Here is a 53,366-nt window from a genome sequence, read left to right on the forward strand (position 1 = left end):
GTCGCCGAATCTTCCAGAGAAGTCAAAGCCAATCTTTCCGATAAAATCGACCAAATTGTGCTCAACCGCTGGTTAGGCATTCCCGTATTCTTGATGGTGATGTACTTAATGTTCACCATTTCGATTAACGTTGGGGGAGTGTTTATCGACTTCTTTGACCAATTCTTCGGGACAATTTTTGTAGATGGTTTCGGCGCCCTTTTAGAAACTATCAAAGCCCCTGGATGGTCGATCGGACTGCTGGCAAAAGGTGCTGGTGGCGGGATTCAAACCACATCTACTTTTATTCCCCAAATTGGGATGATGTTTTTGTGTTTATCGGTACTGGAAGACTCCGGCTACATGGCGCGTGCAGCCTTCGTGATGGACAGATTAATGCGATTTGTCGGACTTCCCGGCAAATCCTTTGTACCGATGATGATCGGTTTTGGGTGCAATATTCCCGGAATCATGGCGACGCGGACATTAGAAAATAAGCGCGATCGCACGATGACGATTATGATGAATCCATTCATGTCTTGTAGTGCCAGATTAGCAGTTTACGCCCTGTTTTGCGGCGCATTCTTCCAAGTCGGCGGTCAAAACATGGTGTTGGGGCTTTACCTGTTAGGTATTTTAGCAGCAGTGCTCACCGGGCTAATCTTAAAAAACACCATCCTGCAAGGAGAAGCTGCACCGTTTGTGATGGAACTGCCGCCCTACCACATTCCTAAGCTTAAAGGCGTGCTGCTGCGGACTTGGGACAGATTGCAGGCTTTTATCAAAAAGGCCGGAATTGCGATCGTAATTATGGTCGTTATACTAGGATTTATGGGTTCAGTCGGCACCGATGGTTCCTTCGGCAAAGACAACAGCAAAGACTCAATTCTTAGCGCCGTCGGCCGCGCGGCAACACCTGTATTTACACCAATGGGAATCACCCAAGAAAACTGGCCCGCCACCGTCGGTTTACTAACAGGAGTATTTGCCAAAGAAGTCATGGTTGGAACCTTAGATTCCTTATACACTCAACTAGCAGACGAACAAAAAGCAGCAGGTGGAGAACCGGAGAAAGAAGAAGAATTTAGCTTCTGGGGAAATATCGGCAAAGCATTTTTTAGCATCCCAGAAAATCTCACAAAACTTCCCGGTCAAATTTTCGATCCCCTCGGCTTAAGTTCTGCCAATATTACAGACCAAAAATCAGCAGCAGAAGCGCAAGGTATTTCTGGTAACACCTACGGACAAATGTCCCAGCGGTTCGGTTCTGATAAAGCCGCCTTTGCTTATTTGGTATTCGTATTACTGTACTTTCCCTGCGTCTCTGCAACGGCCGCACTTTACCGCGAAACTAACTTGGGGTGGACTGTATTCGCAGGTCTATGGACTACTGGTGTCGCCTATTTTACAGCAGTTGGATACTATCAAATAGCCACATTTTCAGAGCATCCAGACTCATCTCTGGTTTGCATTGTCAGACTAATCATAGCGATGGGCTTGACTCTTGTGGCATTAAAACTAGCTGGTGGAAAACGAGCAAAGCGACGGGAAGCAATCAGTAGTTAGTCGTTATTAGTTATTAGTTATTAGTTATTCATAGCAGCCAGCAAATAACCAGTAACTAATAAGCATTAACCAATAACAGCGTTCATCTGCGTTTAAGAATCAAACAAAGGAGAAAAACCATGATTTTAAGCGACATCCAAAAATTTATTGCTGACAACAAAAGAGCCTCCATCGCGGATCTAAAAATTCACTTCCGCATGGATGGTGATGCTTTGCGCGGAATGTTAAATCGCCTAATTCGCAAAGGCAGAATCAGTAAAATGGCAGAAGCTAAAAAGTGTGGTGGATGTCACAGTTGCGCCGACGATGCCACCGAGATTTATGTATGGGTAAATCCGGGCGAGTCGGTGTCAGCAAAAGATCCGGTTTCTGCAACTTGCCATTAAGAAATCAGGAGACGGCAGTGCCGTGTCCCTACCGTGATTAATTGTAGGGAAACGGCACTGCCGTCTCCTCGCTTGTCACCTGACGGCGCAGCCGGAATTGATATAACGCAGATCCGGAGGCTCTGCCTGGGAACCAGTTAACCAGTTAAAATTATACAATTTGGTATATGATTTTATTAAACATCTGAATATATGTTCAATGATGATAATCATTCTAAAATCTCAAAAGGATACTGAATAATGACTCAAACTCCTTCCCTCAAAACGCTACAAACTAAGATTGGCGGAATGGACTGCGGCAACTGCGCCAAAACAGTAGCAGCAGGCTTGCAAAAACTGCCCGGACTTACCGAAGTCAATGTAGTTTTTGCAACAGAAAGTTTGCGGTTAAATTACGATCCTCAACAAGTAACAGAAAAAGCTATTTTCGATCGCATTCAAACTTTAGGCTACACGATCGAACAGACTACCACAGCAATACCATCATCGGAGAATTCCGGTTGTTCGCACGAACATGAACACCATCATCACCAGCATTCAACAGTCCAGAAAACTCAAAAGACAAATCCCACTAACTGGGAATTCTGGATTCGCAATCGCCGGGGACAGACTGTAATTTTAGCAGGCTTGGGATTAGTTCTGGGATTGCTAACTCAGTATTTAGGAATCGCAATTTGGCTGTCGCGCGGTTTTTATGGTATCGGTATTATTGTAGCCGGATTTGCGATCGCCCGCGCGGGCCTCATGGAGTTGCGATTGCGCCGCGCCGACATGAATTTGTTGATGACAATTTCGGTAATTGGGGCGGTGGCTTTAGGCGATTGGTTTGAAGCGGCGTTAGTTGTATTCCTGTTTAGTCTGGGAACAACTTTGCAAACTTTCACTTTCAGCCGCACTCGCCATGCTATTGCTAGTTTGATGGACATAACACCACCGACTGCAACTGTCAAGCGCGACAATAACGATGAAGTGACGGTGCGGGTTGAGGAAATTCAAATTGGAGAAATTCTGACAATTCGTCCCGGGCAAAGGGTAGCATTAGATGGGATAGTTGTATCGGGGAATTCGGCGATCGACCAATCGCCAATTACGGGTGAATCTATCCCTGAAGATAAGGAAACGGGCGATCGGGTTTTTGCCGGAACTTTAAATCAAACGGGCTTTTTGGAAGTCAAAGTTACCCACACTGCGAATGATACCACGGTTGCGAAAATTGTGCACTTAGTCGAGTCAGCGCAATCGAGCCGCGCCCCAACTCAGCAGTGGGTGGACAAATTTGCAGAGATTTATACTCCTATTGTGATTGTAAGTGCGATCGCCCTTACACTAATTCCGCCCTTAATTTTTGGTCAACCGTTCAGCGTCTGGTGTTACCGCGCCCTGGTAATGTTAGTCATAGCCTGTCCCTGCGCCTTAGTAATTTCCACTCCGGTTTCCATTGTCAGCGCCATCGGTGCAGCCACCAGCCAAGGCGTGTTATTTAAGGGCGGAAACGGCTTAGAAAATGCTGGAAAAATCAAGAGTCTGGCTTTTGATAAAACCGGAACTTTGACTGAAGGTAAACCCGTTGTGCAAAAGGTTTACGACTTGGGAGAATTGAGCGCCAGCACGGTATTGTTAATTGCAGCTTCTTTGGAACAAAAATCGGAACATCCTTTAGCTAAGGCAATTATTACCAAAGCGAAGGAAGCAGGAATCGAGTTAGAAACTCCCGAAAATTTTACGGCTTATCCGGGTAAAGGAATTGCTGCTAATTTTGCAAACAACCTCTATTTTGTCGGAAATCGCCGCTTATTTGCCGACCAAAATATCGAACTGTCACAATCAGCAGTATCTCTGCTAGATGATATCGAGAAATTAGGGCAAACTCCCGTTTTAGTCGGCAGCAGCCGCGGTTTGTTGGGAGTGATTGCTTTGGCTGACGGCTTGCGACTGGAAGCTGCCGAAGCCCTACATTTGCTCAAACAGATGGGTTTGAACAATCTGGTGATGCTGACGGGCGATCGCACTTTTGTAGCTCAGCAAATAGCCCAACAACTCAACCTATCTGAGTATAAAGCAGAATTGCTACCAGAAAACAAATTGCAACAGATTCAAGAATTGCGAAAATTTGGGGCTGTAGGAATGGTGGGCGACGGCATTAATGATGCCCCCGCTTTAGCAGCCGCCGATATCAGCTTTGCAGTTGGCGGCATTGATATTGCACTAGAAACCGCTGATGTAGTGCTAGTTGGTAGCGACTTAAGAAAACTCGCCTATGCAGTCGATTTGAGCCGCCGTACTGTAGCCGTAATTCAGCAGAATGTAATTTTTTCCTTAGTCACAAAAGCGCTATTTTTGTTATTGGGAACTTTTGGATTTGTCGGGTTAGCAATTGCAGTGGTGGCAGATACTGGAACATCTTTAATTGTCACAGCAAATGGAATGCGACTGTTTCGCTCCAAGTTGAATTAGATAGGTAGGGTGCGCCAGTCGAGATATTTGCGATGAATCAAAAGCTAGTTTCTGACGCACCCTACAGATTAACTAATCTTAAATTCAGAAATCCGTATTAACTACCACACAAACAAGTGGCTTCTCTGATTCGGGATTTAATCGGCAAATAAATCACAAACTCTGCTCCCTCACCTATTTCCGAATTCACTTCTATTTTACCGTGATGCTTCTCGATAATCTGGTAAGAAATCGACAACCCTAAACCAGTCCCTTTACCCACAGGTTTAGTCGTAAAAAATGGGTCAAATAACCGATTAATCGTATCAGGGTCAATTCCATTACCGTTATCTCTAATTCTTATCACCACTTCATTTACTCCTGCCATTTCTGTGATAATTTCAATCTCCTTGTTTCGCAGATTTGGATTGCTCAACAGTGCATCAGCAGCATTGGATGCGATATTCATAAATACCTGGTTTAATTGCGATGGATAGCATTCTACTAAGGGCAATTTTCCGTATTTTTTAATGACTTTAATGGCTGTTTTAATCTTGCTGTTTAAAATTAACAGAGTGCTCTCAATTCCTTCATGAATATCGACTGGTTTCACTTCAGCTTCATCCAACCTAGAGAAGTTCCGTAGCGACAAAACAATTTGCTGAATGCGCTCGGTTCCCATTTTCATAGAAGATAGCAACTTAGATAAATCTTCTGATAAAAAGTCGAGTTCAATTTCTTCTATGCAGTCTTGAATCGGCGCTGTTGCATTCGGATATTCCTGCTGATAAAGTGTGAGAAGTTTGAGCAAATCTGTGGTGTATTGATTGGCGTGACAGAGGTTGCCATAAATAAAGTTAACTGGGTTGTTTATTTCGTGCGCGATACCAGCCATCATCAATCCCAAACTGGACATTTTTTCGGCTTGAATTAGTTGAGATTGGGCATTTTTTAAATCGTGAAGCGTTTGTCTCAGTTGGTGCAATTGTAGATTGAGTTTACCATCCCGCTTTTCTACTTGTTCTATCATACAGTTGAAAGCTTCTGCAAGTTGACCTAATTCATAGCCGGAAGGAATGGGTACTTTATCAGAAAAATATTCATTGCTTGCCATCCAATTCACATTTTGAGTTAAATCAAGGATTGGTTTTCCGATGATTCGGCTAACTACACCACCAACAATCGCGGCTAGAATTACTCCTGCCCAAAAGAAACTATCAAGCCTGTTAGATAAGGTTAATTGCGTCTGCTGCATTGTTGCCATTGGGCTAAACACTGCTAGATTTATGCTGTCGCCTATGTCTGACATTTCTACCGTTTTCATGATGTAAGATTGGCGCTCAATATCGATTTTCGTGGTCGATGTGTGTAGTGCAGGTACTTGCCAAGATTTTGAGCGAATTTCGGGAAAATTAGTAGCAATTAATTCACCGGATTTGAAGATGGCAAAGTAATTTATATTGTTAGTATCAATGTTGATTTGCTGCAATTGTTCGTCTGTCACTAAGTAACCGACGAGTACAGCACCAATTATCGTATTATTGTTTCTAATTGGTGCAAATCCTACTAGCAATGCTTGCGGTTTGCCATCAATACTGACGAAATTTGACTTTTCTAAGCCTTTAAGTGCTGAATTTATCGCTGCGCTATTGATCAAGTTCTTGCCTGTGAGCCACTCTTCTCGCAACTCTGCTACCATTTCGCCGCGCGCGTCTACTACCTTGACTAAATCCAATTTAAAAGTGGTTTGTAGAGATAATATATCTTGACGCAAGATGTCTGTGTCTTTTTGTTCTACTGCACGAATAACTTCTGGTTCTTCTGATAATAATTTGGCTTGTTTTGTCAATTGAGTCGATCGACCTTTGAAGTCTCGCACGGCTAAAGCTGCTTGATTTTCAACTTGATCGCGCACTCCTTTTTCGAGAGTGTTGGCAAATCCAATTTTGACTGTGTGTATCACTAACAACAATAGAGTGACGGATACACCTAGAAATGGCACAATAATTTTGAGGCTTAGCGGTACTCGAAAACGGCGGGCTTTTGGTTGAGCTGTTGTCGGGTTCGTAGGCGCAAGCCGGGGCGTAGCCATCGCACTTTTTGAATTTTTCACAAGTAGTTATTGAAAATAAGACTCATTAATATATGATAATACATTAACCATAAATTGTAATTTATATCAAATCCGGTAGCATAGGAATTATTAACCGAAATTAGGAGACGGCACTGCCGTCTCCCTACAATTAATCGGGGTAGGGACACGGCACTGCCGTCTCCTCTATATCATTCCGGTGTAAGCGGAATTGATATTATTTATTTATATCAATAGTGGCGATCGATCATCTAGAACTTCAAGTCTAAAATCGGTTGGCGACTATGTATAGATAGCCAAAAATTCAGTATTTTTTCCCCGACTTCTTCCGGATAGAAGTGATGAAAAAAATGCCGCCCGTCTGGACATTCCCAAAAGCGATCGCCTTTTTTGAGAAATTTTGACCAGCGGCGCATGACAATAGGAGATACCACAAAATCCGTTTTGCTACTACATATCAACAAAGGTACTTCTACACCTTTATCGCTAGAATTAATCACCCTAAATAAAGAGTGAGGACAGGGAGAACAGGCTAAGTCATCCTCAAAATATGGTATAAATTTTTGATTGATACTTTGATTTTGGAATCCCAGCATATCGCCAACCATTTGACTTAAAACTTGTTTGCCACTCCAGGGAAAAGCTGAAAGATGCGTGTAGTAATGTGCTTGCCAATTAATCGCAGATGGCACACCCACACCTAAAAGTCCCAAAGAACTTACTTTGTGAGGATAGCGACGGGCATACATTAAACCAACTAATCCACTGGTACTGTGGCCTAGGAGGTGAATTGGGCGATCGCGCATTGTTAAAAAGTCGTGCAAAAGCTCAACAGCCATATCCAAAGAACAACCTTCGTCTTCAGTTTGTTCATATTCCCATATTTGCACGGGGACAGAATGATTTAAATAGGCAAGTAGAGAGCGATCGAACCAATGTAAACTCGGACTTACACTTAACCAAAGTACGTCATCTGAACTGAATTTCATCAATTTTAAGTTAGATATAAAGTTATTTAGAACTTAGTAGACATAACGTTAAAATGTAGCGTGGGCATTGCCCACTTACCCTGAATAAATATGTAGATGGAGATAGCAAGTCTGGATGTTTTGGCACAAACAAAACTTATTTCTTTGAACCGCAGAGGACGCAGAGGACGCAAGAGATGCTCATACGTTAGCTGGTTGTGGGGCGGGTTCAGAGTATCCGCCCCAAAAATACAGGTATTTTGCAGTTTACCAAACTGCCCTACCGTTAATCCTATATCCCAAATTCTTTTTTGAGTTGAGATACCCAAGCTTTGACGCGCGCTTCCGTCATTTCAGATTGGTTGTCTTCATCAATAGCAAGACCCAAAAACTTGCCATCAACCACGGCCTTAGATTCATTAAAATCATAGCCATCTGTCGGCCAATAGCCAACAGTTTCACCGCCCTGTTCCGATATTTTTTCAGCCAAAATCCCCATTGCATCCATGAAATTATCCGGGTAACCTTCTTGGTCGCCAGTTCCCAAATAAGCTACTTTTTTGCCGCTAAAATCAATATTTTCAATTTCAGGTAAAAAACCTTCCCAGTCGCTTTGTAGTTCGCCGATATTCCAAGTCGGACAAGCGATAATCAGACATTCGTATTCGGCGAAATCATCATTTTCAGCGCGACCGATGTCATGCAAAGTTACGATATCGCCGCCAAATTCATCTCGAATAATTTCAGCTACAGACTCGGTTTTGCCAGTTGTAGTTCCGTAGAAAAGACCAATTGCTTTTGACATTTTTACTCCGAATGTGAAATTTGATAGTGCTTGAGATTTCTGATTTTTGAGTCAGAACTTGGCATTTCTTGCCTGCAATTCAGACAAAACCAGTAAACGCGATTGTGGTTAATCTGAGAAATTAGGGAGTCAAGGCAGCAAGGACACTGTTTTTTCATCTACTTAAAGTTGAAAATTCATCAACCAAGCTGAATCACTCATATCGGGGTCTGGTTCGCAGTCAATTAGTAACAAATTCAGTGTCGTTGTTACTTTTAGACTGCGCGGGATGCCGGCGGGTACAAACACAAATACTCCCGGTGTTAAAGTGACTGTTCGATCGCACACCGTGAGAGTTCCTACTCCTTCTAAGATGGCTATGGTGACATCTTTGGAGCGATCGAGGTCGGGTATTTCGGAATTTTGACCCAAACTCATCAGTTTTTGGCTGTCGGCAGGTTGCCCCTCGCTGATTCGCGAGGCTGACGCGGAAACTATTGCTGCTGTCACGGTGATTGACCTCCAGGTACTGTTAACTTCCGGTACTTATTGCAATTTATATTCAATAAGCTACCATGCAATTCCTGTAAAATATCAATAATTTAATATTAAGATTTGTAACAGAAAGCTGGCTATATGGGCTATAGTGGAAGAGAATACAGCCTTAAATTTAGACAGAGCGGTGGTTTTGGGCGATGTAGCGGGAATGGGCGATCGGTAAAATTACAAAATAATTGCAAATAATATGCAATTGTGCCTAAAAAAAATGGGGCGGGTTGTAGAGGGATTTGGTCGATCGCACAAATCTCTCTACAACCCGCCCCCTAATCACAACAGTCAACTATCAACAATTAACCGACTAATTCTTCGCCCCTACCCCAACATACATAATCGATCTATCCTCATTAATTTTGATTTTAAACAACCCAGACTTTTTGTAATCCACATAGTTAGCGATATTAGAGATTAGCACTTGAGAAACTTGTTGGAAACTTGCCGGAGAAGGAAATAGTTGCTTTCCACTTGTAAGATTTTCCCAAAAACCGTGCATCTCGCCTAAAACAGCCCCCATTTCTCCAAACATATCAAAACCTTTAATTTCAATCTTGTCGAAACCCGTATCCCGCATTACCGCAGACAGTTCCTCGGGGGTAATAAACTTTTCCCAATCGTGAACGCCTCGTTTAATTTCCTGCAATGTATTTTCCATCAGTCCAATCATCACAACTTGCGAGGAAAAAGTTCGGTTGATTGTATCGAAAAAGAACACTCCCCCGGGCTTAAGAATTCTGTGAACCTCTGACACAACTTGTTTGTAATCGGCAACGTGTTCTAAAACATCCACGCAGATTACTACATCGAAGGTATTGTCCGTGTAGGGCATATTTTCGGCAAAGCCTTGTCTGTAGTCTATCTCGAAACCGCTAGTAACTGCGTGATTCTGGGCTGCTACAATACATTTGTGCGATCGATCTATTCCCGAAACCACAGCGCCCCTCTCGGCCATAAACTCGCAGGAAAAACCGCCGCCGCACCCAACATCTAAGGTTTTCAGCCCTCGCCAATTGGTCGCGTGTCTGTCGAAAAACTCAAATCTGGGTTTGTTTAGATGGTAGAGAGCATAGATTTTAGCATTTTCGTCCCACCAATTATCAGCATTTTCATCGTAAAATTCTAAATCGTTTTTTACTTCTGTTTTCTGCACGATTTTTTTAGTCCTGATTAGTGGAAGCTCTAGCAGCAGTTGTCAATCGCCACAGTTTTTTATTATAATAGTTTTGGCATAAAATTCAATCTGATGGATCGCGTTTCTATTATCATCCCAACCCTGAATGAAGCGACTTGTCTAGAACGTACCCTCCGCCAACTCAGCATTCTCAATCCTCCGGCTTGGGAGGTTTTGGTGGTAGACGGCGGCAGTCAAGATGAAACAGTGGCGATCGCCCTTACTTCCACAACCCGTGTTATTTTTAGCAGTATGCCGGGCCGTTCCGTGCAAATGAATTTAGGTGCCAAAACCGCCACAGGCGAAATTTTGTGCTTCCTCCACGCCGATACTCTAGTTCCCGACGACATCGTAACAGTCATCCAAAACACATTATCCGATGCCGAAATTGTCGGGGGCGGGTTTATCTCCCTGATGGCTGGTTCGCAGCACACAAGATGGGGTGTTTCGCTGCACAATTACCTTAAAACTTACTACGCGCCGCTGTTATTTCGACCTCATTTGTTTGTTAAAGGATTGCGCCTGCTGTTTGGGGATCAAGTTATTTTTTGCCGGCGTACAGATTTTTGGGAATGTGATGGTTTCGATGCCACGCTGCCAATTATGGAGGAGGCGGATTTGTGTTTAAAGTTAGTGCGACGTGGTAAAATTAAGTTGGTTAATCGAATAGTGCAAAGTAGCGATCGCCGAGTGGCGCATTGGGGCGAATTGAAAGCAACTGCCATCTATCTTGCGATCGGTTTTTTGTGGGGGTTTGGCGTTTCAGCGAAGTATCTCAAGCAGTTTTATGAAGACATTCGCTGAAACACAAAATCTGATTAAATTCCCAGAATGTACTGGCTGTATTTTTTGGGCAAAACTTTCTGCAACAGGTAAATAATCGCCAAACAACCGCACAAAGTCCCTGTCACTAAAAAGCTGAGCTTCAGTAGCGGATGTACGGGATCGATAAATTTATAAAACACTAACAATACATATTGCACGACAGTTGAATCCAGCAGATATATCGGGAATGAATACGCAGCCAAGAGTTTGACTAACCCCGAAACTCTACTGGGAAGTGCGATATTTTTAGAAAATGCGAGGATCGACAAGACGAACAAAATTGCGTATCCTTGGGCAGATAGTTTAAAAAACGAGCGGAAAAACCATCCCTCCGCCGTAACTCCGCTGAGCAGGTAATATTCCCAAATACTCGCTAGATAAAAGAGGACTGTTGCTCCTAAAACTAGCATTTTTCTGCGTTCGAGAACTGGTTGAATTTTGTCATAGGCTGCGCCCAAAAATAGACCTGTTGAAAATGGTAAAATCCAACTAAAAATCCAGCGCTCCATCAAAGGTAGAGGTATTGATATGTATTTGAGAGCGCTCAAGTAAAAGAATATGGTAAAAATTGTTTGAATTGTTAAACCCAATCCCAAAACTTTGATGGGTTCTAAAAATCGTGATTTCACTAGCAGCCACCACCAACCGTAGCATTGAATAATTACAACGATGAAATAATAGGGAGGCATCACGGAGCCTGTCAGAATATTTCTGAGCAATGACAGTAAATCTATTTTTTGGAGTGAGTTCCAATTATTTAAGATGTACAAAGTTACTGACCAAAACAGGTAGGGTGGTATAATTCTTGACAGTCTTTTTTTGACTACCTGTCCGGGATTATTTTGATTGTCGAGTTTGTTAGTGAGGAAAAAACCGCTGAGGAGTAAAAAAGCTGGTACGCAGAACAGTTGAAATGTATCGATGGAGACAAACAAAATTCGGCGATCGCGAAATGCCGCAAACCCAGCATGAGTAATCACAACACTGACTATGGCTAAAGCTCGGATCGAGTCAAATTCCGCAAACCGATTAGAAGCTTTTTGCATGATAAAAAGTAGATTGCAAAAATTATGGTCAAATCAGAATTTTTCTGCCTGATGGATTTTCACCATAGCAAAAAATGGTATATTTGCTCCTATCTTCACAAAAATTATCAATATTCAAACAAGTCTTGCTATAGCAGTGGACAGTGGACAGTTGACAGTTGACAGTTGCACAGTACGGGAATCAAAGCATTTATGCTTAACGGGTATCGGCTCTATTCATGAGGTTATTTATCTGCTCCCCGCCCAGTAAGGATGCTGGGCCATTTCCCTGCCACTCGATCGCGCGATCGCCCGTAAATTCACAAAATTATCGGTAAGTCACACTTTGATTAAAGCAAGTTAACTAACCGTTGTTGTGATGGATGTGCGACGCAGAAACACTATCCAACTGATCTCGCCCATTGCGGATCACGCGCAGCATATCGCTCAGCTTGTGCTCAATATTATCGAGCACTTGGTCAGCATAATCGTCGGCGCCATTTTGAATTTCCTCGCATTCAGCGATCGCCCTGGTTCTCATTTCTTCCAGTTCCTCTTGAGCCTGGTAGCGAATTTGTTCCACTTCCGCCAGCGTCGCCTGCTGAATTGCTTCGCAGTCGAGCAAAACTTGCTGTCGCAACTGATCTGCTTCTATCTTCGCCTGCTGTAGCAGGCCCATATCGTTTAAAAGTTCTGCTGCTCGCTGTTCTGCTGCTTCTATCACTTCTTGAGCGTAGAGTTGGGCTTCTTGGAGCAGTTCGTCTTTGTGTCGGATGACCGTTTCGGCTTCCCCAAAGGCGATCGGCAAATTTAGCCTCACCAAGTCTAACTGATCGAGCAACTGTTCTTCATCCACCAGAGTGCGTCTGGTCATGGGAATGCGCGGGCTGTCGAGAACAATTTCCTCAAGCCGGTTCAATTCCCGCTGGATGTCTACTCCTGCGGTTCTGGTCTCGTCTCCGAAGGCGGCGGTGTTCTGAGGTGATTCGTTCTCAGTGCTGCGTCCGGTAGTGTCGGGTTCGATGCGATTTGGTTCCTGTTGGCGTAACATTTGTAAATATCTAGAGCGACGTGTTTCGGAACAAGATGATCTACGGAGCCACCAAACTTGGCGATTTCTTTAACTACACTACTACTTAAAAAGCTGTACTCGTTAGAAGTTGCCAAAAAAACTGTTTCAATTTCGCCCAGAAGGGTTTTATTGGTGTGGGCCATCTGGAGTTCCATTTCAAAATCCGTTAATACCCGGAGTCCCCGCAGCAGCACTTTGGCTTGTCGAATCTTAGCATAGTTTACTGTCAAACCCTCAAAACTGTCTACTTCTACGTTTGGCAGGTGTTTGGTAGAGCGCAGGATCTGCTCAATCCGTTCTTCTACGGTGAACAGAGGGGTTTTGCTGGGATTTTTGACTACGGTAACAATTATGCGATCGAACAGTTTAGATCCCCGCTCGATAATATCTGCGTGACCGAAGGTAATGGGGTCAAAGCTGCCTGGATAGATTGCAATCACTTGTTTGGCGGGAGAGGGGGAGAGGGGGAGAGGGGGGAGGGGGAGATGGGGAGAGGGGGAGATGTGGAAAACCTTCCTTTTTCCTTCTGACTGTCCACTGCCCACTGTCAACTGTCAACTGTCCACTGCCCACTGTCAACTGTCAACTGTCAACTGTCAACTGTCAACTGTCAACTGTCAACTGTCTTCTACTTTTTTAGCGAATGAGCTTTGTAGAAAGTTTCGAGGCTTTGCCTGTCGCCCACAAACCGCCAGTGCCAAGGCTCGTAACTGACGCCTTGGCGATTGTTTTTGGGGAAGGACATTTCAAAGCTGAAAGCGGTGGCATTGGCTTCTAGCCATTTGAATGCTTGGGTATTTTCAAAGCTGGGACTGAGGTTGGTATCGGGGGAGGAACCGTCACCAAGGTCGATCGCATAACCGGTATGATGTTCGCTATAACCTGGAGGAGCGCTAACTTCGGCTCGCTTGCTGGCATTTTGCCTGCGTTCAGCTTTTACATCAAAAAATACGTGTTGTTGGTCGTCTACGGATCGAAAGCCTGATATGGGAGCAAAATAGATTCCTGATGCGGCGGCAGCGTTGGCCATTTCCTGATATTTTGCTGCTGCTGAAGTGCGGAGTTTGATGCTACCGTCGGAGGTGACATTTACCAAGTCGGCGGCTGGTGCTTCTGGGTAAGGCAAGTGTCCCAGCAGGTTGTCTGGGGTGGCGGCTTTTGAGTTGGTAGCTGGACTCGGGGCAGTTCCAGGGGCCAAAGTCGCTGCTGCTGGGTTTTTTTGAGTTGGCTGTGCCCGACTGGTGGCTGGGAAAAAGTTAAAGTTGAGGTGCAGCCAGATGCTGACGCCAAAGGCGACTGCGGCCAATCCTACCAGTTTCCAAATCAGTCCTTTTTTCTTGGACTGACTCCCTCCTGCTTCTAGATATGGGTGGTCTCGTACTGCTTCTGGAATTTCGTCAGCGGCAAGCTCGGAGGCTTGCGGGGTTTTTCTCGACAGACTAGCGTTATCCAAGCCAGCTCCACTCCTGCACTTCAATAAGGCTCAACGTTACAAATTGTATATCTATCTGGGCGATCGAGCAGCTACAGTTGCCGTTGAGAATATACATACATACGATCTCTTCCTGACTCCGCCCTGTCCCATCCGCCAACTCTCGAATCTTTTACTTGCGATCGCGGGTGCGATGTCGCACTTGTTGACGCTGGTGGTGTTGGTTTATTTTAAGTGTAATTTGTTACTGTTTCACAAAATCTCACAATATTATCTGCGATCGACACATCAAACATCCGCGCCAATTCTAGCAGAGCGCCGATGTCAGCCATTGATCTGCTGGGCGATCTGCCAGATCGATCTGACGTAACGCTGAATTTTTATCTGGTTTGTACTTCCATAAAGTCGATCGCACTTGCTCGTAAATTATCCTACGGGCGATCGCCCAAAATCAAACCTTAGCAACCTCCACCAACACAACATCACTAACAGAACCTTTCTCTTCCCGTTCATCCTCGGCAACCGCAACAGATAACTTCAATCCCAGAGTATTCAGCCAATTAGCCAAAGCATAAATTGTCGCCATTCCATTCTGTGACAGCAAACCATCTAATTTTTCCAAGTGCAATTTAGCGTCATCTGCTGACATATTTGGTTCTCCAAGAGCTTCAAATACCTCTTTCAAAGCTGATGGGAAAATCCCAACATCCAAATCTCCCTCTTCTTGCTCATTCAAAAACAGCGTGAGGTAGCCCGCTGCATATACTGAATCTTTAAGCTGTTCAATCAGAAACGGATGGTAAGGTACACTTTTAACCATTGTCTTGACTCCTGTATTTAATCCAATATTTCTTTGCTTTACGAATATCTTCGTCCTGAGTGCTTTTATCCCCTCCACACAGGAGAAGCACTATAGTTGTTTCTACTTGTCCAAAATAGACCCGGTAGCCTGGACCAAAATTAATTTTCAATTCCAAGACTCCTTCTCCCACTGGGCGGTAGTCTCCAAAATTACCTGTACTGACTCGCTTCAATCTCACATTAATCTTGAGTTTAGCTTGAGAATCCCGCAGAGCATAAAACCACTCATCGAAAGGAATCTGACCGTCTGACTTGACGTAACGCTGAATGTCTCTGGGTTGTACTTCCATAAGTGCGATCGCAACTACTCGTTTATGATCATACGGGCGATCGCCCCCAATCAAACCTTAGCAACCTCCACCAACTCAACAGCACTAACAGAACCTTAACCCTTATTCTAGCGACGATCGCACCCCAATCTTGCAGCCGCCCGATCGCCCCTTGACTTCATGCGCTACAATTATTAAGAAATCTTTAGTTAAATCCGTTTAACGTCCCAGACGCATTATGAGTCTTCCCATTCGCAACGTCGCCATCATTGCTCACGTCGATCACGGCAAAACCACCCTTGTGGACGCTCTTCTCAGACAGTCCGGGGTCTTCCGCGAAGGGGAAGAAATCCCAGATTGCGTCATGGACTCCAATGATATCGAGCGCGAGCGTGGCATCACCATCCTTTCCAAAAATACCGCCGTCCGATACAAAGAAACCCTGATCAACATCGTCGATACCCCCGGACACGCCGACTTCGGTGGCGAAGTCGAACGAGTTCTCGGCATGGTAGACGGTTGTTTGCTGATCGTAGACGCCAATGAAGGCCCGATGCCGCAAACCCGGTTCGTGCTCAAAAAAGCCCTGGAAAAAGGACTGCGCCCGATCGTATTTGTCAACAAGATCGATCGCGATCGAGCCGACCCCCACAAAGCCGTCGATAAAGTTTTGGATCTGTTCCTCGAACTAGGCGCTGACGACGATCAGTGCGAATTTCCCTACCTCTTCGGTTCCGGCTTAAGCGGTTACGCCAAAAAACACCTCGAAGACGAAGGGCTAGATATGAAGCCCCTGTTTGAAGAAATCCTCGACCACGTACCACCCCCAGTAGGCGACCCCAACAAGCCGCTGCAACTGCAAGTAACCACCTTAGATTACTCCGAATACGTCGGTCGCATCGTCATCGGCCGCATCCACAACGGCACGATTAGAATCGGTCAACAAGCAGTCTTAATCACCGAAAGCGGCGCGCTTGTCAAATCAAAAATCAGCAAATTGATGGGCTTTGAAGGCCTGAAGCGGATTGATATCGCAGAATCTTCTGCTGGTAATCTTGTCGCCGTTGCTGGTTTTGCTGATGCCTATATTGGCGAGACAATTACCTGTCCCAACGACCCGCAAGCGCTGCCTTTAATCAAGGTAGACGAACCAACTTTGCAGATGACTTTCTCTGTGAACGATTCGCCGTTCTGCGGTCAAGAAGGTAGTTTGGTAACATCGCGTCAAATTCGCGATCGGCTAATGCGAGAACTCCAAACCAACGTCGCCTTGCGCGTCGAAGAAACCGAATCTCCCGACAAATTCCTCGTATCCGGTCGTGGCGAACTCCACCTCGGAATCCTGATCGAAAATATGCGTCGCGAAGGATACGAATTCCAAGTATCCCAACCGCAAGTAATCTTCCGCGAAGTCGGCGGTCGTCCCTGCGAACCCTTTGAATGTTTAGTCTTAGACGTACCCGAAGAAGCCGTCGGTGGCTGCATCGAACGCCTCGGTCAGCGCAAAGCAGAAATGCAAGATATGCACGTCAGCAGCACCGGTCGCACCCAAATCGAATTTTCAGTCCCCGCCCGTGGTTTGATTGGATTCCGAGGCGAGTTCATGCGCTTGACTCGCGGCGCCGGAATTATGAACCACAGCTTCCTCGACTATCGCCCCCTCGGTGGAGAAATTGTCGCCCGTCGCAACGGAGTATTGATTTCCTTTGAAGAAGGAACTGCAACTACTTATTCACTGAAAAATGCTGAAGACCGCGGCGTATTTTTCATTACCCCCGGAACCAAGGTTTACAGAGGGATGATTATCGGAGAAAACAACCGAGATGACGACATGGAGCTGAATATTTGCAAGTCGAAGCAGTTGACAAACCACCGCGCATCTGGCGGTGAAGAATTGGCACAATTGCAAGCACCAGTCGATATGAGTTTGGAACGTGCTTTGGAGTACATCGGGCAGGATGAATTGGTGGAAGTAACACCGAAATCAATTCGCTTGCGGAAGGTGTCTAAGAAGTTAGTCAAACGCTAAAACAAATTAAGGGCGGGCAAAATTGCCCGCTCTTAGTATCAACTTCAAACTAATGTATTTAAAGGCAGTATTAATTTTTAACGCAATCAAAAATAGGTAAAAACGATGTCAACAGTTTATCGTTTAAAAGCCAGCGAACTCGATTTTAATTTTTTAGAACAAATTAAAGCGACTTTTGGAAATAAAGAGATTGAAATAATTGTCTCAGAATGCGATGAAACCGAATATCTTTTGAAATCGGAAGTTAATAAAAACAAACTGTTGAAAGCTATTGAAAATCTTAAAGATAGACAAAATTTAGTTGAAGTCGATCTACAGGATTTGTAATGAGCAGAAGAATTATTTTTGAATCTTCTGCTTTTGCAGATTTTAATGAATGGGCAAAATTCGACAAAAAGATTTATCGCAAAATTGTAGAATTGATTAAAGATATAGATCGATCGCCCTTTGAAGGATTGGGCAAACCTGAACCTCTCAAATACGAGTTAAGTGGTTTTTGGTCGAGACGCATTGATAACGAACATCGTTTGGTTTACCAAGTTACCGATCAAGAAATTGCGATCGCAGCTTGTAAGAATCATTACAGTGAATAAAGCTTTAAGCAATGTAGGAATTACTCTTTTTATCAATTTACTAAATGCGATCGCTCTCAATCTTCTTGCTGAAGTTCTTCTATTATATCAAGTACCTTTTGGTGATTTTCTTCTTCTCCCTGGACACGATATAAATTTTTAGCATGGTGAAAATCGACATCTGCTTTTTGGGAATAGCCCAATTCATAGTGGACAATGCCTCGGTTTAGATAAGCTTGGGCAAAATTTCGTTCAAGCTGAATTGCCTGGGTGTAATCCTCAAGCGCTTTCTCTTTGTTCCCCAACTTAGAGTGAATAACTCCCAAGTTGTTGAATGTTTTAGAATTATTGGGATTCAGCCTAGCTGCCTGGATGTAATCTTCAAGCGCTCTTTGCAGATCGTCTAATTTCAAGAAGTAGACATCACCTCGATTATTCCAAGCAAGGGCATCATCAGGATTTAGTTCAATTGCTTGGGTGAAATCTTTAAGCACTTCTTCCAGATTGCCTATCTCTACATTATTAACACCTCGGTCATTGTAGGCTTGAGCATAGTCAGGATTTAGTTTAATTGCTCGGGTGTGAGCTGCCTGCGCTCCTTGATAATCACCTAATTTAGAAGAAATAATACCCAGGTTGTTGTGAAATATTGCACAATCAGGATTGAGTAATATCGCCTCTTTGTAATCCTCAATTGCTCCTGGATAGTCCCCTAGTTCAGCACGAACAAGAGCCCGGTTATTGTAGGCATTTGCATAATGAGGGTTGAGCTTAATTGCTCGACAGAAATTTTCAATTGCTCCATGAAAATCTCTTTCCTTAGCCTTGTTTATTCCCAGTTTATCGTAATCCTCAGCACATATAGGAGAGTGCGATCGCACCCTCTCGACCACAACCTCGTCACAAAAGTTGTCCAGCACTTCCTCAACTTGCTCAGGTTCAGCATCTTGAAAATCAGAGTTACTCTGTTGTTTTTCCTCTGTCTCAGTTTCAGTGAGTGGATTAGCAATAATATCTCTCCAATCTAGCCCTAGCCTTGTACAAATCTCTTCAAAATTTAAACGGTCAACTGGTTCAGGTTTAAAAAAACGACTAACAGTTGAGCGAGCTATTCCTAACTCTCGCTTTAAAGCAGTCTTATTTAAACTATTTCTGACTAAAGCTTTTTCTGCTTTTTTAATGCCTTCTGGAGATGCCTTTATTCCTCTTATAGCCATAGCCTGACTCCAACACTTATGGCTATTGTAACTGAACGAATGAAAGTCAGACACAAACTCAGACAGAAAGTCGGACACATCAGACAGTTTAGCCGGTCACAATCTCAGACACCGACCCTCGAAGCTAAGGAGGTAGTGATTCACTACTGAAAACTTAGCTGACGGAATTAATCATGTACAACAATAATCTGCACAACAAAGCCGAATTATCCCAGCAACTACCGCCGCTTTCCCAAAAACAGGAATACGACTTCCAAACTCAAAAGAAAGTAGGAAAGACAGGAGAGGCGATCGTAGACAAGTGGTTGCAGATTCATGGCTATCGCATTGAGGATGTCTCAGATTTGCCACAGTATCAGAAAGCAGGTATTGACCGCCGACTAATTCGCCCAAACGGTTCAACTGCAACTGCTGAGTACAAGACTGATATAAAAGCCAAGCAAACTGGAAACTTGTTTTTTGAAGTTTTTGACGATCGCAACCGTCCCTGTTGGGGATGGACTTCGCAAGCGGATCTCTGGATATTTTTCATTCCCCAACAGGAGATATTGGTCGTCGAACCTGGTAAATTCAGGTTGTTAGTTTCGCAGCAACACCCAGAACTCCCGCAGAAAGTAGTACCAAATCGAGGCTACAGTGTAACTGGATTACCTGTTCCATTAGCCAAGGTGCGGAATATTGCCAGTCACGTTTTCAAGTTTCCTGATATTCTTTTCTAAAAAGAGACTCCCTGTTAATCTGGCGATCGCCTACTCCAGGCGATCGCAATTAATTGAGTAATAATACTGAGCAAACGCTAATTGGGCGATCGCTATGTTTTAATAAAAAATTGAGCAAAATCCAAACAAAGCCAGCCATGAGTCCCAAATCCATAGCCGTAATCAACTTCAAAGGCGGTGTCGGAAAGACCACCGTCACCTGGAGTCTAGGAAATATTATATCCCAAGGAACCGACTTAGAAGTCTTGATGTTAGATCTAGACCCGCAAATGTCCCTCACAGAGGCGATCGGGCTTAACGAAAATACGGGTCATTTAGATGATAAGTTTGGTAAGTGGTACGAAAAATCTCTCAAACACAGACTCACAATTTACGACGCCCTCGAAGTCTTTAAAAAAGCCGGACAAAACTTTAAATTTCCCGTTGGTTTCGACACCATTTATCAGATTGACGAACAGTTGCATTTTATCCCTTCAGTTGAAGAATTGTATTGGTTAGACCTCGATGGATTTGAGGGAAAAAGTGTTAAAGACTTCATCCGCCAGTTCAGTGGCAAAATCGCTAACTCTCCCAATCTCCCCAAATACGATTTGATGCTGTTTGACTGTTCGCCTTCCTTCAGTCTCCTCACCTATAGCGTACTTTCTTGCTGCGACTTAATACTGATTCCTGTCAACCCAGATTATTTTGGTTCTCGGGGATTGAGTTTAGTTTTAAACTCGCTCCAAAAACGGATTGAGCCTTACCCGTTTCCCAAGATTGCAGTGTTTATGAATAAAGCTAAAATATATGGAGGATTGCTGACAAATGAAGTTCAGTTTTACATGAGAGAAGTCAAAAGGCTTTGCGCTGAAATCTCAAAAGACAATAACATAGAAGTGAGATTTTTAGAATCGACAATTCGGGAAAGTGTTGGGCTAAAGCGGGCAATTAATGAGGGAGAACTGCCGCGAGAATTAGTTAGAGAGTTTGAGCAACTTTGGCGCGAGTGTGAGGAGTATCTCAAATGATTAAAAAAGATATTTTGGCGGATGGCGAGCAAAAAAGCGGAGGGTTGGTTGAGGAAATTAGCGAACTTAAGGAGATCTTGCGGGAGGTTTCCAAAAAATTAACCAGGATTGAGGCTCAAGTCAAGCGGGGAGGGCTTGCGACTGGGTCGAAAACTTCGGAATTACCTACTGTTGCTGATGTCGATAAACCTGCTAATTTATCGGCAGGAAATGTTCTCGAAGTTTATGAAGAATTGCGTTTGCAAGCTAAGAAGGGTCATGAACTAGAGGTGAGGCAAAAATTGTCGGCTATGAGTGCAACTGATTTGAATTTGATGTGTTGCGAGTTAGGGATGCCACCCAGCAGCAAGAATCCGTCCCGCAAAAAAATGTTTGAGCTAATTATTGGTAGAATTAAGCAGAGTTTGATGCTGTCGCGACATATCGATCGCCAAACACTTTAAACAGTTGACAGTTGACAGTTGACAGTTGACAGTTGACCTGTGATAGCGAAATTTCGAGCTGTCTTTTTTGCTTTCCACTTTCCATTGTCAAGAGGATCAACTAACAAAATGCGTTTGCATAAATTATGGAGGTTTTGGTCGATCGCCCTTATCACCCTAACACTCGCGATCGCCCTGTTTTGGAGCCTTCAGGGCCCTGGGACAACCGCAGCCCAAAAACCAAGTATACTGGCGTTTATAGCTCTCCAACCGCGCGAGAGCGAGGTGAGAAACAGTTTATTTACCGTCAACGCTACCAGTTTAGCCCGCCGCGAACTTGCACCCAATATAGATGTTAGCTATACCGTAGTTTGGTCGCCCAAGGGCGATCGACTGGCTTTCGTTGGCACAGACACGGACATTTATACAGTCAACGCTGACGGTTCCGGGTTAACGAAACAGTTTGCTGGGGAGTAGCTTGGTTTTCCAACAGCCAAAAACTTGTTTTTGCCCGTTCCTGCGATGGTTTTACCTCGGATTCTCCCGGCAGTCAATCACTTTATACTAGCGACACTTCGGGTATTAAAGGAACTAAATTAGTTCGCAATTGGGAAGTAGGAGGACAACCGGCTAAAACAGAAATTTCATCAGAATTCTATCTTTCTCCTGATGGTGAACAGGTAGCCTTTGTTAAGGATAAAAATATTTATAAAATGAATGCCGACGGTTCGGGCATGACTAAATTAACCAAAAGTCCCGGCGAGTATACCTCCGGCGGTAGCGAACTTGTCTGGTCGCCCGATCGCACAAAAATCGCTTTTTTCTCCGGTACCTATCCCCAACAGCAAGTTTACACGATTAATGCCGACGGCACAAACCTCAAAAATTTGACTGACAACCCGCAACATCAAGTCTACAACGTCAAGCTATTTTGGTCGCCCGACAGCAGCCGGATTGCTTACTATCAGGGGAAAGCGGGCGATTTGCTCGGGGGAAACCAGGATATTTATGCGATCGACATTAACAGCGGAACCGCCAAAAATCTCACCCAAAAACCCCAAAACTACGATGCACTTTCCTGGTCGCCCGATGGCAAACTTATCGCCTTCACTGGCGGAGACTTCAACCAGCAAAAATTATACACAATAAATGCGGAAACTTCCCAGCTAAATCAACTAGCTCCCCGCCTAGGAATGTCTGGAATTTCTGAATTAGCTTGGTCTTATGACAGTCAGCAAATTGCTTTTACTTTGAATGAGAATACAGGTAACAAAAGTAATTTGTATGTAATTAATCGCGACGGTTCGGGATTAAATAAATTGACCAGCGACAAGGATTTAAATGCTGGGAGTCCTGTTTGGAAACCACAGTAAAATTACAATTTATATCATGTCCGTTGAAACTACAACACTACAAATTTTTCTGGACTTACACAAGTCGCATAACATTGGGGTTAATTCTTAGGTATGTAGTTGCGCTTCAGCGCTCTTGTTAATTCTCGAAAATAGCGCTGAAGCGCAACAACGTACCTTTGCATAAGATTAGGGTTAATTCTTAGGTATGTAGTTGCGCTTCAGCGCTCTTGTTAATTCTCGAAAAGAGCGCCCAAGCGCAACAACGTACCTTTGCATAACATTGGGGTTAATTCTTAGGTATGTAGTTGCGCTTCAGCGCTCTTGTTAATTCTCGAAAAGAGCGCTAAAGCGCAACAACGTACCTTTTTTGTCAAATTGGAGCCGATGCAATAATCTTTTTCTCCTTAAATTGCTGGTGAACTTCCAATTCATGTCCCTCAAGTTCCTGGTGTTTCTCATCCTGCACCTGTTTGTCAATTTTGGGCAACTTTAAAATCGCCCCAGCCAAAACCCAGTAATACACACACACTGGATCTACATCCAGCGGATAGTATTGAGGATAGATGCTAATAAATCCCACAAACACCCAAAAACTAGCTCCGTAACTCCGCAAACTTTTGTCCTTGACAGAACGGTAAGCTCTAAAAGTTAGAAAAGCCAAGTGTAAAAGCATGATTTGAACAGCAATCATTCCCGGATAACCGAGTTCGTACATCAACTTAGGTTGGAAAGTTTCAATTAGCTGTGTAGCACCAAAGATCCGCGTTGAATTAGTCGCTCGTCCCACACCTCTACCAAGAGGTCTGTCAATGATAAAATTGTTGCTCTGCTCGAACTGATTAAAAATAAACTGTTGGGGCGGTGCAGCGTTCCAGCGGTTAACAAAACTATCCCACCGCTGTTCGATTATTCCTGGGTTAATTGCTGCACCGACAAAGAGCAGAATTGCCAGTCCTGCACCGATGGGAATAAATCGTTTTAAGTTAACTAATTGACCTGTAAGAATTAGCAGGATGGCTGTGGCAACTGGAACCATAACTAACGCAGCTCTTTGACCCGAAATAACTGCATTTGCAAATACTAAGGCCATGCCAAATAAACTGATAACTCTCCACCAGAATGAAGGATCGCAAAAGGCAGAGGCAAAGGTTAAAAAAGCATTAGAAATTAGAAACCACGCCCACTGCCAAGGTGCGACAAATGTTCCCGGCAAGCGGATAAACTTGACTTCTGGACTGAATACCAAAGAACCGCCGACAAAACATCTAGCTTGCAGAGTTGCTTTATATAATTCTTCTCCAATCATGCCTCGGGTACCCGCACATTTTCCGCTTTGCAGCAAGAGGTACTGAATCAAACCGAGAATGCAGCAAACGATCGCCAAAACTACGTGCATTCTACCAAAAAACACCAAATCCTTCTTAGTGCGGAGCAGATAATAGGTACAAGCAATCAGCGGTATGTAACCTATCAATACTTTTAAGCCGAGAATTCCTTGTAGAATTGGTTTGTCACCCTTCATCGGGTTGAGCTGCATCTCCCCGTTGACAAAAATTAAAGTCAGCATTGCCATCATCAACAGGATGCTGAAGGTAGAAAGCATTTGTTTGGGAATGAACAGAGGCAACTGTTTCTTTTTGCAGCTTTGAATGAGGGCGATGAGGGCTGGTATGTAGAAGGCGTCTTTGGCTACTTGAAATGCAGCATTCCCGCCACCAATTGCGTAGGTAACTGTACCGCTTAAAGGCAGGTAAATAAAAAAAGCCCAGAAAGCTGGACGGGGGTATTTGTAGGAAAGTAGCAAAATGGCTATGGCGGCGCCTCCGGCAATAGCAATCTTAGCGCGAACCACGAACAACAGGATGATGCTGACAGCAACACTGATTAAGCAGCTTATGACGATCGTCTGCGCTAATTCATTGCGCTTTTGTGAAGTTTTGCGTTTTTGTGCCGCTATTTCTTTTTTGCTGGATGTTGTTGTTTTTTCGCTGGGCTTTTGTTTGGACTTCTTAGATTTGCGCTTGGTTTTAAACATAACTTCTAAAAGGCACTTATGTAGAAGGCAGAAGGCACTCACAGGTAGAAGGCAAAATGTATATCAGAAAAAATATTGCGGTAGATGTGGTTACTTATTCTTAACGTCCAAAACGCCGAAAAATTGGGGTCAAGATGCTGGGTGCGAGGCGGGCAAAACTTACACTCGCAACCTTGTAGAATATAACTGCTGCATCTATAATGTACAAATCTCGAAAGCATAATTTTAATCGATCGCTCAAATCGATCGCAGAAACTGGATATGAAGTTAAACAAATTGGTATCGATCGGCATTGCCCTAGTTTTAGGAGCAAGCGCGAGCATATTATCTAGCAGCAGTAGAGCATTCGGGGCCGAAAAAGTTGTCCTGACATTTGGCCCGATCCGCCAAGCCGTCAATATCAGCGACTTAGAAGACTTTGCTAAAGATGGCACGACGACGCCAACCCTCAAACAAATTATCGGGTTCTCCAAAATGGATCCAAAAACATTGCAGGGGTTGATCGGTTTACAAATCGGTTTAAAGCCAGCTAATCTCGCCCGGATAGTTTACAGCACCCCAGGCGAAAAAATTACTGATGAAATTGGTCAAGCAATTCGGACTCAGCGCCGCACAGAAGGTGGCAAAGCCATGCGGGCTGCGCTGATTCTGGCAGCCGGCGACGATGGTAAGGTGTCGCTGTTGGAAATCTTGAAAAAGTATCCTCTCCCGGAGGTTTACGTAGATGTTGCCAGCATTGCTGCGACTGTTGGGAAAATTCAGGGTTTGGCTGGAAATATGGGCACCCTACTGCAAGATTCCAAGGGCGAGACAAAGGGCACAACTCAGACAAAATAGCACTGAAAGTTCGATCGCACAGGTTTGTAGTGAGGACTAAAGTCCTCAGACTTTTTTGGCGGACTAAAGTCCGAACGATCAAACTAAGGAATGAAAATTAAATAATACCATTTATCTAAAATTGTGCAACACTCTTCGACCCCCCCTAGCCCCCCCGCTGCTTTGCGGGGGGGACAAGAATACTGTTGCATTCTTTTTTTAAATTGGTATAACTTACAGTTTTTATTGTTCTTGTGGGATGGGCGTCCCGCCCGTCCCGAAAAGACGGGCGGGACGCCCATCCCACAAACTTGTGTAAGTTATTAAATTTTCGTTCCTAAGAAGCGCGGACTAAACTCCGAACGATCAAACTAAGAAGCGCGGACTAAAGTCCTTACTACAAACCAAAAAACGCGGACTAAAGTCCTTACTACAAACCAAGAAGCAATTAATTTTTCTTGAGCAACTTCTTGAGCAACTTGGGAACCTCCGAAGGCCGAGCAGCTACGGGTATTTCCGCCTCTTCAAAGGCAGCCATTTTGTTCTCTACCGTAACACCAAAGGCTTTCTGGGCAGCAGCCCGAGAACTGATCAGGATGCCGGCATGGCCCAAGGACGGGCCCTTGGGAACGTAGCGGCCTGCCAAATAAGCAACCACAGGTTTGTCGATCGCCGAAGCGATGTAAGAAGCAGCAGCTTGTTCGCTCCAACCGCCAACTTCCCCAATTAAAACCATCGCCTCCGTACTGTCATCTTCGTCCAAAAGTTGCAGCCACTGCATAAAAGAAGAACCCACAATCGCGTCGCAGCCAATACAAACCGCCATCGACTGTCCCAAACCTGCCTCAGTCAGTTCGAGAGCAACTTCGTAAGTCAAAGTGCTGCTGCGGCTGATTACCCCGATCGAACCCGGAGTGTAGAATTCCTTGGGGTGAGTTCCCAGCAGCAGTTTGTCAGGGACAATAATCCCCGGACTGTTGGGCCCGATCACTAAAGTTTCTGTGGCCTCTGCCTTTCTGACTAAGCGCACCATATCCAGAGGAGGCACTCCCTCAGTGACGATCGCGATTTGCCTAATTCCGGCGGCGATCGCTTCTAGAGCCGCATCCAGCACCCAGTAAGCCTCTACCAAAATTACCGTAGTGTCAACATGACCCACTGCCGCCACAGCTTCTTCTACCAAATCAAAAATAGGAATTCCCTCCAACTCCTGCCCTCCCCTACCGGGACTGACACCGGCGACTACATTAGTGCCGTATGCCTTCATCATCAGGGCGGCGCGCGTTGAGGCGGGAGATTCTGTAATGCCCTGTACTAGGACTTTGCTTTCAGGAGTTAAATTCATTTTTTCCTAGTTAAAACTCGATCTTTCAAAAGCAGAAGGCTTTCATATGTTGTCCAGAGTTCTCGTTTTGCCGATCGACTGTCGCTACTTGGCAGATGATACAGCTTGAGCCGCAGCTTCATCTAAAGTGCTAGCTAGCTGCACGGGCAACTGTCCGAAACGCTTTTTAACAGCATCAGCATCGATCTCTACCAGGCGCAGCACAACTTGAATGTGCCGGTTGGCGCGAGCTTTTCGTTCCAAATAGCCCGCTATGGCGGTGATGATTTCCTCGCTCTTGGAAGCACTGTCCAAAATATTTACAAGTATCACCTTAACGCTTTTATCCTGAGCGACCAACTCCAGACCCAACTCGGTGCGATCGCGCAGGGCATTTACTGCATCGTAACGATCTAAAGAACCCAGGTTGACAAAATTAGCCGGTTTTCCTCGTTGGTGAGCTACAGCATCCAGAGTTGCCATTGTCAGGCCCACTCCGTTGCACAAAATCCCGACATTCCCGTCTAGTTCCACTAATTCCAGAGATGCGGAATTCGAGATTGGGGATTGAGGTTTGGAGTCAAACTGATCCGGCGACTGCTGCGACTTTGAGTTGGAATTCCGGCGATCGCCCCCATAGGCATTTCTGCTGTCCCCTCCCAACCCGCTGAAGAGCTTTTTACCCGAGAGTGCTGCCAAGTCTGGATGCCGCCCCAAGGCATCGTCGTTGGCGCTGACTTTACCGTCTAAAGCCATTAACTCTCCTGTTGGACTGATGCCGAGAGGATTGATTTCTACTAAATCTAAATCCTTTTGGACAAACAGCCGATACATTTTCTCGACAATAGTGCTGACAGATTGAATCAAATCTCCCTGCAATCCCATTTTCAGCATCAGACGCCTCGCGTAGAAAGGCGAAAATTCCTGATCTACGGCAACTTGCTGCATTTGGTCGATCGACCCTTCGACATCCATACCTCCTTGTCTGGAGCCCAGAAGTACCGGGCGGCGGGCGATCGGGTCTAGGAGTACGGCTAAGTACAATTCTTGGTCAGCGTTGTACTTTGCTTCTGCTAACAGGACTTGCGGATATTCATCCTCGATCGGCAAATTAAAAATTGTTTGAGCCGCAGCAACTGCGTCGATCGTATTTTCCACAAATTTAATGCCACCCGCCCGGCCTCGTCCCCCAGCCCGCACTTGCGACTTCAGTACAACTGGGTAAGGAATTTTCAGCCCTTTGAGGTCGGCGGGTTTGTCAATCCGCTGCGACGGCAAAATCGGAATTGCCATCTGACGAAATAAAGATTTGGCTTGGTATTCTAACAAATCCATTTTTAATAACGGGTGACGGGTATTTGGCAACAAGCAATTCGTCGTTTTTGGCAATTCATTATTAATAGATAATAATTGGCTTTATGTCAAGTTAAAAATTAAAAGTTATGGTTTTTATCTCTTTTGATTCTCAACTTTGTATATTGCCGATTACTTATGTAGTATTCCTGGCATATCACTTGTTACCAGAAAGATTCGCGGACGTTGTTGGGAAGAAGGCCCTATACGTCTGGGTGGTTTATAAGCTGTCAATTATACCTCATCTTTTTGAGAAAGGCTATATCACTTATTACGCTATTTTGTACTTTTTGTTTTGCGATCGACAATTGCAAGATTTGACTAGCTTGGGCGGGACAGAGTAGGGAGATGGTTAGTAGTTGTTTTTTCTTCGGAGTTTTGGCAATACTGTTTCCAGATATTTCTGGGAGCTAATTATCAATTGATTACAAGTAAATTAATCTAATCAAGCATCAAATACGACTTGCTTTTAAGCTTGTCATGTGTATTTTCTCCCTTTTCCTCAATAACTAATAACTCCTTCCCAATAACTAATGACTCCTTCCCAATAAATAATGACTAATGACTTCTTCCTTCTGCCAACTGTCAACTGTCAACTGTCAACTGTCAACTGTCAACTTAGCAGTGCCTTGATGAACAGTTTTAACCCATTTCAGCCGCTTGGGACGCACCGAAATCCGAGCCGTCACAATCCCTACCAGCAGCCAGTGCAACATATACACAGTACCCCGCAGCGTTTGCAGCAAGGTGACAAAAACTCTTTTAATGTCAAATTTAGTCTCTTTGCGAGTGCGCCGCAAACCGACAAACATTCCCACCACGGACAAAGTAAGAGTCATCACAGTTATCGGACTGGCGATCGGCATCCGGCGCAGCGCAATTGACATCAAAAAGTCAGGCAGCGCTACTGTCGGCAAGAAATATTGAGATACCCAAAATCCAAATAAATCCCAAGTTTTCCCAGTTCCCATCCGGTTCCGCAAAATTAGCTGCCAGTAGTCAAGATAACGCTGATAGCCACCTTCTGCCCACCGATTGCGCTGGTGCCACAGGGCGCGAGCGTTGGTAACTCCTTCTTCTGACACGGCTGGGAAAGCCAGAAATTCAATGTCCCACTGGTCTAGGTGGAGCCTCACGGTCAAATCCAGGTCGTCGGTAATGGTTTCCTCGTTCCAGCCGCCACAGCGTTCTAAGGCAGTGCGGCGCATGAATTGGCCGTTACCGCGCAATTCTCCAATGCCGCCGATCGCAATCCGCTGCTGTTGGAAAAAACTATCGAGAGCCATTTCTGCTTCTTGGCCGCGAGTCCACACATTTACTGCTGCATTGGCGATCGCCTTTCTGACTTGCACCGCCCCTACCTTTTGTCTCTCGAACACCGGCAGCACCCGGCGCAGCAAATCCGGCGTTACCGTCGCGTCGGCGTCAAATATTCCCACAAATTCCCCGCGAGTCAGCGGCAAAACTTCATTCAGGGCTCCCGACTTGCCACCGCTGGCATTTGCTCCTCTGCTAAATACTTTGAGCTGCGGGTACTGTTTGGTTAGCTGTTCCAATACTAGCGCCGTGCCGTCGCTGCTGCGATCGTCGATCGCCCAAACTTCGTAACGGTCGATCGGGTAATCTAGATTGCAGATTGATTGTACGAATCGGGCAATCACCGCTTCCTCATTTTTCGCTGCCACCAGCAGCGACACGTAGGGCCAATCCTCTCGATTTTCATCGGCCAGAGGCGGCAGTGCGGGCTTGGGCTGGGCAAACAACACTCGAAATGCTTGCATCCACAGCAGTCCCGTCAAACCCCACACTACCCACGCACCCCAAGAAATCAAGTGTAGGGCGATCGTGCCACCCCAAATCGCAGTCAGCAACGCGGCGGCTTTTCCCCGCCGTCCCCGGTACAGATTTTGAGGAAAAGAGGGAGATCCCGGCACAGACACCGCCACCGGGAGCTCTGATGAAGTTTCCGCGTCAAACACCCTGTCGCCAATGTCTGGGATGCCAAATATTTTGCCGAGCTTGGAGTTCGAGGTCAAACTCTTGAGCTCTTCTTGAGCTAGATCGGGGATGTCCAACTTAAGCTCGCTGCGAGTGTCGTTTTCCGGCCAAGAACTCTCCTGCATAAGTTACTTGATTCAACCACCAATAGTTTTTGATTTTAGAGATAAGTATCCACTGTACCAGTTTCTGGGCTTTTGTCGAAAGCTGACCAAGAATTGATTGATGGTACCCGCCACGTGATTTATCCGTGGAATCAATCCCAAATCGAAAATCGAAAATCCTCTTTTCCCCCGAATTTATCCGTGGGGTGGCCTCTAAAATCTAAAATCTAAAATCTAAAATCGATTGACCGGAGCTCGTTTGTGCGCGATCGCCCAAGAGTACGGCACTGCTAAACTGGAATTGCATAGAGTATTGGGGATGATTCATCCAAAAACGGATACCAGCCAGCGACTTAAGTCATTCGCCACGCCAAATTTTAGACTCCTGTTCAAACTCGCCACTTCAGCAGATTCATCTGTTCTTGTAAATCTAAAATCTAAAATCTAAAATCCCCAAATCCAAAATAGACTGAGTTTTGCTTGCGATCGACCAGGAATATCTGCTAGTTTTTGCAGATGATCTCAACCCACTGTCAGGATGCGGAAATATGTCTCTTCCTCAACTGAAACCAGCCGACGACAAAGAAGTGAAAGTCTACGCGCCTTTCTATCAAGAGCCCAGGCGCAAGTTCTTGCCCCACGCTATTGGCCTCTACAAGCTCAAAAGCTTGGAGGGGGCAAGAAAAATTGACGGCGGCGAAGATATACCCTTTGTCGCTAGTTGGAATATCTCGTCGCTGCCGATGGATTTGACCCGCTGTCGGGTGTTGTTTGACGGTAATGCTGAACTCAGCTACGAAGTGACTATGCAAAGTTCTGAGTTTGTCAGTTGTTTAATTGAGGTACTCCTAACTTTTCAGCGGACTCGTACCGTCGATTTTTCTAAAACGTTTTACCGCAAGCTGATGCGTATGGATGACTAATTTTCACCGCACCCGCGCTCCCAAAAGTTTGTAATTGATTGCGGCCCTAAAATGCGCGCTAATAATGTAATGCCATCGGGACGGCGAGATTATATTATTGGTGCGCTATTTCTATTTTGAGGAGTTACGCGCTTGCGACAAGAGTGAAACTCGGTTTCTACGAGATTTTGTGTTTAGGATCGCGAATTAAATAACTTACAATTTTAATTGTTATGGTGGGATGGGCGGGACGCCCATCCCACTTTCAAGAGTGGAAGTTATTTAATTTTCATTCCTTAGTAACGAGAAATCTACGAATAAACCGAGTTTCTCGCCTCCCATGCGCAAGCCTTGTATTTCAGAAGGCGCAATACTATAGCCCAATACTGTTCACTTAAGACAGATCCCCCCTAACCCCCCTTCCCAAGGGGAGTAGGGGGTGGGACAAGAAAGCTCTTAAAGTCCCCCTTCTTAAGGGGGATTTAGGGGGATATCCGGGGCATAAAAAGTGTTAAGTGAACCGTATTGTACTATAGCCTTGCTCAACAACAGCGATCGACGCTTGAATTTTTCGTAATTGGTAACTTAGGAATGAGAATTAAATAACTTACAATTTTTATTATTCTTGTGGAATGGGCGTCCCGCCCGTCCTTTCTGAACGGGCGGGACGCCCATTCCACAAATATGTGTAAATTATTTAATTTGCGCTCCTTAGTCCTGGACGTAGGTGTTGGCAGAAACCGGGCTTTTTTACGAAAATACTAGCCCAAAAAACTCACATTTTGTGAAAAACCCAGTTTCTTGAGGTTTGTTTGTAAGCCATGTAATTAAGGATCCCGTGTACCTTACGGAAATTAAGAATCGCTATAACTGAGTTATTGCATCATTAGACAAGAGTGCAAAAATTGCTTTCCTATATTGAAAGGCCTCTGCGTCTATTATATACGTTGCATCTGCCTTGATCGATAGGTTTATTTATCACTCAAATATTTATTATAAAATATTATTTTTAAATGCTGTTGACAAATAGTTCTTAACAACCGAAAATCGAAAAAACATGAAAATAAAGATGTAAAAAAAGCTAACAAAAGGGTGGCGAACAAATGAATAAAAGTTCCCCTCAAAAAAACGCTCTGCACAAAAGTGACAAAATCGAGTATAATCATATTGCGAAATTGACTCGCAGTGCGAAAATACTGTTGAATAAACTAAATTTATTTAAATAGACAGGTGCAAATTGAGGAGAGAAGGCGTACCCAAATTGACTAAATATTTGCTGATCGGTTCGACAAAAGCTTACAGCGGCAAGTCCGCGATCGCCCTGGGGATGGCGCTGGCACTCCGGGAACAAGGAATGGCAATCGCCTACGGCAAACCGCTGGGAACCTGTTTCAGCTCGGAGGGAGCTGGAGTGGCGGAGGAAGATGTGCGGTTCGCGGTAGAGACGCTTAAACTCTCAGAAAGTCAGATGCCGTCAACACTGCTGTATTTGGACGAAGAGACGGTTCACAAGCGTTTGCGCCAAGAAGACAAGACAGATTACCGCCAGTCTCTGGCGCAATATTTGCAAAATCCCAGCGGAGACTTGGTGCTGTTAGAAGGCCCTGCTAATTTGGAGGAAGGCAGTCTGTTTGACTTGTCTTTGTCTCAAATCGCTGATGCCATTGATGCCTCTGTGCTGCTGGTAGTGCGCCCGATCGATCTTTATATAGACGATTTGCTGTCAGCGAAGCGGCGCTTGGGCTCGCGCTTGATAGGCGTCGTGCTCAACGATGTTCCCTCCGACAAACTTGAATCCGTAACTGCGACTGTGCGCCCTTTTCTGGAAGCTAGCGGTATTCCAGTTTTGGGAATGCTGCCGAGAAGCGCTTTGCTGCGGAGTGTCAGCGTCAAAGAATTAGTCCACCAATTGAAAGCTGATGTTCTCTGCCGTCGAGACCGCTTGGATTTGATGGTGGAAACCTTGACAATTGGTGCGATGAATGTTAGCTCAGCTATGAAGTATTTCCGCAAAGCCAGAAATATGGCGGTAGTCACCGGGGGCGATCGCACGGACATTCAGCTCGCGGCTCTGGAAAGCTCGACTCAGTGCTTAATTCTCACAGGCCACTTGCCTCCTTCTCCCTTGGTAATCGGCAGAGCAGAAGAAATGGAAATTCCAGTTTTATCTGTTGATTTGGATACCTTAACCACGGTGGAAATTATCGACAGCACCTTTGGCAGCGTGCGCCTGCACGAACGCATCAAGGTGGAATGCGTTACTCAGCTAATGGCAGAACACTTTGACCTTAAGGCCATGATGGCATCATTGGGTTTGGGCGATCGAGTTCATTAACAAGGCCACCGGATCTGAAGGTATTCGGCAGCGGGAACTGGGCGAACAACATATTCGGCAGAGGCAAGAAGGCAGAGAGGATTTTTGGTTTAAAAAATAAAAACTCAAAATTCTTAAATCCTCAATTTTTATTGAATCGTACCTTCTGCTCTGGCTGCCGAATGCTTTTAGACATTCTGCCTTCTGGGTTCCTCAAATCTCCCGCTCCTCTAGTCAGATACCGTTAATCAGCAATTCTTAACTTCTTTTTGGTGGCAATTGCTAGTTAGTCTGCTAGAATCCACAACGTAGTTTTATTTAATTTAATAAATTCTTTGAGTCAATCAATTGAGCTACCCAGAGTTGATGATTTTTTACAAGAACTTGCGGCGATCCAGCAAACAAGCTCCAAGCGGGTTGCTCTTTTGGGTTCTCGCCACGTTCCTATTACCCACCAGCAGCTAATTGAGATGCTGAGCTACGCCTTAGTTCTGGGAGGCAACCAGCTCATCACATCCGGGGCTACAGGCACCAATTCAGCCGCAATTCGGGGGGCAATGCGAGCAGATCCTAATCTGCTGACGGTGATTTTGCCGCAAAGCATGAGCCGCCAGCCTCGGGAGTCCCGCGAGCAGCTCGAACAAGTCATACATTTGGTAGAAAATCCCAAAAATGACAGCTTGTCTCTCCCGGAAGCCAGCGCCATGTGCAATCAGGAGATTATTTCTCGCTGTCAGCAACTGATCTGTTTTGCTTTTCACGAAAGCCACACTTTGCTGAAAACTTGCCAGGATGCGGAGGAACAGCGCAAAGTTGTTACTCTGTTCTATTTTGATTGAAATGCGAGGTGGATAATGCTGTTGGGATTGCCTGTGTCGGTTATTCTGCTTGATTCTGTTGCTGCTGCTGCTGCGCTGGTTTACGCACCGTTTTTGGTGGTTGCCCTTGCTCGGTTGCAGCTAGGCTATGACCAAGCAGCACCTCGCGCTATGTTTGATAGGTTGCCCGGTTACGCTCAGCGGGCAACTTGGGCTCACCAAAATTCGTTTGAGACGTTTATGCTGTTTTCAGCGGCGGCTTTGATGGCTTTTGTGACAGGAATAGATTCGGAGGCGGCGGGCTGGGCTGGAATCGCTTTTCCTGTAGCCCGATTGTTGTTTTCGGTTTTCTATATTCTGAATGTGCCTCTGGGGCGATCGCTCATGTTTGCGATTAGTTCTACTTGCACTTTCTCTTTATTCTATTTCAGTTTGATGGCTGTTAATGGGTAATTGTCAGTTGTCAGTTGTCAGTTGTTAGTTGTTAGTTGTTAGTTGTTAGTTGTTAGTTGTCATTAGTTGAGAGACGCTTAATTAATGACTAATTACCAACTACGAACTACTAACTACCAACCACCCATTCCCCATTCCCCATTCCCCATTCCCCATTCCCCAATGCCCTGCGCGGGCCAATGACCTGCGCGGGCCAATTACCAATTTACCAATTACTAATTTATGGCTGCTAATTATTCATTTGATATTGTCAGCGAGTTCGACAGGCAAGAATTAGTTAACGCCGTTGACCAAACAGTGCGGGAAATTCAAAGCCGCTACGACTTGAAAGATACCAAAACCACCGTGGAATTGGGCGCAGAATCGATTACTGTCAATACGGACAGCGAATTTACTCTCGATGCCATTCACACTGTTTTGCAAACAAAAGCCGCTAAGCGGAATTTATCTCTGAAAATTTTTGATTACGGCAAAATTGAAGCTGCTAGTGGTACTAGAGTACGCCAAGAAATCAAACTCAAAAAAGGGATTGATCAGGAAATTGCCAAAAAAATCACTAAATTAATTCGAGATGAATTTAAAAAAATTCAAGGCTCGATTCAAGGTGATGCAGTCCGCGTTTCTGCCAAGGATAAGGATGATTTGCAGTTGGTAATTCAACGCTTGAAGCAAGAAGATTATCCGATGGCTTTGCAGTTTACCAATTACAGGTAGGTTTGTGAAAGCTAGGTATTGGATGCCCGGTTGTGCGATCGCATTTTTGAGTGCGATAGAACTTGCGTTGCGCTTGCTGGGATTCGGAAATCCTGCTTTGCTGCAAGCTGATGCTGAGGTTGGGTATATATTTGCACCAAATCAACTTGTATATCGTTTTGGCAATAGACTTCAGTACAATCAATTTTCTCAACGGTCTGAACAAATCGATTCAGCCAAGCCTGAAGGTACTATCAGAATTTTGATGACAGGAGACTCGGTTCTCAATGGCAATAATAGCACGGATCAGGCAGAAACTATTACAGAATTGTTGGCAGCGCGTTTGTTGGGCATCAAAAAGCAGGTTCAGGTGCTAAATGCTTCTGCGGGATCTTGGGGAATTGGCAATCAATTGGGATATATTCGGAAGTTTGGCACTTTTGAAAGCGATGCTGTGATTTTGCAAATTGGTACTCACGATTTGCTACAACCTTCAAGTACCAGCGCGGGACTCAAAAATAACCCCCTGATGCCGAATCGCCAACCGTTATTGGCAATTCAAGAAGTGTTTGACAGATACGTTATGCCCCGATTTTCCAGTGTTTTTGTGCCGAATTCCCCTGTGGGGGGTGTGCCGGTGCCGGAAACGCAACGGTTTAGGGAAAATATGCAGCGATTTGAGCAAATAGTGGCTTTGGTGCGAGAGTCGAATATTCCGTTGTTTGTGTTGTATACTTGCGATCGCTCCGATTTACTGCCGGTACCGAATCAGCCGAGGTTTAAATCCCAGTTTGTCGATCGGCTAAAAGCTTTGAAAATTCCACTCATAGACACTCACGCAGCCTGGTCAAAATTGCCGAAAACCACGGTAGAAAGTTATTTTCGGGATGGCGTACACCCCACAGCCCCAGCTTATGAATCAATCGCAGATTTATTGTTTCAGCAGTTGTGTACTGAGAAAAAATTAGCTGCTTGCTCATTAACCAATACCAATTCTGAAAAATAGTGCTACAGCAATCCTAAATGATTCACAAAATTTGTAGGGGTAGTGCCGAGAAAGCCTACCCCATATCTATCGGGCGATCGGGCGTGGGATTGCCCTTACAAGACTATGGAAGAGTGTTGCATCATTTTTTTAAATTAGTATTAATCTCAGCCGTTTCCGTACAAATGCTCGCTTTTAACTGATATTTAGCAATATTTTGCATAATTGATATAAGCTGTAGCTGGCGCTACAGCTTGAGAGTGTAAATCCTAATTAAATATCTAAACCGATGACTGTTAACTCGGGAGGATGTTCGACCACAAACTGGTAATATAACTCTTGCTTGGCTTGCGGTGGCATAGAGATTATCCATTCCAAGAGTCCCATTTCACCTGCTACTATCTTCGGATTAGTCTGAGTCAACCGCACTTTTATTTGCTCCTTTCGAGTGACTGGAAGTTGCTCTTTTAGTGTCAACTTAGCAGGCACTTGGTGCAAGTTGGTCAAAATTAACCGATAGGCGTAAGTCGTGCGCCGCTGATTGCCGATCAGTTTTTTATCGACTTGTCTTTCCACTAATTCTCGCTCTATTTTTAAGCCTTCATCTATTCCTAAATTAAGCTTAAATTCTTCGCCAGGGGAAACATTTTCTAACTGCACATTACCGACAAAAGTATTGTCGCGAAAGATATTGGCTTTACCGGGCAGCAGAGTTGCACCTGTCGTCGGATTGGTGACAATTGCTTGCAAATAAGCGAAACTGACTAAATGAGGAATGGCGATGTATTCAGGTTTAGAGGGATAATTATCGCTGAAAATAGTGACTTTGTGCGGTGTGCCGTCGCTGGGAATATTGGTATTTCCTCCGACTTGAAATGAAACGGTGCTGCCTTCTTTAGATACTCTTGCTGTCGCCGTTTGAGCTGCTATAGGTTCTGGTGCGGGAGCAGCACTTCGCATAGCCATCATTGCAAATTGTGGCTCGTTTTCCATCTCTAATTCTATACAATAATCTGTTCCCATTTCTGCATCTTCAGTCTGTACGCGTCGTGCTTTCATAAATTCTGCGGTTGGAGCAGGTTTTGGGCGAACAATATCGATAAACCAGGGTTGAAGTTTTGGTGGCAAAGTTCCCATTCCGGGTTTTGCTGTGGATAAAGTCAGCGCTACTCCCGTCCAATCTTCGCCTGTGTTTTGGTTGACTTCGGCTAGGTAATTGAGATTGATTTGGTTGTTGGTAGTATTGACTCGCAAGTCGTACAGGGGAGTCCAACGGGCTCGCGTTACTACATAGGAAACTTCTAGTTCAAAATTGCCGCTGCCGCTGGGTTCGATCGCCACAATGATGTTAAAACTTTGCTGGGAATAGGGAGTTTGTACTTGGCGCAACTGCTGGCGCAATGCTTCTATTTGCTTGTCTAAGTCTCGCTGCTGTCTTTCGTGTTGGGCGATCGCACTTATGTACTTTTTATAATTACTGCCTAAAAAATTGAGCAATTCGCCGGCTTCGTTCAAACCGATCTGCTGCTTGGAAATGCTGCTAGCAAAGGAACTGACGCTTTTTTCGCTCAAATTTTCAACAAAGTTGAGTTGAATTTTTCGGGAGGCGATTTGGTCTTTTATGGCGCGTTTTTGGGTTTCTAACTCTTGGATTTGTGCGGTTAATTCGGCGATGCGATCGCCCGTAGGTTCGCTGTGAAAGAGAGTTTCGGTGTGCACTCCCAGCAATCGCACGGCGACTGTACCTGCACCGGTAGCCCTGACTGACTCGGTTTCGAGGGTTGTGGGGAGAGAGGCTACAGTTAATTCGCACTCGTTTCCCGTCAGGGCTACTGTGCCACGGCGGGTTATCAAAGCGCGATCGGTGTACACAGTAACTTCTGAAATTTGCGATTCTACTATTTTGATATTATCGCGATCGAGCAAATTTGAATCAGTCATTGCTACTAATGCCTTTACGAAACTCTTTTAATGGTTCCAATGGCAGCGCCAACAAAATGTAGCGCTTCCATAAAGATAAGTCTAACTCAGGCAGCAATTCGCTGCTAGCAATTCCCTCATCAGTAGAAACGCCCCAATAAATAGAAATATGTAACGAAAAGTAAACTTAACTAAAACCCTTTTCCGTTCTCCCTTCGGCCATCTGCCTTGTTTCCACGATAAATTTTCCTGTCTACTTACCTATAGCCTTTCTCAAAAAGGTGAGGTATGACTGACAGGTTATATAACGACTGAAACGTATAGGGCTCTCTTCCCAACAACGTACCTCATATTTTTGAGAATCGCTATATACCAATAGCAGTCCCGCTATATTTTTGGTAAGAACCAGATTAAAGTTAGAGCATCGCTTTCTTGCTCTACAAACCTTACTTTGGCTTCTCTACAAAAGTTAAAATAGAATTTTCTTTCGCTCTGTTTATTGGCATTGGTTCGCGATTCAGACGAATCTCAATAAGAGTAGTTGTAAAAGGACAGAAAAATTTAACTTTTGCATTTAGAAGATGATCTAAGTTCAATTCTGCATCCCATCTTCCATCTGACTGTTGTGGCTCGCCCTCTAGAGTAATTTTTCCACTTCCACAACCGTAATACGCCACAAGGCTAGTTCCAGATGAAACAATCAACTTCATACATAATTCAGAAAGGCTTTCCGGCTTCAGTTTACTTAAATTGACATGAAAACATCGCAAACTTTTGTCCTTAGTGTAGGTATGAACATCTAAATATGACTTGTCATCTAACCAAAATTCTTTGCCCTCTTTATCCTTCATCAAAAACTGAACATTCCAATCTGTAACTGGATCGAGACGCTCATCTACAACACGAATAATAAACTGTTGCCATTCTTCCCATTGCTCTCCTTTTGTATTTTTCATGCTCTCCATATGAGCTTGAGCCTTAGCTGTCCAGCTACCAAAACTGTCTTTATCAGAAACATCTAAAGCTTGTAGAACCAACTCAATAAAGTCTGGATTTTTTCTAGGATTATGCACAATTGTATTGTGATTGTGACCATCAATTAGCACCAGTGGAATATCAATCTGGTGTTCTGGATGTTCGTCTGGTTTGCCTCGTTCTTCTACAGGCTTGTCTTTATTTTGAGATGGATCTTGCGTCAAATCAAGAATTAATTTGCGGCTGTTAAGAGCGCAACCTGCCCATCTCACAGTACCATCAGATCCAGCAGTATTAGCTAATCCCCTCAATCCGTCATATCCCTGATTGCCACAGAAAATAAACACATAAGGCGTCTTGTTATCTTCGCCATAGTAGGGCTCATTTTTGGGTTTATTTTGGGCAGAGCCAATTAAGTCAAGATGAGCAAGATCCCAAGTGAAACGACTACCTAATTCAAGATTATCCAAAATCAGATTTCCAGCTTCGAGAAAATCAGGCCCAAGTATTTTATGTCCGGTTATAACCGAACCCAACCAACTTCTTCCTTTATGGGCTAAAGGAGAGCCAAAAGTTGCTGGTGCTAATCCAATCAAGTGTTTGAGGCGACTCCGACGATTGACATTAGCAGCATAGGCGTAAGTAGTTAACCAAGCGCGAATAACTAGCATTCCAGTTGAATGAACAATGGCATCAAATTCATCATCTTCAATATAGGAGCGAAGCACTCGGTCAAATGCTTCAGCAATATCTTTGATGGTTATCTCATTAGTAAGAGATTTATAGCTAGCTGTATGGAGGACTATAATCTCTCTGTTTTTGTAGTGAGTTTCAAGAATTTTTTCCCACTCACTAAAAGCCGTTGAATTAGCTGAGTAACCGTGTATGAGAACTATGGGGCGCGGCATAACTTAAGTCCTTAATTTGAACGTAGTTTCGACGATTATATATTAGTAGGTGAGCAACTAAGCCTTTTGGGTTAATTGTTTAATCATTCATTGTCTTTTGTACTTTTTTACAAGTTACTATTCAGAGATTTCCTAAATCAATTTGTGATTTTTTCCATAAAGAAGCTTTTTTTTTGATTGATGTACCAAATAAACAAAGCCTGAATATCTCAATCCCTTTGTTTCCAAGCATCTACAACTGTTGTAGCGATCGCACCGAGCGATCGCCCAGTCGCATTTTCGAGTGACACTCATTTGAGTGACACTCATTTGAGTGGCACTCCTAGAATTTCAGTGCTGCAAACGGGATTCTGTGAGTTGAGAGTGAGAAATGCGATCGGCTTTGTTGCAAGTAAATGGCTGGTACTACGGGTTTATTATTGTGGTGCGACTTCTGGCGGAGGGCTGCATCTGGTTTTTAAAGAGGGCGAACCGTGACCGGATATAAGTTATTAGTTATAATCTCATATTGACGGAGGTCGTGCGGGGAGCATCTCAGTTTTGCAAGAAGCATTTTTTATCTTCCGTGCTGTCCCCGCTCGCGTGTAGAAGCACGCGGGGACAGCGCTGTAAATGCAAAACTGAGATGCTCCCGAACCATGACTGTCCTGTGGATTTTAAAATGCTAGCAGTAACTCAATTTTAGCTCAGCGGCTCGATACCAGCCAAATCCAATATTTGCGGAATCAAATCTTCTCGCTTGACGGCCATCATGTGCACTCCTTGACACAATTGCCGCGCTAGTTTGACTTGTTCGGCTGCAATTCTTATGCCTTCCTGCAAGGGTTGTGGGGAGTTTGCCAAACGGTCGATCGTCTCTTGCGGTATGTGAACTCCCGGTACGTATTTTTTTATAAATTCAGCATTTTTAGCTGATTTAAACAAAAAGATTCCTGCTAAAATTGGTTTGTTGCAGCCAGCAGCAATTTGCTGCATAAACTTATCTAAAACGTCAAAATCTGTAATTAATTGGCTCTGAAAAAACTGGGCTCCAGCTTCGACTTTTTTCTCAAATCGGCTTTGTAAACCCGACCAACTGGGGCATTGCGGATCGACAGCGGCACCGACAAATAAATCGGTAACTCCGTCTGTTAAAGCTTTGTCATTCCAGTCAAGGCCGCCGTTCATTTTTTGAATGACTTGTAGCAGCCGCACTGATTCTAAATCGAATACACTTTTGGCCTTTGGATGGTCGCCTGCTTTGACTGGATCGCCGGTGAGTGCCAAGATATTATGGATGCCTAAGGCGTGCGCTCCCATGAGATCGGCTTGCAGGCCTATTTGATTGCGATCGCGACAAGCAACTTGACAAATCGGCTCAATTCCCCGCTGCAATAGAATTGCGGAAACGGCTAGGGGACACATTCGCAGAACTGCGCGGCTTCCGTCTGTGATGTTAATGGCGTGCACTCTGTTTTTCAGAAGTTCAGCCATTGCCAAGGTGTGCGCCATATCGCCACCTTTGGGCGGGGCAACTTCGGCGGTAATTATGAATTCTCCGGGAGTTGTACAGGCTGTGCGAAAACGGTTCATGATTATTTTAAAGAAGGAAGAAGGAAGAAGGAAGAAGGAAGAAGGAAGAGAGGAAGAAGGAAGAGAGGGAGAAGTCATTAGTTATTAGTTATTTGTTAGTTGCTACCAATGCCCATGCCCCATGCCCTATGCCCCATGCCCCATGCCCCATGACTAATTAGGTAGAGAATAACCAAAAGCAGTTTTAACCTTATTCAAAGTTTGGTTGGCAATAGTTTCTGCTTGTTCTCTTCCTTGACGGAGTACAGATTCTAAATATCCCGGTTCGTCCATTATTTCTTTGTATTTATCCTGAATAGGTTTGAGGGCATTAATTGTCGTCTCTGTCAACAATGGTTTGAAATCTCCCCAACCCATATTTTCACATTCCGCTGCTACTTCTTCCTTCGATTTGCCGGAAAGCAGGAGATAAAGTGTTAGCAAATTTCTCGCTTCTGGGCGATCGCGATCGTCGAAAGTTAAGCCCCGCACGGCATCGGTTTTGCAGCGCTTGATTTTTTTGCTAATTGTATCTGGCGAATCCAACAAATTAATTCTACTTTGTTCTGAAGGGTCAGATTTTGACATTTTACGCGTACCATCTGTCAAACTCATTACCCTCGCGCCCTCAGTCCGAATTAACGGTTCGGGCAGTTTCAAAATGGGTTTTTCTGGTGTACCGAATTGGTGGTTTAATCTGATGACAATATCGCGGGTGAGTTCCAAATGCTGTTTTTGGTCTTCTCCCACAGGCACTTTGTCGGCATCGTAAAGCAAGATGTCGGCTGCCATCAACACGGGATAATTTAGCAAGCCGGCGTTGACATTTTCGCCTTGTTTAACTGCTTTTTCTTTAAACTGAATCATATCTTCGAGCCAGTTAATCGGCGTAATGCAGTTGAGCAGCCATGCTAGTTCTGCGTGAGCCGAGACGTGGGATTGGATGAAAATAGTACAATATTCTAAATCGATGCCGCAAGCTAAATAGAGAGCGGCGAGTGTGTAACTGTCGGAGGCTAGGGTTGCTGGATTGTGCGGTGCCGTAATTGCGTGCAAATCGACTACGCACAAGTAATTTTCGTACTGGCTTTGACCTTCTACCCAGTTGCGAATGGCACCGAGATAGTTACCGAGGTGAAGATTGCCTGTTGGCTGAACTCCTGAAAGAACGCGCTGTTTGCCCATGAGGAAAGAATAGAATTGAAGTCACATTCTCTATATTGACACGTTATTTGGATCTCAGATGCTTTTTGTTGAAATTTATAAAAAATTTGGGGAAGATGACTCGGCGGTTGAAACCGCGTCTACACAAACGAAGTCCGCCTTCGCGGACTGAAGAATTAACGGGGTATTTAAGGTGGATTGTTTTTAGAAATAGGTTTAAATTCCAGTCTTAAAGAGTTCGCTGTCAACTGTCAACTATCAACGATCAACTATTTTTTCGGTTTAGTGCGCCACCAAGTGATGCCGGCTGCGAAAAGGGCGATCGCAAAACTCAAGGCAAAGGAAAATACAAAGGGATGCCACTGCATTAACACTGGGATTTGATGGTTTTGAACTGTCTGGAATACTTGGTCAGTGCCACTTGATGCTGCGATACCTCCGGCTGCTAAACCGACGCCGATCGCCTGTACTGTGCTTTGTAGGCGATCGTCCCGATATTTCTCTCCGAGCTCGCTCTTGCGGAGTGCGAGTTGGTTGGTGCGATCGCTCCTGGCTTGTTCTATTTCTACTATGCCGCGAATTGAGGCGATCGCCTGGTCGATTAAGTTTGTTCCGTGGCGGAAATATCCTAAGTCGCCGGCTATTTGCGATCGCATATAAGGAGCCGTTTTTCTACTGAAGTTATTTAATATTGATAGTTCTTCCTTATCGGTTCCTAGTATATCACATATTTTCTGCAAAATGTCAGTGTAATTGTTAAGATTTAGGGCAATTGTATTGTCATAATCTTCGAGTTTCCGCAGCAGGCGAGTATAAGTTACAGCTTTGCTGAAGAGTTGCTTTAGCTGTTCCTGAAATTCTTGCAATTGGGCGGCAGTTAAGAGGGTTCCTCTGGAAAATTGAGCCTGCAATATCTCCACATTTTTCTCAATAATGCCGTATTCGCGATCGAGTTCGTCGTAAATCAGGCGGCTGTCTTGAAAAACTTTGATGATTTTGTTGCGGTAAAATAGTAGGTCAAATATTTCTTCCTGGCAAGTGTTAAAATTTTCGTCGGTTTGTTTGTCAACAAGCAGCCAGACAAGCAAATGGCGGTAATTCGCAATATCGATAATTGAACCGTATTCAAAAATTGGACTGCCGAATAATTTCCCGGAACAGTAGAATGGAGGTAGTGAATCGCCTTGGAATAAAGCATTGCGGCAATTATCAGCAAGAGGTTTGAGGGCATCTAAATTATCTGATGAGTTTTCGGGAAGCCATGCGGTAATCAGGAGAGTTTGACCTAAAAAGTTGTCATCGCCATCGATAAGTAAGGCTTGATTTGGGTTAAATTTCTGGATTAAATCGACATCTACATTATCAGCCGTGCCATCTTCCGGGCAACCGATGTTTAAGCAGAAAGCATAGCTATCTTTTTGAATTTGTAGCGGTTGTACAAAACCTTCTATGGGTGGATAGCTGTTGAATCCTAGGGAGACATTGGGAAGTAAATCGTTGCGGTTGCTGTGGGAATTTTGGGGAAAAACTAGATTGGGTGTTACCCTTTCATCGGTGAAGTTGGCGAGGATATTGTCGCAGTGTTTCCAGAGAGGATTATTGCTGCCCTTACTGTTTCTTTGCAGTTGGAAAGCGTATAAATAAACATTGGGGGCAGAAATTATATCACTCATGTTATTGGCGCGGTGGCTAGGATTTGGGAAGGCGTTTTTTGAGATTTTCCGGTAATTCTGGGTAGCGGTTTGATAGTCTTTCGTTTACTCCTTCTGTCTTGGTGGCTTCTGGTTTTAGTTTTCTAGCCGTTAAATTGATTTCATCTGTTATTTTAGGATAGTCTGCACACCAATTACCAATGGCATCGGCTACTTCCTTGTTGGATGAATCCGCCATCTGGGATATCGTGTTGCTGAGATTTGCTAAAGCGTCAACCGCCCCGCCTTGTTCAAATATTTCGGGTTTGGTTTCAAAGACTTTTAGGAAGCCTGCAATAAATTGTTCATCTGTCATTGCTAATTTCTCCTTTCATTATACTAAGGTCAAAGAAACCGGGTTTCTATGATAAATCTCAACGGGAACAAAAAATCTCGGAAGAAACCCGGTTTCTGATACCCACACTTATTGCCGAAAAGAAACCGGGTTTCTATGATAAATCTCAACGGGAACAAAAAATCTCCGCAGAAACCCGGTTTCTGATACCCACCCTTATTGTCCAACTGCACAGAAAGCGGCCCAGTATACGGGAGACTCATAAGGTTGATAATCTTGTTTGTAACCGCGATTGTATCTGTTTTGAATTGTCTGTTTATGTTCGTGACTCAGCAACTGCGACACTTCCACCCATTCTAGCAAACTTTTAACAGTCAAACTCCGCAGCCACAACTGAGACTCCCGCAAAGCAATCGACACAGCGGGCCGACTTTCTGAACGAAATAACTCATAAAATCTTATCATTAAAATCGCCGTAGATACATCATTGACAGCCCATAATGTGCTAATCACATTCGTGGTTCCGGCGTACAAAAAACCGCTAGTCAATCCGATATACTCATCTGTGCTATTCCTGGCATCGGTTAACCCAGTTTCGCAGGCAGAAAGGGCTACTAAACGACACTTACTTAACTGCAAATCAAAGATTTCTGTCAGAGTCAGGCATTCTGTGATGTCGTAGGTTTCGCCTCGGCGGGAACGAATGTAACGCTTTTCTTCGGAGGGAACGCCATCGCTGGCAATTTTGGCGCCGGCTAGGATTAAGGATGATTTTTCGGGATTGAGAAAGTCGAAGAAGCCGTGACAGGAAAAGTGGGCGATATCGGCATTTTGCAAGCTGGCAATTTGTTGTTGCAATCCTGCTTTACTTGCCTTTTCCCGAATCAATACTTCGGCGGGATTGAAGGATTTGGCAATGGCTTCGACTTCGATGTCGGTGAAGTCTAAATCTTCTGTGGGGTTTTGGATGGCAAAAAATTTGCTGGGTGATGTGTCTTCGGCTGTCAAGTTTTCCCGCTGAGATAATTGCAAAAGTTGGCAACTGGGTGTGTATCTCACGCCGCCTGGGAAAAGTTCGAGAAGACATCCAGTTTCTACGGTTTTGTCTGCTTTTTGTCGGCTGCTGGTGAGGGCGTGTAGGGGGAATAGGTGCAAGTATCGGAAGGGAACTAAGATTAATTTTTGGCAGTTTTCGGGGAGGCGAGAAATTATTTCGTCGATGTGCAGAATCTGGGCTAATCTTTCCAGGCGGCTGTCTAGTTGGTTTTTCCAGTTGTCGTATTTTTCCTCGTCTTCGATGTCATCGAGATATTCCTGTTGTAACTCTTGTAATGCTTGCAAGTCTTGAGAGGAAGATTGCCAGATATCCGGTTGAGGAGAGTCGCGGGTGACAATGAAAACTTTAAAGCCGTTGTAGGTAATGTACCATTCTAAAATTGCTTCGTTTTCAGCTAACAGGCTGCGAATTTCTGCAAAACTAATCCGCTGTACTTGGCTGGGGAGGCTGCGGGCTTTGTGAAACAATTCTACGAGGTTTCTGGTTTTGCTGCGTTCGACGTATTCTAGGGCGGCAGTGGAGTTTTCCATTTGTAGGCAAACTTCTACCATGCGCTGATAAAGTATATTCCATTCTTCAGCCAATTTTTGTCTATCTGCTTCGCCACCGATAATGATTTCCCTCCGCATTGATTCGACTGTCTCGATGGCCGAGTTAAAGGTATTGTAAGCTTCTGGGAGTTGGGAATTATTCTGGTAGGCAACTCCGAGATTATATAAGGTTTCAGCATGATCGATCGGAAATGCGTCGGGGGTGTAAACTTCCAAGGATGCCAGTAAAGCAGCGATCGCCAATTCCAGATTCTCGGCTTTTTCCCCTCTGATTCTGTAGAGGTAACCAGTAAAGCAGCGATCGCCAATTCCAGATTCTCGGCTTTTTCCCCTCTGATTCTGTAGAGGTAAGCCATCCCCAAATTATTTTGACTCCTTGCCCATTCAAAGGGAAATGCCTCGCGGGTGCGAACTTCCAAGGATGCCAGTAAAGCAGCGATCGCCATTTCTAAATTATCTGCTTTTTCGCCTCTGATTCTCTTGCGGTAGGCAATCCCCAAATTATTTTGAGTCATTGCCAAATCTTGAGGCAATTCCTCGCGGGTAAAAACTGACAAAGCTGCTTGAAAAGCGGAAATCGCCAGTTCCAGATTTTCGGCTTTTTCCCCTCTGATTCTGTTGCTGTAGGCAAGCCCCAAATTATTTTGAATCATTGCCCAAATTTTAGGAGATGCTTCACGTGTACGAACGGACAATGTTGATTGATAAGTGGAAATTGCCATTTCTAGATTGTGAGCCCTTTCACCTCTGATTCTGTTGTGGTAGGCAAGCCCCAAATTATTTTTAGTACTTGCTAAATTTTCTGGAAATTCGTCGCGGGTGCAAATTTCTAAGGATGCCTCCAAAGCTGCGATCTCCAATTCCAGATTCTCGGCTTTTTCGCCTCTGATTCTGTTGTGGTAGGCATTAGCTAAATTATTTTGAATTCTTGCCCAGTCTTCGGGAAATTCGTCGCGGGTGCAAATTTCTAATGATGCCTCAAAAGCTGCGATCGCCAATTCCAGATTCTGGGCTTTTTCCCCTCTGATTCTGTTGCTGTAGGCAAGCCCCAAATTATTTTGACACGCTGCCCACTCAAAGGGAAATGCGTCGCGGGTGTAAACTTCCAAGGATGCCTCAAAAGCTGCGATCGCCAATTCCAGATTCTCGGCTTTTTCCCCTCTGATTCTGTATAGGTACGCACCCGCCAAATTATTTTGACACGCTGCCCAGTCTTCGGGAAATGCGTCGCGGGTGTAAACTTCCAAGGATGCCTCACAAGCTGCGATCGCCAATTCCAGATTCTGGGCTTTTTCCCCTCTGATTCTGTAGAGGTACGCATTCGCCAAATTATTTTGACTCCTTGCCCACTCAAAGGGAAATGCGTCGCGGGTGTAAACTTCCAAGGATGCCTCAAGAGCTGCGATCGCCAATTCCAGATTCTCGGCTTTTTCCCCTCTGATTCTGCTGTAGTACGCACTCGCCAAATTATTTTGACTCATTGCCCAGTCTTCGGGAAATGCGTCGCGAGTACAAACTTCCAAGGATGCCTCAAGAGCTGCGATCGCCAATTCCAGATTCTGGGCTTTTTCCCCTCTGATTCTGTATAGGTACGCACCCGCCAAATTATTTTGACACGTTGCCCACTCAAAGGGAAATGCGTCGCGAGTCCAAATTTCCAAGGATGCCTCAAAAGCTGCGATTGCCAATTCCAGATTCTGGGCTTTTTCCCCTCTGATTCTGTATTGGTAGGCATTCGCCAAATTATTTTGACTCCCTGCCCACTCAAAGGGAAATGCGTCGCGGGTGTAAATTTCCAAGGATGCCTGATAAGCTGCGATCGCCAGTTCCAAATTTTCAGCTTTTCCCCCTCTAATTCTGTCGTAATATTTAATCCCCAGACTGTTTTGAAACATGGCCCAATTTTTCGAGTCAGCTTTGCGAGTAATAATAGTTAACCCAATCTCCAAACAAGCGATCGCCACCTCTAAATTACTTGCCCGACTGCCTTGCCGCAGACTATAAAAACCAAGATTAAAGTTGAATAAATTAATAGCACAATTGGAAGCTTCTTCACCCTGTAACTTTGCCAGAGTTTGAGTTGCCCAGTCTCGCCGCAAAAATTGGGCAAAACCCTCGTCTATCAACTCTAAATTAGCCTGCATAATGCCCATTCTTTCCTCGCGATCGCAGGTGAGGAGAGAATCAATCAAATTTTGATAAGCTTGGTGGCGCGCTTCGTTCATTGCTTACAACCCATGTTTTTAGAATTTTACATTCTTTGTCGGGGAAAAACAAGGGGAAAACCCGACTGGCTGAATCGTCTGGAGTAGGTGGAGTGTGTGTCATAAGCTGCTACGCCACTATGTCGTATAATATAGATACAAGATAAGTAAGCGATCGCACTAATGAATCTATTCGGAATGGGCCCGGTCTCATTCAAACAAATCTCGATGATTTGCGATGGGGCAAAAAACAAGAGGAAACTAAAATGATTTCACAAACTTTAGTAGAAATTGAACGTTCTATTAGTTCCCTGTCGATAGAAGAACAACTTTGGCTGCTGGAACGTATCGCTTGCCGAGTGCGGGAGAAAACTTACATAGCTAATAAACTCGCTAATGCTAAATACCTGGAAGCAGAGATAGCAGAGATGGCCAACGATCCAGATATTCAAGTTGAGATTGCTGCTATCAATCAAGAGTTTATTGTGGCAGAAATGGATGGTTTAGAAGCACTATGAGCATTCAGCGAGGGAAAATTTATATTGATATTAGCAATCGCATTTTCAGCATTGGTATTTAAGGTGGCGGCAGAGTTCCAATTAAATTTTGAGCCAATTCGAGAAATTCTTCAGCTTGGGCGATCGAATCTGCTGCTTGATTAGCCGTTACAGCATTAATCTCACCATAGTCTCCAGCATTTCGTAATTCCTGCGATCTAATTAGGAATTGGTGAAATTTCACAGGTACTCTCCCTGTACGAGCAAATTCTCTGCCAAAGGCGCTGATGACTGCGGAATGCTTGGAAAAAGATAATCCTTCACCCTCTAGAAATGCTTCAGCAATATAAAACATTGTGTAATAGGCGCGAGAAGCTGCATAATCAGGATATCCGCCATCCAATATAAATTTTGCTGCTGAAAGGCTTTGATCGGCTTTGAGGAGTAAGTTTAATTGAGCGGGTGTCATACGAAAATTCCCTCTCTACGAATATTTCTGAGCAAAGGGCCTTGATAATTAGTAAACCGTTCCTCATTCATAAACAAGCAGCTAATTATTACGTCATTGGCGAGGGATAAATTTGCTACAATTGGGATAGTTCGATCGATTTCTTCACCGACTTGGACTGGTGCTTTGAGAACGACCAAAACATCAATATCTGAGTCGGGATGTGCGTCGCCCCGCGCTTGGGAACCGTAAAGTACCATTTGGGTGAGACGATCGCCATACAGGAGCTCGAAGTGCGATCGCAATTCAGCTAGAATGGTTTTGAGTTTATCGTTAATTTTCATATTGGCGATGGATGTTATTTATTCTACACATAAACCCGGTGTATTTATTGTACACATAAACCCGGCGGTTGAAACCGCGTCTACAAAAACAAAGTACACATAAACCCGGCGGTTGAAACCGCGTCTACAAAAACAAAGTCCGCCTGCGCGGACTGAAGATAATTAATTAGAAAGGTTAAGATTTTTACCCAATTTCAACGGGTTGCAAAATCTCATTCACAGGCTTTCCTCGTTTTAATTCAACCCATTTAGACTCAACGGGTTCATAAGCGCAATAACAGACCATGATTTCCAGGTTTGTGTCGCTAGATGAGAATTTGTGGATGCTTTTCACAATCCAATTGCTATCTCGACCGTGGGTGACTCCGTTACCCGGATCTTCGAGGTTTTCGTATTCTCGCACCCGCTCGCCAATTTGAGGCAATTTCCCCGAAGAATCCCACTCTGTTGCTAAAATGTCAGTCAAACCACCGATCGGTAGTAGCTGACGTTCTTCCCAGCCTGGGGATGAGAGTGATTCTGTTTTAAAAACTATCCAAGTTTCATTCATCGTCGGTATCTCCAAAACGACTGTCTTCAAAAGAGGTTTGTTCGCCATAAAACACGCAATTGACCTTGAGAGTGCGATCTTTTGTACGTTCGATACGCTTCAACCTCCATCTGTACTTGCGGCTCATATCCTGACACTTACTTGGGTCAGTTGCACCGTGGTGATTTTCTAGTTCTGACGGTTCTGGTTCAGGTGAATTTGTCACTTTTTTCAATACTAGACATCAGTTTATTCATTCGCTAGAGCCTCCTTTTCCCGCTTGCTCTTTATGGATGAGCGGGTTTTGGTTTGGGTGGCTGTCCCGCTTTCCTTGAACTGCGGCTGTCACAATTCGCTCTACAAGATTGCTCATCGTGCGTCCTTCCTCCTTAGCCCATACCGTTAGGTCGTCCCTAATATCCTCATCCAAAACAAAATTAATTCTAGGTCGCCTGTACTTCCCCATTTGTTACCCGTTGGTTAGTGGTTAGTTACCAGCTTATGACGTTAGATTAACTTTTGGAGTTGTGGATCGAGATGGTTGACAGTGGCATCTACTAGAGTCTATGATATAACTACGATCGCAAAATGTCAAACAAACAACAAACAAAAGTAGGGTGCGTCAGTAGGTAAAACCCAAATTTTTCGGGCTAACCTTAAGACTGACGCACCCTACGACCACGACTAATGACCAATTACATATCCGTCACCAACCTTGCCTTCCGCAAAATAAACGTCAAAACAGTTTCTTGACCAGTAATAATATCGGCTCTTCCTTCCATTCCTGACTGAATTGAATACTGGCGTGGGGTATTTGCCTGGGAAGTTCCAACTGCTTGATTGCGGGTAGATTCGAGTTTGGTTAGATAGGTTTGATCGGGTTTAATTGCAACTTCATAATAAGCAGTACCTAAATTATTACCGGGGTTTTGAGTGGCGATCGCATCTGGGGCGATCGCGCTGACTGTTCCTTTTAGTGTCCCGTAATCTGGGAAGGGTAAGGCGGAAATCCTCATCTGCACTGGTTGGCCGATTTGGATGCGGGCAATATCTTGGGATGTTACTCTGGCTTTGACTAAAAGGGGTACGTCGCTAGGGACGATTTGGGCGATCGCACTTCCGGCTTGTATTGTTTGACCGGTACTTTGTACTTCCAATTTGAGAATTGTACCATCAGCGGGCGCGCGGATCACGCTATTTTCGAGTTGTGACTGAATTTGATTGAGTTCTTTTTTAGCTTGAATTAATTGTTGTTGAATGGACGATCGCTTGACGAGCAAAACCCGCCGACTTCTGCCGAGTCTCTCGGCGACATCCGGCTGCGATGTGGCGATTTTTACAAGAGCGGACTCGACTACTTCTTGGGCGGCGGAATTTTGATTTTGGATGGTTTGAAATTGGCCGCTGGCTAAAATTTGATTTTCCAAGTCCCGCAGTTGCTGGTTGATTTGCTGTGCTGCTGCTTGAGACTGATTCATTGTGTCTTGGAACTGCTTTTTTTGAGTGCCCAAACGCGAAGCGTTGACAACTGCGATCGCATCTCCGGCTTTTACTGTCTGATTTTCGCTTACCGCAATGCTTTCGATGGTTCCTTCGGTTGCAGCTTGCACGACGCGCACTTCTCCGGCTGGACGGACGATCGCGTCTGCTTTGACTGTAGCACTGTATTTGGTGACGCTTGCCAGGGCGATCGCCCCGCCAAACGTCGCCACCATCAAAATTCCCCCCAAAGTAGTCCAGCGGCTGACAGGGGGCAAAAACTCGTCGTTATCAAAGGTTTCTGCGGGCATGGGTTCGGGTGTGCGAGGCATGGCGGCTATTGGGGGTGAGGGGAATTGTTTTGAATTTTAAGTTTTGAGTTTGGGGAAAGAGAATCGTTGTGAGTTTTAATGCCATTTCCAAAAAAGAATGCAACTCGCGGCCAACTCCAAAGCCTGATTAAATAAGTCATTTTCAAACCTCAAACGGTATGAGTTGGAAGAAGGAGAGATCGATCGCCTATTTCTTTTGTCACATTTATTTTCTAGCTTTCCGGACACCAAGGATAGATTTAGAAGTCTAAATCAAAATTCACATGGTCAAGGTCAAAATCCGCACAGCTTTGCCGTCCCCACCCGGAAATTTCCCCAAACATCAAGAATGGTGGATTCAGGCGGCAACAGTCAGGAAAACAGAGCATTTCCGCAATGATTTTTGGCACTGTTACCCGGTTTTTCTGGGATCGGTACGTAAGTAACTATATATGTCTTAATAGGAGTTCCTTATGCCGGACAATCAACAAAATTCACTTTTTACCGAATTAACCGATCGAGAATCTGGGACTGTCAGCGGTGGCAGCACTACCAGCGGTTTCAGCAGTGCTAACAGTAACAGCGATACCAAGAACAGCAGCAGCAATGGCATCAATACGCTGTTTTTCATTCCACAGCCGAGTCAGCTTTTCCTTTACGATCCGATTCGCAATCGCCCTTACAAAACCCTTGTAGTCTAGATAGCTGAGTAAAGTAGTGCGATCGGATAAATTTTAAAATTTTCTCAGTAATATTCCGGGCGATCGCAGAGGCATGGAGAAGTATTAGTCAGTAATCATACGAGGCTATCGAAATTATATAAAGTTTCTAGTTTTCGTTCAATATTATCAATTTAAATGGAGTCAAACGATCATGCAAGAAACAAAGGAAAATTCACTGTTTAC

General features: G+C 44.6%; 54 protein-coding genes (1 of these 54 only partly in view). 24 read left to right on the plus strand and 30 right to left on the minus strand.

What is annotated here, in order from left to right:
- From feoB to JGK07_RS02435, 3 genes are all read left to right on the plus strand, one after another.
- A protein-coding gene (gene feoB / locus JGK07_RS02425; RefSeq protein WP_293223567.1) for a Fe(2+) transporter permease subunit FeoB crosses the window boundary here: on the plus strand, nucleotides 1–1,545 show its 3' portion. Its footprint begins 795 nt before the window's first position; the window shows 1,545 of its 2,340 coding nt (coding positions 796–2,340); its start codon lies beyond the left edge, outside the window; its stop codon occupies nucleotides 1,543–1,545.
- Between the two features lie 119 nt (nucleotides 1,546–1,664).
- Nucleotides 1,665–1,931, plus strand: coding sequence for a FeoC-like transcriptional regulator (locus JGK07_RS02430; protein ID WP_293184402.1), 267 nt, complete (start codon nucleotides 1,665–1,667; stop codon nucleotides 1,929–1,931).
- Between the two features lie 240 nt (nucleotides 1,932–2,171).
- Nucleotides 2,172–4,385, plus strand: a complete 2,214-nt coding sequence (locus JGK07_RS02435) for a cation-translocating P-type ATPase (RefSeq protein ID WP_293196148.1) — start codon at nucleotides 2,172–2,174, stop codon at nucleotides 4,383–4,385.
- 97 nt (nucleotides 4,386–4,482) lie between these two features.
- On the opposite strand, the gene JGK07_RS02440 is transcribed toward JGK07_RS02435, so the two are convergent.
- The 5 genes from JGK07_RS02440 to ubiG all read right to left on the minus strand — a co-directional run bounded on the left by JGK07_RS02440 (nucleotide 4,483) and on the right by ubiG (nucleotide 9,913).
- A complete protein-coding gene (locus JGK07_RS02440; protein ID WP_293184397.1) occupies nucleotides 4,483–6,477 on the minus strand; it encodes an ATP-binding protein in 1,995 nt (664 codons plus the stop codon).
- Nucleotides 6,478–6,707: 230 nt separating this feature from the next.
- Nucleotides 6,708–7,445: an alpha/beta hydrolase gene (locus tag JGK07_RS02445; RefSeq protein ID WP_293184395.1), complete on the minus strand. Its 738-nt coding sequence runs from the start codon at nucleotides 7,443–7,445 to the stop codon at nucleotides 6,708–6,710.
- 271 nt (nucleotides 7,446–7,716) lie between these two features.
- On the minus strand, nucleotides 7,717–8,229 hold the full coding sequence (gene fldA, locus JGK07_RS02450; protein ID WP_293184392.1) for a flavodoxin FldA: 513 nt from the start codon (nucleotides 8,227–8,229) through the stop codon (nucleotides 7,717–7,719).
- A 162-nt stretch (nucleotides 8,230–8,391) separates the two neighbouring features.
- Nucleotides 8,392–8,718, minus strand: coding sequence for a cupin domain-containing protein (locus tag JGK07_RS02455; protein ID WP_293184390.1), 327 nt, complete (start codon nucleotides 8,716–8,718; stop codon nucleotides 8,392–8,394).
- Nucleotides 8,719–9,067: 349 nt separating this feature from the next.
- Nucleotides 9,068–9,913 carry a bifunctional 2-polyprenyl-6-hydroxyphenol methylase/3-demethylubiquinol 3-O-methyltransferase UbiG gene (ubiG, locus tag JGK07_RS02460; protein WP_293218890.1) on the minus strand — a complete coding sequence of 282 codons (846 nt, stop codon included), beginning with the start codon at nucleotides 9,911–9,913 and terminating at the stop codon, nucleotides 9,068–9,070.
- Between the two features lie 93 nt (nucleotides 9,914–10,006).
- Here ubiG and JGK07_RS02465 point away from each other — a divergent pair, with 93 nt between their 5' ends.
- On the plus strand, nucleotides 10,007–10,738 hold the full coding sequence (locus JGK07_RS02465; RefSeq protein WP_293212974.1) for a TIGR04283 family arsenosugar biosynthesis glycosyltransferase: 732 nt from the start codon (nucleotides 10,007–10,009) through the stop codon (nucleotides 10,736–10,738).
- Between the two features lie 14 nt (nucleotides 10,739–10,752).
- Here the strand turns inward: JGK07_RS02465 and JGK07_RS02470 are convergent, their stop codons facing one another.
- From JGK07_RS02470 to JGK07_RS02485, 4 genes are all read right to left on the minus strand, one after another.
- The gene (locus tag JGK07_RS02470) at nucleotides 10,753–11,805 is read right to left on the minus strand and encodes an acyltransferase (protein ID WP_293184384.1); all 1,053 of its coding nucleotides are present in this window, start codon (nucleotides 11,803–11,805) and stop codon (nucleotides 10,753–10,755) included.
- A 343-nt stretch (nucleotides 11,806–12,148) separates the two neighbouring features.
- The gene (locus JGK07_RS02475; protein WP_293184382.1) at nucleotides 12,149–12,835 is read right to left on the minus strand and encodes a DivIVA domain-containing protein; all 687 of its coding nucleotides are present in this window, start codon (nucleotides 12,833–12,835) and stop codon (nucleotides 12,149–12,151) included.
- Nucleotides 12,718–13,296 (minus strand): pantetheine-phosphate adenylyltransferase, encoded by a 579-nt coding sequence (gene coaD / locus JGK07_RS02480; RefSeq protein ID WP_293184379.1) that lies wholly within the window; start codon nucleotides 13,294–13,296, stop codon nucleotides 12,718–12,720. Before coaD ends, JGK07_RS02475 begins: the two co-directional genes overlap by 118 nt.
- Before the next feature lie 188 nt (nucleotides 13,297–13,484).
- The gene (locus JGK07_RS02485) at nucleotides 13,485–14,309 is read right to left on the minus strand and encodes a M15 family metallopeptidase (RefSeq protein WP_293190755.1); all 825 of its coding nucleotides are present in this window, start codon (nucleotides 14,307–14,309) and stop codon (nucleotides 13,485–13,487) included.
- A 300-nt stretch (nucleotides 14,310–14,609) separates the two neighbouring features.
- On the opposite strand from JGK07_RS02485, the gene JGK07_RS02490 reads away from it, so the two are divergent.
- The gene (locus tag JGK07_RS02490) at nucleotides 14,610–14,750 is read left to right on the plus strand and encodes a hypothetical protein (RefSeq protein ID WP_293190757.1); all 141 of its coding nucleotides are present in this window, start codon (nucleotides 14,610–14,612) and stop codon (nucleotides 14,748–14,750) included.
- On the opposite strand, the gene JGK07_RS02495 is transcribed toward JGK07_RS02490, so the two are convergent.
- The gene (locus JGK07_RS02495; protein WP_293190759.1) at nucleotides 14,740–15,108 is read right to left on the minus strand and encodes a transcriptional regulator; all 369 of its coding nucleotides are present in this window, start codon (nucleotides 15,106–15,108) and stop codon (nucleotides 14,740–14,742) included. The two genes, JGK07_RS02490 and JGK07_RS02495, sit on opposite strands and share 11 nt — an antisense overlap.
- The gene (locus JGK07_RS02500; RefSeq protein ID WP_293190761.1) at nucleotides 15,101–15,439 is read right to left on the minus strand and encodes a type II toxin-antitoxin system RelE/ParE family toxin; all 339 of its coding nucleotides are present in this window, start codon (nucleotides 15,437–15,439) and stop codon (nucleotides 15,101–15,103) included. Before JGK07_RS02500 ends, JGK07_RS02495 begins: the two co-directional genes overlap by 8 nt.
- A gap of 217 nt (nucleotides 15,440–15,656) precedes the next feature.
- On the opposite strand from JGK07_RS02500, the gene typA reads away from it, so the two are divergent.
- The 3 genes from typA (at nucleotide 15,657) to JGK07_RS02515 (ending at nucleotide 18,040) form a co-directional block, all read left to right on the plus strand.
- A complete protein-coding gene (typA, locus tag JGK07_RS02505) occupies nucleotides 15,657–17,447 on the plus strand; it encodes a translational GTPase TypA (protein ID WP_293190763.1) in 1,791 nt (596 codons plus the stop codon).
- Nucleotides 17,448–17,552: 105 nt separating this feature from the next.
- A complete protein-coding gene (locus JGK07_RS02510; RefSeq protein ID WP_293206872.1) occupies nucleotides 17,553–17,774 on the plus strand; it encodes a hypothetical protein in 222 nt (73 codons plus the stop codon).
- Nucleotides 17,774–18,040 (plus strand): Txe/YoeB family addiction module toxin, encoded by a 267-nt coding sequence (locus tag JGK07_RS02515; RefSeq protein ID WP_293206869.1) that lies wholly within the window; start codon nucleotides 17,774–17,776, stop codon nucleotides 18,038–18,040. The genes JGK07_RS02510 and JGK07_RS02515 overlap by 1 nt, the downstream gene beginning before the upstream one ends.
- Before the next feature lie 56 nt (nucleotides 18,041–18,096).
- Here the strand turns inward: JGK07_RS02515 and JGK07_RS02520 are convergent, their stop codons facing one another.
- Nucleotides 18,097–19,236, minus strand: a complete 1,140-nt coding sequence (locus JGK07_RS02520) for a tetratricopeptide repeat protein (RefSeq protein ID WP_293206867.1) — start codon at nucleotides 19,234–19,236, stop codon at nucleotides 18,097–18,099.
- Nucleotides 19,237–19,409: 173 nt separating this feature from the next.
- Between JGK07_RS02520 and JGK07_RS02525 the strand changes: the two genes are divergently transcribed.
- The 5 genes from JGK07_RS02525 to JGK07_RS02545 all read left to right on the plus strand — a co-directional run bounded on the left by JGK07_RS02525 (nucleotide 19,410) and on the right by JGK07_RS02545 (nucleotide 22,760).
- Nucleotides 19,410–19,955: a hypothetical protein gene (locus tag JGK07_RS02525; RefSeq protein ID WP_293206865.1), complete on the plus strand. Its 546-nt coding sequence runs from the start codon at nucleotides 19,410–19,412 to the stop codon at nucleotides 19,953–19,955.
- A 53-nt stretch (nucleotides 19,956–20,008) separates the two neighbouring features.
- A complete protein-coding gene (locus JGK07_RS02530) occupies nucleotides 20,009–20,965 on the plus strand; it encodes a ParA family protein (RefSeq protein WP_293206863.1) in 957 nt (318 codons plus the stop codon).
- A complete protein-coding gene (locus JGK07_RS02535) occupies nucleotides 20,962–21,408 on the plus strand; it encodes a hypothetical protein (protein ID WP_293223571.1) in 447 nt (148 codons plus the stop codon). The genes JGK07_RS02530 and JGK07_RS02535 overlap by 4 nt, the downstream gene beginning before the upstream one ends.
- A 108-nt stretch (nucleotides 21,409–21,516) precedes the next feature.
- A complete protein-coding gene (locus JGK07_RS02540) occupies nucleotides 21,517–21,864 on the plus strand; it encodes a hypothetical protein (RefSeq protein ID WP_293290695.1) in 348 nt (115 codons plus the stop codon).
- A 236-nt stretch (nucleotides 21,865–22,100) separates the two neighbouring features.
- Complete coding sequence (locus JGK07_RS02545; protein ID WP_366934275.1) at nucleotides 22,101–22,760, plus strand: hypothetical protein; 660 nt, start codon at nucleotides 22,101–22,103, stop codon at nucleotides 22,758–22,760.
- 352 nt (nucleotides 22,761–23,112) lie between these two features.
- On the opposite strand, the gene hpsL is transcribed toward JGK07_RS02545, so the two are convergent.
- Nucleotides 23,113–24,777: a hormogonium polysaccharide biosynthesis protein HpsL gene (gene hpsL / locus JGK07_RS02550; RefSeq protein ID WP_293218886.1), complete on the minus strand. Its 1,665-nt coding sequence runs from the start codon at nucleotides 24,775–24,777 to the stop codon at nucleotides 23,113–23,115.
- 261 nt (nucleotides 24,778–25,038) lie between these two features.
- Here hpsL and JGK07_RS02555 point away from each other — a divergent pair, with 261 nt between their 5' ends.
- Entirely contained in the window at nucleotides 25,039–25,614 is a 576-nt protein-coding gene (locus tag JGK07_RS02555) for an alpha/beta hydrolase (protein ID WP_293218884.1), read from the plus strand.
- A gap of 427 nt (nucleotides 25,615–26,041) precedes the next feature.
- On the opposite strand, the gene JGK07_RS02560 is transcribed toward JGK07_RS02555, so the two are convergent.
- The 3 genes from JGK07_RS02560 to JGK07_RS02570 form a co-directional block, all read right to left on the minus strand.
- Nucleotides 26,042–26,938 (minus strand): CoA-binding protein, encoded by an 897-nt coding sequence (locus tag JGK07_RS02560; protein ID WP_293184334.1) that lies wholly within the window; start codon nucleotides 26,936–26,938, stop codon nucleotides 26,042–26,044.
- Nucleotides 26,939–27,022: 84 nt separating this feature from the next.
- Entirely contained in the window at nucleotides 27,023–28,252 is a 1,230-nt protein-coding gene (locus JGK07_RS02565; RefSeq protein ID WP_293223575.1) for a succinate--CoA ligase subunit beta, read from the minus strand.
- A 617-nt stretch (nucleotides 28,253–28,869) separates the two neighbouring features.
- Nucleotides 28,870–30,393, minus strand: coding sequence for a glycosyltransferase family 2 protein (locus tag JGK07_RS02570; protein WP_293223578.1), 1,524 nt, complete (start codon nucleotides 30,391–30,393; stop codon nucleotides 28,870–28,872).
- 223 nt (nucleotides 30,394–30,616) lie between these two features.
- Here JGK07_RS02570 and JGK07_RS02575 point away from each other — a divergent pair, with 223 nt between their 5' ends.
- From JGK07_RS02575 to JGK07_RS02610, 8 genes are all read left to right on the plus strand, one after another.
- Nucleotides 30,617–30,820: a hypothetical protein gene (locus JGK07_RS02575; RefSeq protein ID WP_293184326.1), complete on the plus strand. Its 204-nt coding sequence runs from the start codon at nucleotides 30,617–30,619 to the stop codon at nucleotides 30,818–30,820.
- 100 nt (nucleotides 30,821–30,920) lie between these two features.
- Entirely contained in the window at nucleotides 30,921–31,295 is a 375-nt protein-coding gene (gene ebsA, locus JGK07_RS02580; RefSeq protein ID WP_293184323.1) for a type IV pilus biogenesis protein EbsA, read from the plus strand.
- 1,216 nt (nucleotides 31,296–32,511) lie between these two features.
- Nucleotides 32,512–33,609, plus strand: coding sequence for a phosphotransacetylase family protein (locus JGK07_RS02585; protein ID WP_293184320.1), 1,098 nt, complete (start codon nucleotides 32,512–32,514; stop codon nucleotides 33,607–33,609).
- Between the two features lie 314 nt (nucleotides 33,610–33,923).
- Entirely contained in the window at nucleotides 33,924–34,427 is a 504-nt protein-coding gene (locus JGK07_RS02590; protein ID WP_293131869.1) for a DNA recombination-mediator protein A, read from the plus strand.
- A 15-nt stretch (nucleotides 34,428–34,442) separates the two neighbouring features.
- Entirely contained in the window at nucleotides 34,443–34,859 is a 417-nt protein-coding gene (locus JGK07_RS02595; protein ID WP_293184317.1) for an MAPEG family protein, read from the plus strand.
- Nucleotides 34,860–35,081: 222 nt separating this feature from the next.
- Entirely contained in the window at nucleotides 35,082–35,573 is a 492-nt protein-coding gene (locus JGK07_RS02600; protein ID WP_293184314.1) for a YajQ family cyclic di-GMP-binding protein, read from the plus strand.
- A gap of 4 nt (nucleotides 35,574–35,577) precedes the next feature.
- Nucleotides 35,578–36,558 (plus strand): SGNH/GDSL hydrolase family protein, encoded by a 981-nt coding sequence (locus JGK07_RS02605; RefSeq protein ID WP_293223581.1) that lies wholly within the window; start codon nucleotides 35,578–35,580, stop codon nucleotides 36,556–36,558.
- A 17-nt stretch (nucleotides 36,559–36,575) separates the two neighbouring features.
- Complete coding sequence (locus JGK07_RS02610; RefSeq protein ID WP_293223584.1) at nucleotides 36,576–36,740, plus strand: hypothetical protein; 165 nt, start codon at nucleotides 36,576–36,578, stop codon at nucleotides 36,738–36,740.
- A 70-nt stretch (nucleotides 36,741–36,810) separates the two neighbouring features.
- On the opposite strand, the gene JGK07_RS02615 is transcribed toward JGK07_RS02610, so the two are convergent.
- The 8 genes from JGK07_RS02615 to JGK07_RS02650 form a co-directional block, all read right to left on the minus strand.
- The gene (locus JGK07_RS02615; RefSeq protein WP_293223587.1) at nucleotides 36,811–38,478 is read right to left on the minus strand and encodes a mucoidy inhibitor MuiA family protein; all 1,668 of its coding nucleotides are present in this window, start codon (nucleotides 38,476–38,478) and stop codon (nucleotides 36,811–36,813) included.
- Nucleotides 38,479–38,903: 425 nt separating this feature from the next.
- On the minus strand, nucleotides 38,904–40,340 hold the full coding sequence (locus JGK07_RS02620; protein ID WP_293184306.1) for an alpha/beta hydrolase: 1,437 nt from the start codon (nucleotides 40,338–40,340) through the stop codon (nucleotides 38,904–38,906).
- A 681-nt stretch (nucleotides 40,341–41,021) separates the two neighbouring features.
- Complete coding sequence (locus JGK07_RS02625; protein ID WP_293184303.1) at nucleotides 41,022–41,912, minus strand: methylenetetrahydrofolate reductase; 891 nt, start codon at nucleotides 41,910–41,912, stop codon at nucleotides 41,022–41,024.
- A 153-nt stretch (nucleotides 41,913–42,065) separates the two neighbouring features.
- Entirely contained in the window at nucleotides 42,066–43,076 is a 1,011-nt protein-coding gene (trpS, locus tag JGK07_RS02630; RefSeq protein ID WP_293213251.1) for a tryptophan--tRNA ligase, read from the minus strand.
- A gap of 248 nt (nucleotides 43,077–43,324) precedes the next feature.
- Nucleotides 43,325–44,728 carry a hypothetical protein gene (locus JGK07_RS02635; protein WP_293241299.1) on the minus strand — a complete coding sequence of 468 codons (1,404 nt, stop codon included), beginning with the start codon at nucleotides 44,726–44,728 and terminating at the stop codon, nucleotides 43,325–43,327.
- 16 nt (nucleotides 44,729–44,744) lie between these two features.
- On the minus strand, nucleotides 44,745–45,062 hold the full coding sequence (locus tag JGK07_RS02640; RefSeq protein ID WP_293184294.1) for a hypothetical protein: 318 nt from the start codon (nucleotides 45,060–45,062) through the stop codon (nucleotides 44,745–44,747).
- 195 nt (nucleotides 45,063–45,257) lie between these two features.
- On the minus strand, nucleotides 45,258–46,727 hold the full coding sequence (locus JGK07_RS02645) for a CHAT domain-containing protein (protein WP_293290698.1): 1,470 nt from the start codon (nucleotides 46,725–46,727) through the stop codon (nucleotides 45,258–45,260).
- Entirely contained in the window at nucleotides 46,643–48,874 is a 2,232-nt protein-coding gene (locus JGK07_RS02650; RefSeq protein ID WP_293290701.1) for a tetratricopeptide repeat protein, read from the minus strand. The genes JGK07_RS02645 and JGK07_RS02650 overlap by 85 nt, the downstream gene beginning before the upstream one ends.
- A 245-nt stretch (nucleotides 48,875–49,119) precedes the next feature.
- On the opposite strand from JGK07_RS02650, the gene JGK07_RS02655 reads away from it, so the two are divergent.
- Nucleotides 49,120–49,371 carry a hypothetical protein gene (locus JGK07_RS02655; RefSeq protein WP_293208993.1) on the plus strand — a complete coding sequence of 84 codons (252 nt, stop codon included), beginning with the start codon at nucleotides 49,120–49,122 and terminating at the stop codon, nucleotides 49,369–49,371.
- A 58-nt stretch (nucleotides 49,372–49,429) separates the two neighbouring features.
- On the opposite strand, the gene JGK07_RS02660 is transcribed toward JGK07_RS02655, so the two are convergent.
- The 6 genes from JGK07_RS02660 to JGK07_RS02685 form a co-directional block, all read right to left on the minus strand.
- Entirely contained in the window at nucleotides 49,430–49,819 is a 390-nt protein-coding gene (locus JGK07_RS02660; protein WP_293208996.1) for a HEPN domain-containing protein, read from the minus strand.
- Nucleotides 49,816–50,142, minus strand: a complete 327-nt coding sequence (locus tag JGK07_RS02665) for a nucleotidyltransferase domain-containing protein (protein WP_293208999.1) — start codon at nucleotides 50,140–50,142, stop codon at nucleotides 49,816–49,818. Before JGK07_RS02665 ends, JGK07_RS02660 begins: the two co-directional genes overlap by 4 nt.
- A gap of 184 nt (nucleotides 50,143–50,326) precedes the next feature.
- Complete coding sequence (locus tag JGK07_RS02670) at nucleotides 50,327–50,692, minus strand: hypothetical protein (protein ID WP_293199362.1); 366 nt, start codon at nucleotides 50,690–50,692, stop codon at nucleotides 50,327–50,329.
- A complete protein-coding gene (locus JGK07_RS02675) occupies nucleotides 50,685–50,897 on the minus strand; it encodes a hypothetical protein (RefSeq protein ID WP_293209002.1) in 213 nt (70 codons plus the stop codon). Before JGK07_RS02675 ends, JGK07_RS02670 begins: the two co-directional genes overlap by 8 nt.
- Nucleotides 50,898–50,924: 27 nt before the next feature.
- A complete protein-coding gene (locus tag JGK07_RS02680) occupies nucleotides 50,925–51,137 on the minus strand; it encodes a hypothetical protein (protein WP_293209004.1) in 213 nt (70 codons plus the stop codon).
- 229 nt (nucleotides 51,138–51,366) lie between these two features.
- A complete protein-coding gene (locus JGK07_RS02685) occupies nucleotides 51,367–52,482 on the minus strand; it encodes an HlyD family efflux transporter periplasmic adaptor subunit (protein ID WP_293241305.1) in 1,116 nt (371 codons plus the stop codon).
- A 452-nt stretch (nucleotides 52,483–52,934) separates the two neighbouring features.
- Here JGK07_RS02685 and JGK07_RS02690 point away from each other — a divergent pair, with 452 nt between their 5' ends.
- Nucleotides 52,935–53,162, plus strand: coding sequence for a secretion protein HlyD (locus tag JGK07_RS02690; protein ID WP_293184276.1), 228 nt, complete (start codon nucleotides 52,935–52,937; stop codon nucleotides 53,160–53,162).
- The last annotated feature ends 204 nt before the right edge of the window (nucleotides 53,163–53,366 follow it).

It is taken from the genome of Microcoleus sp. PH2017_24_DOB_U_A (genome assembly GCF_020738205.1).
Classification (GTDB): domain Bacteria; phylum Cyanobacteriota; class Cyanobacteriia; order Cyanobacteriales; family Microcoleaceae; genus Microcoleus.

Excerpts from the sequence above, each read along its gene's own strand:
- JGK07_RS02650 (WP_293290701.1), bottom strand. The coding sequence starts at position 48,874 with ATGAACGAAGCGCGCCACCAAGCTTATCAAAATTTGATTGATTCTCTC.
- JGK07_RS02670 (WP_293199362.1), bottom strand. The coding sequence starts at position 50,692 with ATGAATGAAACTTGGATAGTTTTTAAAACAGAATCACTCTCATCCCCA.
- JGK07_RS02640 (WP_293184294.1), bottom strand. The coding sequence starts at position 45,062 with ATGACAGATGAACAATTTATTGCAGGCTTCCTAAAAGTCTTTGAAACC.
- JGK07_RS02620 (WP_293184306.1), bottom strand. The coding sequence starts at position 40,340 with ATGCCGCGCCCCATAGTTCTCATACACGGTTACTCAGCTAATTCAACG.
- JGK07_RS02520 (WP_293206867.1), bottom strand. The coding sequence starts at position 19,236 with ATGGCTATAAGAGGAATAAAGGCATCTCCAGAAGGCATTAAAAAAGCA.
- ebsA (WP_293184323.1), top strand. The coding sequence starts at position 30,921 with ATGTCTCTTCCTCAACTGAAACCAGCCGACGACAAAGAAGTGAAAGTC.
- JGK07_RS02475 (WP_293184382.1), bottom strand. The coding sequence starts at position 12,835 with ATGTTACGCCAACAGGAACCAAATCGCATCGAACCCGACACTACCGGA.
- JGK07_RS02665 (WP_293208999.1), bottom strand. The coding sequence starts at position 50,142 with ATGAAAATTAACGATAAACTCAAAACCATTCTAGCTGAATTGCGATCG.
- JGK07_RS02610 (WP_293223584.1), top strand. The coding sequence starts at position 36,576 with ATGATTCACAAAATTTGTAGGGGTAGTGCCGAGAAAGCCTACCCCATA.
- JGK07_RS02545 (WP_366934275.1), top strand. The coding sequence starts at position 22,101 with ATGAATGCCGACGGTTCGGGCATGACTAAATTAACCAAAAGTCCCGGC.
- JGK07_RS02645 (WP_293290698.1), bottom strand. The coding sequence starts at position 46,727 with ATGCGGAGGGAAATCATTATCGGTGGCGAAGCAGATAGACAAAAATTG.
- JGK07_RS02445 (WP_293184395.1), bottom strand. The coding sequence starts at position 7,445 with ATGAAATTCAGTTCAGATGACGTACTTTGGTTAAGTGTAAGTCCGAGT.
- fldA (WP_293184392.1), bottom strand. The coding sequence starts at position 8,229 with ATGTCAAAAGCAATTGGTCTTTTCTACGGAACTACAACTGGCAAAACC.
- JGK07_RS02615 (WP_293223587.1), bottom strand. The coding sequence starts at position 38,478 with ATGACTGATTCAAATTTGCTCGATCGCGATAATATCAAAATAGTAGAA.
- JGK07_RS02535 (WP_293223571.1), top strand. The coding sequence starts at position 20,962 with ATGATTAAAAAAGATATTTTGGCGGATGGCGAGCAAAAAAGCGGAGGG.
- JGK07_RS02625 (WP_293184303.1), bottom strand. The coding sequence starts at position 41,912 with ATGAACCGTTTTCGCACAGCCTGTACAACTCCCGGAGAATTCATAATT.
- trpS (WP_293213251.1), bottom strand. The coding sequence starts at position 43,076 with ATGGGCAAACAGCGCGTTCTTTCAGGAGTTCAGCCAACAGGCAATCTT.
- hpsL (WP_293218886.1), bottom strand. The coding sequence starts at position 24,777 with ATGTTTAAAACCAAGCGCAAATCTAAGAAGTCCAAACAAAAGCCCAGC.
- JGK07_RS02525 (WP_293206865.1), top strand. The coding sequence starts at position 19,410 with ATGTACAACAATAATCTGCACAACAAAGCCGAATTATCCCAGCAACTA.
- JGK07_RS02690 (WP_293184276.1), top strand. The coding sequence starts at position 52,935 with ATGCCGGACAATCAACAAAATTCACTTTTTACCGAATTAACCGATCGA.
- JGK07_RS02555 (WP_293218884.1), top strand. The coding sequence starts at position 25,039 with ATGAAGTTAAACAAATTGGTATCGATCGGCATTGCCCTAGTTTTAGGA.
- JGK07_RS02510 (WP_293206872.1), top strand. The coding sequence starts at position 17,553 with ATGTCAACAGTTTATCGTTTAAAAGCCAGCGAACTCGATTTTAATTTT.
- JGK07_RS02635 (WP_293241299.1), bottom strand. The coding sequence starts at position 44,728 with ATGAGTGATATAATTTCTGCCCCCAATGTTTATTTATACGCTTTCCAA.
- JGK07_RS02655 (WP_293208993.1), top strand. The coding sequence starts at position 49,120 with ATGATTTCACAAACTTTAGTAGAAATTGAACGTTCTATTAGTTCCCTG.
- JGK07_RS02435 (WP_293196148.1), top strand. The coding sequence starts at position 2,172 with ATGACTCAAACTCCTTCCCTCAAAACGCTACAAACTAAGATTGGCGGA.
- JGK07_RS02560 (WP_293184334.1), bottom strand. The coding sequence starts at position 26,938 with ATGAATTTAACTCCTGAAAGCAAAGTCCTAGTACAGGGCATTACAGAA.
- JGK07_RS02470 (WP_293184384.1), bottom strand. The coding sequence starts at position 11,805 with ATGCAAAAAGCTTCTAATCGGTTTGCGGAATTTGACTCGATCCGAGCT.
- JGK07_RS02515 (WP_293206869.1), top strand. The coding sequence starts at position 17,774 with ATGAGCAGAAGAATTATTTTTGAATCTTCTGCTTTTGCAGATTTTAAT.
- JGK07_RS02565 (WP_293223575.1), bottom strand. The coding sequence starts at position 28,252 with ATGGATTTGTTAGAATACCAAGCCAAATCTTTATTTCGTCAGATGGCA.
- JGK07_RS02685 (WP_293241305.1), bottom strand. The coding sequence starts at position 52,482 with ATGCCTCGCACACCCGAACCCATGCCCGCAGAAACCTTTGATAACGAC.
- JGK07_RS02495 (WP_293190759.1), bottom strand. The coding sequence starts at position 15,108 with ATGGTTAAAAGTGTACCTTACCATCCGTTTCTGATTGAACAGCTTAAA.
- JGK07_RS02600 (WP_293184314.1), top strand. The coding sequence starts at position 35,082 with ATGGCTGCTAATTATTCATTTGATATTGTCAGCGAGTTCGACAGGCAA.
- JGK07_RS02680 (WP_293209004.1), bottom strand. The coding sequence starts at position 51,137 with ATGGGGAAGTACAGGCGACCTAGAATTAATTTTGTTTTGGATGAGGAT.
- JGK07_RS02660 (WP_293208996.1), bottom strand. The coding sequence starts at position 49,819 with ATGACACCCGCTCAATTAAACTTACTCCTCAAAGCCGATCAAAGCCTT.
- JGK07_RS02595 (WP_293184317.1), top strand. The coding sequence starts at position 34,443 with ATGCTGTTGGGATTGCCTGTGTCGGTTATTCTGCTTGATTCTGTTGCT.
- JGK07_RS02490 (WP_293190757.1), top strand. The coding sequence starts at position 14,610 with ATGTCAGCCATTGATCTGCTGGGCGATCTGCCAGATCGATCTGACGTA.
- JGK07_RS02540 (WP_293290695.1), top strand. The coding sequence starts at position 21,517 with ATGCGTTTGCATAAATTATGGAGGTTTTGGTCGATCGCCCTTATCACC.
- JGK07_RS02465 (WP_293212974.1), top strand. The coding sequence starts at position 10,007 with ATGGATCGCGTTTCTATTATCATCCCAACCCTGAATGAAGCGACTTGT.
- typA (WP_293190763.1), top strand. The coding sequence starts at position 15,657 with ATGAGTCTTCCCATTCGCAACGTCGCCATCATTGCTCACGTCGATCAC.
- JGK07_RS02430 (WP_293184402.1), top strand. The coding sequence starts at position 1,665 with ATGATTTTAAGCGACATCCAAAAATTTATTGCTGACAACAAAAGAGCC.
- JGK07_RS02500 (WP_293190761.1), bottom strand. The coding sequence starts at position 15,439 with ATGGAAGTACAACCCAGAGACATTCAGCGTTACGTCAAGTCAGACGGT.
- JGK07_RS02570 (WP_293223578.1), bottom strand. The coding sequence starts at position 30,393 with ATGCAGGAGAGTTCTTGGCCGGAAAACGACACTCGCAGCGAGCTTAAG.